Below are 57,671 nucleotides of genomic sequence, written 5' to 3' on the forward strand. Positions count from 1 at the left end.
TTTGAAACGTAGTGAAGTAAGCAAATCGAATCGTATAGATTCACATGAGCAATTGCTGAGTTACAGCCGTCGTTTGCTTGAGAACGCTCAGAAGGGCCAGTTTTGGAGCGGGACAGATGCTGATGCACAAGGCAATGATGAAATTTTGGGAAATATTCAAAAAGCAGTACAACTGATGCAATCACAGCATGAGGTTGCGCAAATGCGTCTTACCATGTTGAATCAGGCACTCCAAGCGGCGATATGGGAGTCGAAGATCGTTGCAGGTAATCCGCTGGATCACAATAACATCGTTTCATTCTCGGAAGAGTTCCGGAAGATGCTGGGCTATAGTAATTCGAAGGACTTCCCCAATGAATTCGCCAGTTGGGCTAAATCTGTGCATCCAGAGGACAGACCACAGCTTGTGGAGGATATTACGAGACATGTGAATGATCCGAATGACCAAGCGGGATATAATGTTACAAGCCGTATGGTTTTGAAAAACGGAGATGTTCGTTGGTTCAGATGTCTTGGACGACTTCTGAGAGATGCTACAGGTGCTCCGGTTAAGTTAATTGGAGTCATGTTCGACGTTCATGAGGAGAAGATCAAGTCAGATGAACTCGAGGCGCTTGTTACCCGTTATGATCTCGTCAACCGTGCACTTGTAGAAGCGCCGTGGGATATGACGGTCGTTGCCGGGGATGTAGTCAATCCAAACAATGAATTCTGGTGGTCGCCACAGTTCCGCAGAGAACTCGGTTTCAAGAATGAAGAAGATTTTCCGAATGTGTTCAGCAGCTGGAGCTCTCGTCTTCATCCCGAAGATCATGACCGTACGATCAATGCATTTGCTGAACATATGAATGATTACAGCGGCAGAACGCCGTACGATCTTGACTACCGTTTGCAACGGAAAGACGGGGAGTATCGCTGGTATCATGCGGGTGGTGAAACCATTCGTGACGAGAATGGCGTACCGCTTCGTGTTGCCGGGACAATTCGGGATGTGACTCACCAGAAGAACAAAGAAGTCATTGTCGAAGCGATGAATTTGAAAACTAAACAGTTGTCCGAGTCGATCGAAGAGATGGTGCGTGGCATTAACTCCATTACGGATCAGGCACAGGAGCTGGTTAATGCTCAGGAATTATCCGCTGATGCGGCAATACAAGTTCGGGATAGTGTGGACGATACGAAAAGCATTACAGCGTTTATTCGAGAGATTGCCAGTCAGACGAATCTGCTCGGTTTGAATGCAGCCATCGAAGCCGCACGTGCAGGCGAACTCGGTTTGGGCTTCGGCGTTGTAGCTGGGGAAGTGCGGAAGTTGGCTGATCACAGTTCGGAGGCAACGGTCAACATTGAAGATAGCATGCAGAAAATGAAAACGTTAATTGATCATATTTTGCAGCATATCGGCAACATGTCCACATTGACTCAGAATCAGGCAGCCCTGACGCAGCAGGTCAATGCCTCAATGGATGAGATCAACAACATGTCACAGGATCTGGTTAACTATTCGCGCAACTTGTAGTTTCTGTGTAAAAAAATAGATCGATTTTTTCTCGTTCAGCTTTTAATTTAGTAAGTAAAAGAGGAAAACCAAAAAATCCACCGGATTTCACATCCCGGTGGATTTTTGATTTCATACTTTTTCGCTATGCCGCGATTCGTAATTATACTTGCAGTACTTTAATCAGGTTGGTGTTACCGGATTGGCCGATTGGCACACCAGCTGACAATACGATAATGTCACCTTTTTCAATGTAACCTGTTTTGATCGCATTGCGTGTTGCAGATTCGAACATTTCATCCGTTGTTGTCACTTTATCACCCATTACCGGAATAACGCCGGAGAGCAGGCAGATTTTGGACAGCACTTCCTCATGTTGAGTGACTGCGATGATCGGTGCTTTTGGACGATATTTGGAGATCATGCGAGCTGTGAAACCACTCTCTGTCGAAGTAATAATCGCTTTAGCATTCAGAACGAGGGAAGAACTCACTGCTCCCTGACTGATAACTTCGGTAATGTCAGCCACTTGCTGCGCAGATTTTTGGTTGAATTGTTCTTTGTAATCGATCATTGTTTCTGCGCGACGTGCAACAGCAGCCATCGTACGAACAGATTGGATCGGATATTTACCAGCAGCGGATTCGCCAGACAACATTACAACGTCTGCGCCTTGCAGTACCGCATTTGCCACGTCACTTACCTCAGAACGTGTCGGACGAGGATTTACTTGCATGGATTCCAACATGTGTGTAGCGACGATAACCGGTTTGCCGGCTTTGTTACATTTGTCGATCATTTCTTTTTGCATCATCGGTACATCTTCAATCGGAACTTCAACCCCGAGGTCACCACGAGCTACCATAATGCCGTCGGATGCTTCGATGATATCATCCAGGTTGGTCATGCCTTCTTGGTTCTCGATTTTGGAGATGATCTGTACATGGTCTTGACCGCGTTCTTTGAGAATGCTACGGATTTCACGAATGTCATCGCCTTTACGAACAAAGGATGCTGCGATAATCTCGATGTTGTTCTCGATCCCGAATCCGATGTGCATTACGTCACGCTCGGTTACGCCTGGCAAAGTCGTTTTGATTCCCGGCAGGTTCACACCTTTACGTGGTTTCAGGATACCGCCGCTGATGATTTTGCAGTGAATCTCTGAACCTTCAACAGACAATACAGTCAGATCAACCAAGCCGTCGTCAATCAGAATGCGATCTCCTGGTTTCACAACCAGATTCAATTCAGGATAGTTTACAGAGATACGCTCTACATCGCCAAGAATATCCTCAGTAGTCAGCGTAAGTTCTTTACCTGCCTGCAAGTGAACCGAAGCCTCTTTTAATTTACCGATCCGTACTTCCGGTCCTTTGATATCCATCATAATGGGGATATATTTGTTCAGTTCAGCAGCAGCTGTACGGATATTGTTAATCCGTCCCACGTGATCTTCCAGCTCTCCATGAGCCATATTTAGACGGGCAACTGTCATACCTTCCTGAATCATTACTTTCAACGTTTCGATTGAGTCACAAGCAGGTCCCATAGTACAGATAATTTTGGTTTTCAACATGCTAATATCCTCCTCATATTTAGTGCTTATGTGTACATTGTAGCGTTTTCTGTCGAATCACGATATGAACTATAGTACAATGATTAGAGTATAGTCCGATAATGAGGTGTTATATGGTTACTCCACTTGAAGTACATCATGTGAATGGCGTAGGGTGGTACGAAGAAGCCGTGCAACCACAAGGGATTTGGCGTCTTAGCTTGGTTACATATGGAAAATGTGTATATTGGGTGAACGGAGATAAACAGATCATGGAAAAGGGTGAACTGTTACTTATTCCCGGTGGGACACCCTATTATGGAAAGAGTATTCCTACGGTTACGCACACCCAGTTTGTTATTTTGTTGAGGCAAAATGAGACTGCAGAACTGCCTGCACTCGAACAGTGTGAACCTTTGAGGCATAAACCAGGCTGTTACGAATTGATTCATCAGCGAATGAAGGGCATTCAGCAACAATGGGAAGAGCGTCCTTCTTATTATGTCATGATGAGCCAGGCCTTATTGATGGAAGTCCTAATTTATATTAACCGGGAACTCGATCGCGGTATCATTCCGCCAGAGAGGCATCGGTACGTGGAACGGATGAAACGGTATATTGAGCAGCATTATCGGGAGAAGGTAACGAAGGAAGAGCTTGGTGACGAGATCGGAAAGTCTCCCAATTATGCGGCCTCCCTGTTCAAAACTGTAACGAATCAGACGATTAGCGAGTACGTTCATGACCAACGGATGAAAAGGGCTCTGTACCTGCTCACCGAGTCGCAGCTCTCTATTCAGGAAATTGCCGAATTTCTCGGCTACCGGGATCTGTCTTATTTTTACCGCATATTCAAACGACTTATGGGCAGCCCACCATCCGATCTCTTGCATGAGCGTCCCCCAATTGTCTAACGAATGGTAGCCCGTACTGGTCTAGTGGAATTTATAATCAATAACTTTAGTCTGAAGAATGCAATAAAAAAAGAGGGCACCTGAGCCCTCTTTATCATTATTGTTGTTATTGTTGAAATGTACCATGTCGCAACCTGTTTATCTATAATGTTTGTCCTGGAACTACGTTATGCATTTCGGCTTGGCTGCGTGGATCTGATTGGTTGCTTGCTGTTTTTTGCGGTCTGTCCCAGACGTTTGGCAAACACATGAACTGTCCAATAAGCGGCTTCAGCAAAAGCAATGCCACCAACGACGTCCAGCATGGAATGCTGTTTGACGAAGACAGTTGAAGCAATGATGAGCCATAGCCAGACGGAGCCGAAGATTCGCACGGCAGGTTTAACGTTCAGATGTCGGTTGAGAATGATGAACAACATGTAGCTTGTTAAACAATGGACGCTTGGAAAACAGTTCACAGGCGCATCATTAGAATAGATGAATTGCACAAGTACACTGCTTAGATCTGTTCCAGTCACTTCCGGACGTGGTACATACGAGGGGAATACCACAAAACAAACATTCGCTGCCATCACCCCGACGTTATAAATGAGCAGTGTCCGCCAGAATAACGACTTATTCGTTAAACCAAGATAGAGAAAGCTTAGATATAGAATAGGCATCCAGCTGACATATGGAATAATAAATTCTTTGATAAAAGGAATTTGTGTATCAATCCAGGCATAATTGTAAAATACATCACTTCCCGCTTGACTACCTAGGAACATATAAATGGAGCCTTGAAGTGGTATACATAGAATGGCCAGCAGATGTCCCCATCGTTGAAAAAATGCTTTCATAAAATCCTCCCTGATTCGATATTCATTATCAATTTCATCGTTATCTAAGTTTCATAGTCATTTGACGCTAAATAGATGAAGCGCCCCTGCAGTTTCAATCTTAAGTCTTACTATAATGGACAGGCAGAGGGATAAGCCATACCTGATTTTAGGGTAAAATACAATTAGATGTATCTCTTTTTTGTTACTTTTTATTTTTTTATCCATATCGGGACAAGGATAGGAATGACTATATTATGACTAAAGATTTCGGCACCTTCCTTACGAAGCATTCAAGCTGTTCATGCAAGGTATTATATTACGCTCTCTCTGGAATGGGTACACTTGCTCTGAAAAGGATTGTAGAACGTTTAATTTTCCTTCGTTCTAACTCTGTCCTTTCCTATTTTTCGTATTTTCTACAATCGTGGTATACTTTAGACGGTAGAAAGTCAGGCAAGAAAAGATTGACCACGTTGTAATTGAAGAACGGCAGGTGAAAGAATGGAAAAGACGGCGCAGGACGTAGCTGAATGGATGGTTTCTGAGATTAAGTTTACAGGCACGCTTCGTCAGGAAGTAGCAATAGAATATGTAAGAACTCATTACGGAGAGCATTTTGTTTTTGTTAATGAGAACGGTAATGCTTCCTTGTCCAAAGAGGTGAAAAAAGCATTTCGCAAGCTTCATGGCGGGCGGGTTGCTTGGGATCGCGATGCTTTTATGTGGGCATGGACTTAGTTGTGTAGTTAAGTCGGGTGCCGACATATTGTTGCATTGACTCTGAGTAAGATGGGCAGTAGTGGCCTGAGTATGATGGATATGCAAGACAGAACATTTTCACAAATCATGTATAAGTTGGGTGGGAACTGCATATCCTTTCATAAGACCGCAGAAAGACGATCTTTCACAGGGGACAACACAGACTGATCATGGCATGAAGATAATAAACAGGTATTTCCAAAGCTGTTTGAAAAGAAAATACAATGATTTGCTTTTTGAATCAATTAGAGGTATACTAAGAATCAAGTTGTACAGAGCAGAGTGGAAAACCTAATTCACATATTGTAAAGGGCGATCACTTATATTTTATGACTGGTACCTTTTTCAATGTGTGAATTTTTATTTGCTTGCTGCAAAGAACAAAGGAACATGTTAATCTTTATTTGGAGGTGTAATTCACATGCAAAACGGAACAGTAAAATGGTTCAACGCTGATAAAGGCTTCGGTTTCATCGAAGTTGAAGGCGGAGAAGATGTATTCGTACACTTCAGCGCTATTACAGGCGAAGGCTTCAAAACGCTGGACGAAGGTCAACGCGTGCAATTTAAAATTGTACAAGGAAACCGTGGTCCTCAAGCAGAAGAAGTTGTAAAACTGTAATTAAAGCATAGCTGCCTTTAACATGTTATAATGATAAAGGCAGCTTCTTTTTTTTGATTTATAGATGAAGTTGGCCCAACCGTTGTCGAGGCAGAAGTTCGGCGGATGTTACACTTCCGCTAAGCAGTGGCTTTTGTGAAATAACGTCAGTAAGATGTGTTTCCATAACAAAGGGGGTAGAAGTCATGTATAATCGCAAAAAACCGTTGGAAGAAATTCCACAAGCAGATGCGGCAATCTGGGAATGTACGAGTGATACGTGCAAAGGATGGATGCGGGACAATTTTGCGTTTGATACCGTACCTACTTGTCCAATATGTGCTTCTGAGATGGTGAGCACGACTAGGATGCTGCCATTGCTTGAGAATTCGAATAGTAACCTGAAAACGATGTCTAAAGGAAATCGGATTTAATATAGCTTACCCGCCTCTCGCGAGGTGTTTTTTTTTAGATAAAGTGAACGTCCGTGACTGAGGTAGGGAATTAAATAAGAACATCCTGGCATTCGTTTAAGGCGAATGCCTTTTTTGTTGCAGAAAAAAAGCCTCTTCATGTTCCGTAATTGGACAAGAAGAGGTTTTGTTGATTGCTAATATACATACAATAGCTGATTGTTTTGAGATTTAGATAAATAAGAATGGAAGAAGGAACAACGTAGCAATCAGGGCAACGTCATAGCCAGCTCCGTATCCGTAACCGCCATAACCACCGTATCCACCGCCATATGGGTAGCCACCATAAGCTGAAGATTTAGCTTTTCTGGCTGATGATAATTTCTTTTTACTTACTCTGCGCAGTTGTTGCTTGGATTGGACGGAAGACAGGCGCGGACCTTGAAAACATTCATTCAAGTAGACCTTCCCGTCCCGACAGCCTCCAAGTGTACCATACATATGCGTGCCGTCTCTCATGACAAGACAGACAGGGCGCCCCACATGCGGTGACACCGTTTCTTCACATACCGGATGAATTCTGTGCATGCATATCCCCCTCATAGTTGCGGTTTGCCGCCTGAAATCAACGGTTTGTATATCATAGTAGGAATCGAGTGGATTGGTATGGACGAGTACCCGGTTTTCTCCATAGTCAGGAGCCGTTTTTCGGTTTGTTCCATAGACTGGAGGGAGGGAAGGAGGGGGAGTCATGGATTATCATGATTTGCTTGCTCGTTTAGGAGAAGGAAGTGCTCATCCTGGTGGATTTTCGGCCACACTGCAACTGCTTGATTCATTATCGCTTCCTGCTGGGGTTCATGTTCTGGAGATTGGGTGTGGTACGGGAAGAACAGCATGTTATCTGGCCCGTCAGGGGTACAACGTAACTGCAGTTGATCTGCACCGTCACATGCTGGATAAAGCGGTAAGGCGTGCGCGTAAAGAGCGGGTTGATGTGCGTTTTATTCAAGCTGACGCTACAGCATTACCCTTACCAGATCATCACGTGGACGTGGTGTTTATCGAATCGGTCACGATTTTCACCTCATGGCGCAGAGCACTGGCTGAGTACCGAAGAGTGCTAAAACCTGGAGGACTACTTGTCGATCGGGAAATGGTTTTATCGGGAAGGAAAACAGAGCTGATGAGTCGCAGACTGAAGCGATTTTATGGGATACGTACACTGGCAACGGTGTCAGCTTGGAAGAAACGACTGAGGGGATGCGGATTCTCCAAAGTTGAAGTGAAGGAGCAATCGCGTACAATGGGCAAGTGGGGAGTCGATCACGACCCTTTACGAGAGATGGATATGAACTGGATTGAGGATAAAAATATACAGCGAATGAGTCGTACCAATGACCGGTTGCTTCTGAGATACGGAAAAAGGCTGGGATATGCCGTATTTGCGGCTAGAGTTCCTACAGAAGCTGGGACGAATTAAAAAAAGAGGCAACTCACCTTCGTTATGATGTGAGTTGCCTCTCACGTTTATAAGTAGTAGGTTACAGCATGTCGTTATCAATAATACGCCAGTGATGTTTGAGCAGTGCTTCCAGCTGTGGTTTGTCCTTCGCACGAAACGCACTTAAAATCTGTCTGTGCTCCTCATTGACTTCATGTAGCACCTCGGATAGTTTTGGCTTGTTATCACTGACATAGGATTGACGGATAAAGCTATTCTTAAGTGTGTTCAACATTTCGATGACGGTGGCGTTGCCGCAGCGCTGGATGTATAGGTTGTGAAACAGATACTGATCTTTGCTGTAGGCAGCCAGATCGAGTTGATTGATGTCTTCATCCATACGGGCGATCAGGGCTTTCATTTCTATAAGTTCTGACGCTTTGAGGTGATCCACTGCCAGCGTGGCGGCTAATGCCTCCAGTGCACCGATGGCCTGCGAGAATTCGAGCTTTTTGCTTGTGTCAAAAGGAGCAACAATAAATCCCCTGCGTGGGATATATTGCAATAGATTGTCAGAGGTCAACTGAAATAAAGCTTCCCGGGTAGGGGTACGACTGATATCCAGCCTTTTGCAAATTTCGGCTTCGTTAATCTTCTGGTTGGGAAGTAGCGTCCCGTCCTGAATCTTCTGAGCGATGTAATCGTAGACGTGATCTTTCAAGGAACGGTATTTAGGAACCTCCATACAAATTCTCCCTTCTATATGTATAGTGACGATCGATGGTTAATGAAGCCATACAGGGCGCGCTGTTCCGGGTGTTTCAAGTTTTTATCATCTTACCATCGAGGGGGGAGTTGGGCAAGCAAAGTTCACATGTGGGGAGATACATAAGTGGCAATGTTCAGTGAACATTTTTTGGAATTATAGTATGGAAATGATCGAAAAAGCGTTGTCATCCTCGTATGGGTTTGCTACTATTGAAGATATAAACAAGCGCATATCATACTATGTATATTGTATACAAATTTAAAATGGGTTCACACGGATTCTTCACCCGAGGTATAGAGGTTCATCTTTAAGAAAGATAAAGCTATTTTGATATGTTGGAGTGCTGGTATACAAACAGGGCGGATGCGGAAAAAGAGGAAACAAGTCGTAAACGCAGATCAACTCGCATACACTGTTACTGTATTTTGTATACAATATTATGCGGAAGGTTGTGAAGGAATGCCAGATACCGAGATGTTCATTCAATGGTCGGAAACGTATGCTGCACCTAATTATCATCCACTTCCCATCGTCATTGAACAGGCAGAAGGGGTGTGGGTAGAGGACCCTGAAGGCCGCCGATATATGGATATGTTAAGTGCGTATTCAGCACTGAATCATGGACATAGACACCCTGTCATCATTCAAGCGTTGAAAGATCAGGCAGACAAGGTCACATTGACATCACGGGCATTTCACAGCCATGCTGCAGCGATATTTTATCAAAAACTGTCCACGTTTACGGGTAAAGCCAAAATATTAGCTATGAATACAGGAGCAGAGGCGGTTGAAACAGCGATAAAGGCTGTACGCAGATGGGCATATCGTTGTAAGGGGGTACCTGAAAATCGTGCTGAAATTATTGTATGTTCTGGCAATTTTCATGGAAGAACCCTGACGGTTACTTCTTTTTCTTCATCTGCTGAATATAAAAAGGATTTTGGACCGTTCACACCTGGATTTCGAATTATCCCTTACGGTGATCTGGAGGCGTTGAGACAAGCGATCACACCGAATACGGCGGGTTTCCTTGTTGAGCCCATTCAGGGCGAAGCGGGAATTATTATTCCTCCAGTTGGATACTTGTCCGAGGCGTTTGAGATATGCAGACAGCAGCGAGTCTTGACCATGGCGGATGAGATCCAGACCGGATTTGGAAGAACGGGGCGTCGATTCGCCTCTGATTGGGAGGGTGCCGAACCAGATATATGGATTATGGGCAAAGCGCTTGGAGGTGGTGTGATGCCGATTTCGGCAATCGCTGCCGGAGCAGATATCCTGGATCTGTTTGAGCCGGGATCGCATGGTTCTACGTTTGGGGGTAATCCACTTGCCTGTACGGTGGCAGTTGCCGCATTGGATGTTTTGGAAGATGAGCAGCTTGCGGAGCGGTCAGAGCGGCTGGGGAATTATTTTATGGAACAACTTCAAGGTATTCAGAGCTCTGCCATTCGGGAAATTCGGGGCAAAGGTCTATTCATTGGGGTTGAGCTCGATGGTCCTGCACGACCTTATTGCGAACGTCTGATGTCGGCGGGGTTACTTTGTAAAGAAACGCATGAAACAACCATTCGTTTTGCTCCCCCACTAACTATCAACGAATCTGAGATTGATTGGGCTATAGAGATCATTAAAGAAGTGCTTAGTGATGCTTCATCGTAAAGGTAAGGCGGCATCAGTGGACTATAATTCGACAACGATGAAAAGGAGCGATACTTTATGAAGAATGAGGATGTTTTGGCTTCGCGGGAGCGGGGGATAGCAAATGTATCTGGTCAGGCCACTCGCCATGTAAATACTCATCAACAAGAAGTGGCTCTGATTAAAGTTCCTTTTGGATTAGCTGGTGCTAGAAATGGGGCCGAGTTAGGCCCTGATGAACTGATCACCGCCGGGTTGAAGCGTGAAATTGCGAGTTTGGGGTTTCTCTTGAATAGAGAGGTGCGTGTGGATTGCCCTACACAATCAGCAACTTCACTTGGGCGCAAGACGGTAAAGTATCTGAATGAGGTTCAGCAGGTCAGTGAGTATGTGTGTCAAGAAGTAGCATCTGCTCTTGAAGAGGAAGCCTTTCCAGTTGTGCTTGGGGGAGACCATAGTGTAGCCATCGGTACTTTGGCCGGGTTAACTGCTCATTACAGCAATTTAGGTGTGATCTGGTTCGATGCTCATGCAGACTTGAATACCGAAGAACATAGTTTGACTGGGAATATGCATGGAATGAGCGTGGCTGCGTTTCTGGGGCATTCGGCTTTTAATTTGTCACAGATCAGAGGTGCTGGTTCCTTTGTGAATCCGTCCAATCTGGTGTATATCGGACTTCGTGATCTGGATGAGTACGAGAAGGAGCAGATCAGAGCACTGGGCATTCGAGCTTTTACGATGCATGATATTGATCGATTGGGGATGCAACAGGTCATTGATCAGGCGATGATGATTGCGGGAGATGGGACGGACGGTATTCATGTTAGCTTTGACATGGACTGCCTTGATCCGCGTGAAGCGCCAGGGGTGGGGACACCTGTACCGGGTGGGTTGAGTTATCGAGAAGCGCATTTTGCAATGGAGTGTTTAGCTACGAGCAACCAGGTTGTATCTATGGAATTGGTCGAAGTGAACCCGCTACTTGATCAGAACCGGCATACGGCACGGCTTGGTGTTGGATTAATTGCATCTTTGTTAGGGAAATCTATTCTATAGAAGGAAGCGGAAAGTGCTCAGAGGGAACAGGTATGATCTATAAGGTATGTTGCAGGGGAGTTGTGTTATTGGTCGGTTGAAATATTTTGCTGATCATATACGCGGCTTCCCTGTATTTATTACGTTAATAAATGTTGTGGTACAGCTGTGATCGTTCGTCTGATGTCATATTACAGTTTCTATCCGGTTTCGGTTTGTGATTTGTGAAATGAGCGCGACGTCGCGAGTGTATTACACAGCTTCATAAGTTGGATATGGTTTCTTAAAGTTCATGTCTATAATGATATAAGTCCTAGTTTATATGAGGGAATCTGATGGAATTTTATATTTTTAAAATAAGTATTGCATTGTTATGTCATACATGGTATATTCTAATTCCGGCCAAGAAAACACAGCTTACATGGTGCGGCAAGCCATTGAAAACAAGCTTCGAAAGAAACTTAAAAAAAGAGCTTGCAAAGTTGGTTCGGACATGATATTATATAAGAGTTGCTGAAACGAACTGGTTTCGGTAGCGAGAACAAGTTTGATCTTTGAAAACTGAACAACGAGTGAGTAAACATTCTGCTTGCAGAATGACGTGAAGGTTTTTGGTACATGCCATCTGGCTGTATGAAAACTGGAACACAAATGAGATTTTTAATCTCGTCAGATTCAAAATGAGCTTATCGCTCTTTTCAATACCCCGATGAGTTTCACCGCGTTTAACGACGCTGACCAAATTCATCTTTATTGGAGAGTTTGATCCTGGCTCAGGACGAACGCTGGCGGCATGCCTAATACATGCAAGTCGAGCGGACTTGAAGAGAAGCTTGCTTCTCTGATGGTTAGCGGCGGACGGGTGAGTAACACGTAGGCAACCTGCCCTCAAGCTTGGGACAACTACCGGAAACGGTAGCTAATACCGAATACTTGTTTTCTTCGCCTGAAGAGAACTGGAAAGACGGAGCAATCTGTCACTTGGGGATGGGCCTGCGGCGCATTAGCTAGTTGGTGAGGTAACGGCTCACCAAGGCGACGATGCGTAGCCGACCTGAGAGGGTGATCGGCCACACTGGGACTGAGACACGGCCCAGACTCCTACGGGAGGCAGCAGTAGGGAATCTTCCGCAATGGGCGAAAGCCTGACGGAGCAATGCCGCGTGAGTGATGAAGGTTTTCGGATCGTAAAGCTCTGTTGCCAGGGAAGAACGCTTGGGAGAGTAACTGCTCTCAAGGTGACGGTACCTGAGAAGAAAGCCCCGGCTAACTACGTGCCAGCAGCCGCGGTAATACGTAGGGGGCAAGCGTTGTCCGGAATTATTGGGCGTAAAGCGCGCGCAGGCGGTCATGTAAGTCTGGTGTTTAATCCCGGGGCTCAACCCCGGATCGCACTGGAAACTGTGTGACTTGAGTGCAGAAGAGGAGAGTGGAATTCCACGTGTAGCGGTGAAATGCGTAGAGATGTGGAGGAACACCAGTGGCGAAGGCGACTCTCTGGGCTGTAACTGACGCTGAGGCGCGAAAGCGTGGGGAGCAAACAGGATTAGATACCCTGGTAGTCCACGCCGTAAACGATGAGTGCTAGGTGTTAGGGGTTTCGATACCCTTGGTGCCGAAGTTAACACATTAAGCACTCCGCCTGGGGAGTACGGTCGCAAGACTGAAACTCAAAGGAATTGACGGGGACCCGCACAAGCAGTGGAGTATGTGGTTTAATTCGAAGCAACGCGAAGAACCTTACCAGGTCTTGACATCCAACTAACGAGGCAGAGATGCGTTAGGTGCCCTTCGGGGAAAGTTGAGACAGGTGGTGCATGGTTGTCGTCAGCTCGTGTCGTGAGATGTTGGGTTAAGTCCCGCAACGAGCGCAACCCTTATATTTAGTTGCCAGCATTTCGGATGGGCACTCTAGATAGACTGCCGGTGACAAACCGGAGGAAGGTGGGGATGACGTCAAATCATCATGCCCCTTATGACCTGGGCTACACACGTACTACAATGGCCGGTACAACGGGCTGCGAAATCGCGAGATGGAGCCAATCCCAACAAAGCCGGTCTCAGTTCGGATTGCAGGCTGCAACTCGCCTGCATGAAGTCGGAATTGCTAGTAATCGCGGATCAGCATGCCGCGGTGAATACGTTCCCGGGTCTTGTACACACCGCCCGTCACACCACGAGAGTTTATAACACCCGAAGTCGGTGGGGTAACCGCAAGGGGCCAGCCGCCGAAGGTGGGATAGATGATTGGGGTGAAGTCGTAACAAGGTAGCCGTATCGGAAGGTGCGGCTGGATCACCTCCTTTCTATGGAGAATCGTTTCCCGCGTGGAAACATTCAAATATGCAGCTCAGCTGCAAACCACTCACTCGTTGCTCAGTTTTGAGAGCTCAAACTCTCAAAACTTCTCGTTGATTCGACCGACACATCCGTGAACGGCCCGAACCAAACGATTTGTTCTTTGAAAACTAGATATCGAAACGAAACAAACGCGAATTAGAACATTCCTTTTTAGCTGAACTTGTGTATAACAAGTTTCAATAAAAACGGTAGATAATGCAATTGCGATGGTATCGGGTGGGAGCGACTTTTGGCTTTGGACGTAGTCCAAAACAAGGGAAGCGAGCAGACGAAACCGGAGCATATGGTTAAGCTACTAAGAGCACACGGAGGATGCCTAGGCGCTAGGAGCCGATGAAGGACGTGGCGAACAACGAAACTGCCTCGGGGAGCTGTAAGCAAGCTTTGATCCGGGGATGTCCGAATGGGGAAACCCAGCTGGGGTAATATCCAGTTACTCATAACTGAATACATAGGTTATGTAGAGGCATACCAGGGGAACTGAAACATCTAAGTACCCTGAGGAAGAGAAAACAATAGTGATTCCGTCAGTAGCGGCGAGCGAACGCGGAGAAGCCCAAACCAAGGAGCTTGCTCTTTGGGGTTGTGGGACGTCTCACATGGAGTTACAAAGGAACCGGTTAAGCGAAGAGGTCTGGAAAGGCCCGCCAAAGAAGGTAAAAGCCCTGTAATTGAAAGTCTGTTCCCTCCGAGACGGATCCCGAGTAGTGCGGGGCACGTGAAACCCCGTATGAATCCGGCAGGACCATCTGCCAAGGCTAAATACTTCCTAGCGACCGATAGTGAAGCAGTACCGTGAGGGAAAGGTGAAAAGCACCCCGGAAGGGGAGTGAAATAGAACCTGAAACCGTGTGCTTACAAAAAGTCAGAGCCCGTTTTAGGGGTGATGGCGTGCCTTTTGTAGAATGAACCGGCGAGTTACGTTCCCGTGCAAGGTTAAGGTGAAGAGCCGGAGCCGCAGCGAAAGCGAGTCTGAATAGGGCGAATGAGTACGTGGACGTAGACCCGAAACCGGGTGATCTACCCCTGTCCAGGGTGAAGGTGCGGTAACACGCACTGGAGGCCCGAACCCACGCATGTTGAAAAATGCGGGGATGAGGTGGGGGTAGCGGAGAAATTCCAATCGAACTCGGAGATAGCTGGTTCTCCCCGAAATAGCTTTAGGGCTAGCCTCGGAAAACAGAGTCGTGGAGGTAGAGCACTGATTGGGTGCGGGGCCCGCAAGGGTTACCAAGCTCAGTCAAACTCCGAATGCCATAGACTTACTTCCGGGAGTCAGACAGTGAGTGCTAAGATCCATTGTCAAAAGGGAAACAGCCCAGACCATCAGCTAAGGTCCCCAAGTGTGTGTTAAGTGGGAAAGGATGTGGAGTTGCACAGACAACCAGGATGTTGGCTTAGAAGCAGCCACCATTGAAAGAGTGCGTAATAGCTCACTGGTCGAGTGACTCTGCGCCGAAAATGTAACGGGGCTAAACACACCACCGAAGCTATGGCTTGATGCTTGCATCAGGGGTAGGGGAGCGTTGTATAAGGGTTGAAGGTGTACCGTAAGGAGCGCTGGACATTATACAAGTGAGAATGCCGGTATGAGTAACGAAAAGATCAGTGAGAATCTGATCCGCCGAAAGCCTAAGGGTTCCTGAGGAAGGCTCGTCCGCTCAGGGTAAGTCGGGACCTAAGGCGAGGCCGAAAGGCGTAGTCGAAGGACAACAGGTCGAAATTCCTGTACCACCGTAAATCGTTACGAGCGATGGGGGGACGCAGTAGGGTAGTGACGCAGGCTGATGGATGCCTGTCCAAGCAGTAAGGCTGGTTAGTAGGCAAATCCGCTAACCGTAAGGCTGAGCTGTGATGGGGAGTGAAAATTACAGTAGCGAAGGTCATGATCTCACACTGCCAAGAAAAGCCTCTAGCCAGATGAAGGTGCCCGTACCGCAAACCGACACAGGTAGGCGAGAAGAGAATTCTAAGGCGCGCGGAAGAACTCTCGTTAAGGAACTCGGCAAAATGACCCCGTAACTTCGGGAGAAGGGGTGCCCCGGTAGTGTGAATAGCACGAGGGGGCCGCAGTGAAAAGGCCCAAGCGACTGTTTAGCAAAAACACAGGTCTGTGCGAAGCCGTAAGGCGAAGTATACGGGCTGACGCCTGCCCGGTGCTGGAAGGTTAAGGGGAGTGGTTAGGGAGTAATCCCGAAGCTGTGAACCGAAGCCCCAGTAAACGGCGGCCGTAACTATAACGGTCCTAAGGTAGCGAAATTCCTTGTCAGGTAAATTCTGACCCGCACGAATGGCGTAACGACTTGGGCGCTGTCTCAACGAGAGATCCGGTGAAATTTTAATACCTGTGAAGATGCAGGTTACCCGCGACAAGACGGAAAGACCCCATGGAGCTTTACTGCAGCTTGATATTGAATTTGGGTACGATCTGTACAGGATAGGTGGGAGCCTTTGAAGCGTGAGCGCCAGCTTGCGTGGAGGCACCGTTGGGATACCACCCTGATCGTATCTAGGTTCTAACCTGGTACCGTAAACCGGTGCGGGGACAGTGTCAGGTGGGCAGTTTGACTGGGGCGGTCGCCTCCTAAAGAGTAACGGAGGCGCCCAAAGGTTCCCTCAGAATGGTTGGAAATCATTCGAAGAGTGCAAAGGCATAAGGGAGCTTGACTGCGAGACCTACAAGTCGAGCAGGGACGAAAGTCGGGCTTAGTGATCCGGTGGTACCGCATGGAAGGGCCATCGCTCAACGGATAAAAGCTACCCTGGGGATAACAGGCTTATCTCCCCCAAGAGTCCACATCGACGGGGAGGTTTGGCACCTCGATGTCGGCTCATCGCATCCTGGGGCTGAAGTAGGTCCCAAGGGTTGGGCTGTTCGCCCATTAAAGCGGTACGCGAGCTGGGTTCAGAACGTCGTGAGACAGTTCGGTCCCTATCTGTCGTGGGCGTAGGAAATTTGAGAGGAGCTGTCCTTAGTACGAGAGGACCGGGATGGACGTACCGCTGGTGTACCAGTTGTTCCGCCAGGAGCACCGCTGGGTAGCTATGTACGGACGGGATAAGCGCTGAAAGCATCTAAGCGTGAAGCCCCCCTCAAGATGAGATTTCCCAGTATGTAAGACCCCTTGAAGACGACGAGGTAGATAGGCTGGGGGTGGAAGTGCAGTAATGCATGGAGCTGACCAGTACTAATCGGTCGAGGGCTTATCCAATAGCAAGTTTTAAATCGCGTAGGTTTCGTTTCGAATCTAGTTTTCAGAGAACAACACTCTGAATGAAGTGAAAATCGGTACATCACGGAATGTGTGTATGATTTTCAGTTCTGATTGATATGGAAGAAGCTATGCTTCGACCAATCGCGTTTGGTGGCGATGGCGGAGGGGTTCCACACGTACCCATCCCGAACACGACCGTTAAGCCCTCTAGCGCCGATGGTACTTGGACCGCAGGGTCCTGGGAGAGTAGGACGCCGCCAAGCGATTCCCTTTGGGGTATTTTTTTTGCCCCCTCGTTAGGGATATGGGATGTATATGTGGGCCTTTAGCTCAGTTGGTTAGAGCGCACCTCTGATAAGGGTGAGGCCGGTGGTTCGAGTCCACCAAGGCCCATAGTAACTGCATAAGAAATACATGAATGGGGCCATAGCTCAGCTGGGAGAGCGCCTGCCTTGCAAGCAGGAGGTCAGCGGTTCGATCCCGCTTGGCTCCACCATTCCCTGATAGCTCAGTTGGTAGAGCACTCGACTGTTAATCGAGTTGTCACAGGTTCGAGTCCTGTTCGGGGAGCCATGGAGAGGTGTCCGAGCTGGCCGAAGGAGCACGATTGGAAATCGTGTAGGCGTCACAAGCGTCTCGAGGGTTCGAATCCCTCTCTCTCCGCCATAATTCTTTTTTAGTGAGGCCCGTTGGTCAAGGGGTTAAGACACCTCCCTTTCACGGAGGTAACAGGGGTTCGAATCCCCTACGGGTCATATTTTCGGAGGCTTAGCTCAGCTGGGAGAGCATCTGCCTTACAAGCAGAGGGTCGGGGGTTCGATCCCCTCAGCCTCCACCATATATTTTTTTAAATGACGCGGGGTGGAGCAGCCCGGTAGCTCGTCGGGCTCATAACCCGAAGGCCGCAGGTTCAAATCCTGCCCCCGCAATTGTAGCTTTCCTAACCGAAAGTGATCTGGAACCGTGGTGTAGTTGGCCTAACATGCCTGCCTGTCACGCAGGAGATCGCGGGTTCGAATCCCGTCGGTTCCGCCATTTTAATACTTTACACCGCGCCGGTGTAGCTCAACTGGTAGAGCAACTGACTTGTAATCAGTAGGTTGGGGGTTCAAGTCCTCTCGCCGGCACCATTTTAGTATTTTGCAATTAGAGGTTTATAAGTTGTATAATATAAGCTCTGATGGTAATACTAAAAACTCATGCTTTAAGGTTTGATTTTATGGCGATCGTGGCGAAGTGGTTAACGCACCGGTTTGTGGATCCGGCACTCGGGGGTTCAATTCCCCTCGATCGCCCCATAGTTTTCTTTATTGGGGATTAGCCAAGCGGTAAGGCAACGGACTTTGACTCCGTCATGCATAGGTTCAAATCCTATATCCCCAGCCATTTACTATGAGTCATTAGCTCAGTTGGTAGAGCACCTGACTTTTAATCAGGGTGTCGAAGGTTCGAATCCTTCATGACTCACTTTCATATTATGCGGTCGTGGCGGAATTGGCAGACGCGCACGGTTCAGGTCCGTGTGGGCTAACCCCCCGTGGAGGTTCGAGTCCTCTCGACCGCACCATATATTTTGCGGAAGTGGCTCAGCGGTAGAGCATCGCCTTGCCAAGGCGAGGGTCGCGGGTTCGATTCCCGTCTTCCGCTCCAATATTTGCGCCCTTAGCTCAGCTGGATAGAGCGTTTGACTACGAATCAAAAGGCCGGGAGTTCGAATCTCTCAGGGCGCGCCATTATTTCCTTTATATCGGGATGTAGCTCAGCTTGGTAGAGCACCTGGTTTGGGACCAGGGGGTCGCATGTTCAAATCGTGTCATCCCGATTTTTCGTTTATGCGGGTGTAGTTCAATGGTAGAACTTTAGCCTTCCAAGCTAATAGCGTGGGTTCGATTCCCATCACCCGCTTACGATTCAAAGAGTTCTTGCATAATGCAAGAACTCTTTTTTTATTTTTAGTGTGTATAAGTTGGCTTATACGGATCAAGTGAACCGTATGTTGGGGTTTTGTGGTAATCTATTCTTAATCAAAAGTAGAAAAGTTACAGGAGGTTGTTAAATGGGCCCTATTATATTCCTTGTCTTTGTGATGATCGCCATAATTATTTATGGAATTACCCAAACGAGAAAATCGAACAGATTAAAGAAAAAATATGGTGCAGCATTACATTCAGTCGGAATTCATTATTCAGGTCTACCTCAGGTGCCGGAGGGTAAGAAAGTGGATGTACTACTAGGTAACGGAAACTTATACATACAAGCAGATCAACAAATATTCGAGCTTTCACTAAGTAAAGTGAGTGGCGTACATCACCCTAACCAACGAGAAGTAATGAAATTCCAAAGTTTTCTGATTATTGGTTATCATATGAACGGCAGACATCGAAAAATAAAATTAGCTTTTTTTAAGTCTTCAGTAGCTAAAACTTTTTTATGGGAGATCGAGAGACAGTTGTTCACTAATAACTCAAGTAATGGGGTAATTCGATTGTAATTCGTGATCGCTTAGTTTTAGTGGTGTAGAATATACATAGTTAATATATGTCCCCCGGAAAAAGAACATTTGTCTTGTGAAAGCTAATGTTTAAATTATCGGATAAATATGATGAAAATCAAAAGCTCCTCCTGCTTCTATCTAAAGAAGCAGGAGGAGCTTTTGTTTCTACTGCATATCGCTTTACATTAATACCGTTCCAGGATGGTCTGTGTTTTCAGACCATCGGCAGGGATCAACCAGTTTTTGTTTTGAAGCAATTGTAGTAATTGGTTACGTAGACCAGATACGGTTGCTGCGTCATCTGTTTTGAATGAAACCTCGACGATATTTTCAATATCCGTACCTGCTGCGTTGCGGATCGGCCATACTTCCAGGGTAAGCTCCTGACCGTTCCATGTACCTTCATACCGTTGGAAGGTGATTGGGCCATAGGCACGGGCCTGTGTAAGTTGTTGTTTGCCCCAGTTGGAGGCAGACCAGTTTTTTAATTTACCGGGAAGCTTGTCCAGTAGCAGGTTCAAGGCATCCTTTTCAGAAGGCAACTGTGTGCCAGTTGTTTTGGTGTCTACTTTTTTCGTGTTGGAGAAGCTAAGTGTTTGTTTACCATATCCCCAGTCAATTTCAGCCTCGTAGTTATCATCTGATGAATCGAAGCCTTCCTGATTTGCAAGTGTCAGTGCTGCATTGATATCCCCGTTAATGACAGGATAACGCTTCTTGTAGGTTAACTCGAAGTTGTTTTTATCATCCTTTTTGCGAAAACGGACATTCCAACCTTGGGCATCCAATCCGAGAGCATTGGTGTCAAAGTACTCCACATTGATATTTCGTGGTGTAGCGTTCAGCCCTAGGGTCTGGATGACCTCACTGCGCGGTGTTCCATTGGCGTTTAACACAAGCTCCGGCTTGGCGAGGAACTTCACTTCATAAGCGGGAACGGCGTTGGCAGCGGCTGAAGCCTGCGGCGTGTCCAGAAATGTTAGTCCACTTCCCAGGGTGACGATGCTGAGCATCAACGAGGCGGTTACTTTTTTCCACTTTTTCAAAACCAATCACTCTCCTAATCTGGATTAACGTACAGACCCCACTTTACCGTGCAAGTTTCTGAATACGATTAACGGGAAGCGCACATTACGTTAACCTTGCATAGATTTCATGAATGACCCGCGATAGTTTATATAGGTTCAACCGATAGGCTGATGGAGTAAAGGCTGTGTGTTCATAACTTCGTTTAGAACTTCGATGAACCGATTGACCTGAACAGAAGGGTGGCGATCTTTGTTATGAACGGTATAAATATGGCGTGGTGCCTGCTCCCCCGGAATGGGAAGCACCTGAATAAGACCCTGCTGTTCCTCCCACTGCACGGCCATCCGCGACATGAAGGAGATGTGACCGCCAAGTAACACAAGCTGTTTGATCGCTTCCAGGGAATCCATCTCCACGGTGCTCCGTAGCCGGATATCATGCTGTACAAGCCAGTGGTTGGTCAGCCTTCGCGTACTGGACTCATCACCGTGTAGAGCAAAAGGCACTTGGGCAATATCTTCAGGTAGCAAGGATTCTTTCTGGACCAGCACATGATGGGGAGAGCAGATGAGCACAAGATCGTCCTCACACAGCGTTTCGGCGTGTAAAACCGGGCCAACAAATGGCTCGGATGAGATAATGCCGAGATCAAGCTGATGCCGGATGACCATCTCGCGGATAACCGGGGCTGGTTTGACAGACAACAACATCCGAATGCCAGGGAACTCTTGAGAAAACGTATGAAGCATAGCCGGTAGCAGATAGGTAGCTGGAACATAACTTGCTCCAATATGGAGCGTACCCCGGTACAGGCTGTCGTATTCCTTGACGACGCGGCGGGCCTCCTGGGTTAGGGCATTGATTTTGACACTATAGTGAAGCAATGCTTGTCCAGCTTCGGTCAGAAATGTTTTTCCACTGCGAGATTCGAATAAACGAACCCCCATCTCTTCCTCCAGTGACTTCATATGAAACGTAACCGTTGGTTGCTTGATGCCCAGAATCTCGGCCACACTTGTCATATGATGATATTTGTCGATCAGTTCAACAATTTGTAATTTGATCAGGTTCATGTTTCTCCCACACTCCTCTGTTCTACAACTTCGCGGTATGTATAATAATCCGATTCCTCCATGGAAAGCACATAGAAAGATCATACCGTGTCTATCTATAGATTTAATCTATGAACATCAACAGAATTCATCTAAAAAGTTAATTCTCATTTTACAAACATAACAAACAACTCTCGAAAGCGAGCGTTAGACTGAAAACAGTACAAGAGCAGTTTAAAGGGGATAAGCTCAAGCAGAGCAATATAAACGAGATAAGCTAAGCCAGAGCAACAGCAACAGAAGAAATTGAAATAACGGAGAAACACGATAACAGAGTAAAACAAGAGAGTAGTCCAAGGGATATGAAATAAAAGTTTAGTAAAGAGGACAGGCAGGGGTGCTTATGAAACTGGAGTTAACAGGAATTCAAAAATCATTTCATCAAACGCCTGCACTATTGCCCACGGATCTGACGCTTGAACACGGAAAATTCACCACTTTGCTTGGCCCTTCGGGTTGCGGCAAAACGACGTTGCTCCGCATGATTGCCGGGCTGGAACAGCCGGATGCGGGGGAGATTCGTGCAGATGGGGAGTACTTCTACTCTACAGCAAAGCGGATTGATACACCGACACACAAGCGCAATCTGGGCATGGTGTTTCAGGATTTTGCATTATGGCCGCATATGACGGTATATGAAAATGTAGCTTTTGGCTTGAAAGCAGGCAAACAGAAGGCTGATCTGCGGCAAAAGGTGAATGAAGCACTTGGCATGGTTCGACTGCAAGGCATGGAAGATCGGTATCCTCATCAGCTGTCGGGTGGACAGCAGCAGCGGGTTGCTTTTGCCAGGGCGGTAGCGGTGAAGCCGGGTGTTATCTTGTTTGATGAGCCGCTGAGTGCACTGGATGCTGTGCTGCGAGAAGAGATGCGGATTGAAATGATGTCACTGGTACGCGATATGGGGCTCACTGCCCTGTATGTGACACATGATCAGATTGAGGCCATGTCGATGTCAGATGAGATCGTGGTGATGCAGAAGGGGCGGATTTTGCAAAAAGGTACCCCGGAAACGATCTACTCTGCGCCAAGTGACGCTTATGTCGCATCGTTTATCGGAAAGTCCAATTGGCTTACGCCAAACGAATCCATGGTTCGGCCGGAACATGTCACCTGGAACAAAACAAGCCACGATGATCTGGGCTACCCCGGAATTATTCTCAGCGTCAGCTATGTGGGAGAACGCTACGAGGTACGTGTGCAGATGGAAGGACTGGGCGTGTGGACAGCATATGCGAATCATAGATTAAGCGTTGGAGAGAAAGTTCAGCTCTATGTATCGCCAGAACGAATCTGCCGAATGCATGATGCGCAGAGCCAGGAGGGCAGTCCAAAGCCGGATATGAAACAGGATATGAATCAGAATGCTAGTGCTAAACAGCGAGAAGTGATCGCCGTAGCTCGGTAGATAGTGACTTACAGTGAACTACAGCGAGAAGCTTTCTCAAAACGCGAAGCATAATGCAATAAAGACAATAACAGAAAAAAATAAAGAAGATATGATCGAAGAAATGGAAGCAAACACTTGCAGTTATACTCTAATTCGAAACCAAGGGAGCTGGAATGGACATGTTCAATATGAAATCAAGTAAAAAGAGTGCAACACTTTTATTAACAGCAGTGATGAGTCTGAGTCTATTCGGATGTAGCACGGGGAATACAACGACTGGAAACACAGCACAGCCCGCAGGGGAAGGAAATGCAGCAGCGGCAGCGGAAGCGCCGAACAAAGCAGCAGGCGGCAAACTGGTATTGTACAGTGCAGGGCCGCAGAAGCTGGCAGACAATATCGTGAATGGATTTACAGCGAAGACAGGCATTGAGGTCGAGATGTTCCAGGGAACGACGGGTAAGATTTTGGCTCGTATGGAGGCGGAAAAAGCCAATCCGGCAGCAGATGTCGTTATTCTGGCTTCACTGCCTTCGGCACAAGCTCTGAAAGCGGATGGACTCACATTGCCATATCCGGAAGCCGCGAATGCGGACAAGCTGAATAAGGAATGGTCGGATGCAGACGGAAACTATTTTAGCAGTAGTGCATCTGCACTGGGCATCGTGTATAACAGCAAACTGGTGACAACGCCGCCTACAAGCTGGGCTGAACTCGCAACATCCGCATGGAAAGATAAAGTGAATATTCCTGATCCGACACTTTCTGGCTCCGCACTTGATTTCATTACAGGTTACCTGAGTGCTAACGGTGAAAAAGGATGGGATCTGCTGAACGCCTACAAAGCGAACGGTGTAGCGATGGCAGGAGCGAATCAGGAAGCCCTTGACCCGGTGATTACGGGTGCGAAAAGCATTGTGGCAGCAGGTGTAGACTATATGGCTTATTCCGCCAAAGCCAAAGGGGAACCGCTGGATATCGTATACCCTGAAGAGGGTACAGTGATCAGCCCAAGACCGGCGGCCATTCTGAAATCCAGCCCTAATGTAGAGAATGCCAAAGCATTTATCGACTATCTGTTGTCGGATGAAGCACAGAAGCTGGTTACAGATGCATACCTGATTCCAGGACGTGAAGATATCGAAGCAACCAACCGTGCCAATGTGAAGGATATTCCGCAACTGAAAGTGGATTGGAACTGGATGAGCGAGCATGGTGATGAAACCGCAGCACGTTTCTCCGAAACCTTTAAATAAGTGAACGCAAATACAGAAACGGTGGACAACAGGTGATGCTGCTGTCTTGATGTGGAAAGTCATGTGAGGTGAGCGTAGTGAAACCTGTTGTAACAGATAACAACCGTATTTTTCGGAGAGTGGGCGTGGTGTTGGCCCTCTTTCTGCTGACAATTAGCATTGGTGTGCCGCTGTTACTCATCTTCTGGCAAAGTGTGTACCCGAACGGGCAATGGGATTGGATGGCGCCTCTGCGTACGATTACGGGGCATCATCTATCCGGTGTGTTGCTGAATTCCGTGTGGCTGGGCATCTGCGTGGTGGCGATGACAACGCTATTGGCGTTACCGCTCGCTTGGATGATGTCCAAAACCCGGATGGGAGAGCATCGCTGGGTGGATGTCATCCTGATGATTCCGTTCATGACCCCGCCGTATATCGGCTCCATGGGATGGATTCTATTTATGCAAAAAGGGGGATACCTCCAGCAATGGATACCCTCCTCTGCGAACTGGACGGAGCTGTTCTTCAGCTTCTGGGGCATGGTGATGATCATGAGTCTGCACTTGTTCCCCTTCCTCTACTTGCTGCTACGGGATGCGTTAATCCGCATCGGCGGTAATTTGGAAGAAGCGGGAGCCGTGCACGGTGGGCGTGCCGGATACCGATTCAGACGGATTATTTTACCCTTATTGTTGTCATCTTACGGGATGGGAATTATGCTTGTTTTTGTCAAAACGATTGCGGAGTTTGGTACACCCGCGACCTTCGGGCGCAAAATCGGCTACTATGTGATGACTTCAGAGATTCACAAATACATCTCCAGCTGGCCGATCGACTTCGGTAAGGCGACTTCACTGGCATCGGTGTTGCTGTCCGTCTGTCTGGTTATGTGGTACATGCAGTCAGCAATCAGCCGGAAGTTCACATATCGGTTGGTAGGCGGTAAAGGACAACGCTCGAAGCGCTATTCTTTGCGGGGGTGGGCAGGATGGTTATGTGGTGCATATCTTGCCATCTTGCTCATTCTATCCATCGGCATCCCGTATTTCTCGATCATAGCGGCATCTACGATGAAGCTACGGGGAGTAGGACTTGCGCTGGACAATCTGACATTGGAGCACTACCGGGAATTGTTATCCTGGGGTTCAGTAAGCATGAAGGCGATCGGAAACAGTCTCGGATTATCTCTGGCAGCTTCTACGGTGGCAGTAATCATTGGTACGGGGTTTGCGCTGGCCATTGGCAAGTCATCTTCGTTCATGCAGCGGGTCATCGACTTGTTCAGTCTGCTACCAAACACGGTGCCGGGTATTGTTATGGTAGTTGGTCTGATTCTGTTCTGGAACTCGCCTTGGCTGCCCGTTACGCTGTATAACACGTATGGGATGGTGGTGCTTACGTATGTTGTGCTGTTCCTGCCATATACCGTGCAATATGTAAAATCAAGCTTTACCCAGATCGATGGCACGTTGTTTCAGGCGGGTCAGGTGTTTGGCGGTAAGCCGCTGTACATTCTGCGGCGCATCCTTGTTCCGCTGATCCTGCCCGGTATGCTGGCGGGCTGGATGATGACCTTTACGATTGCGACCCGAGAATTGGTCGGCTCGCTTCTGATTCTTCCGCCGTCGATGCAGACGTCGGCGACGTATATTTTTGCCCAGTTTGAACAGGGTCAGGTGTCACTTGGTATGGCGATGGCTGTGGTAACCGTCGGCATGACCGTACTGATGCTGCTTGGGATTGAAATGCTGAATTCAAAGAGAAAGTGGAATGCTTCATGATCAAACTGAATGTATGGGGCGGTGCGGGCGAGCACGGACGTTCTGCCTATCTGCTTAGCGGGAGCCGTTACCGGCTGTTGCTTGACTGTGGTGTGAAAAAAGAAGGCAACGGCGAATATCCGCTCATCGAACCGGAGGTTGTGCCACAACTGGATGCAGTGCTGTTATCCCATGCCCATGAGGATCACTCCGTTGCCATCCCGCTACTTTACAAGCTGGGGTATACGGGTGAAGTGTGGACAACACGCGAGACGAAAGAGCAGCTAACAACTTACTTTCGATCATGGCGTAACAATATGGAACGTGCAGGTCAATCTTTGCCCTATGATGAAGTAGATGAAAAACGGATTCGCTATCGATTTTTAGAGGATGAGGCTGAGCGTGAGTACTGGTTTGAATTGTTACCTGGTGTATCGGTCATGTGGGGACGTACTGGACATTTGGCCGGATCAGTCTGGTTTGGGCTGGAAATGGAAGATAAGCGAATACTGTACTCTGGTGATTACACGTTGGAATCTATTCTATTACAGGCAGATGATGTGGCTGACGGATTCAGGCAGGCTGATCTGAAGAGGCAGAGACTGAAAGAAGTCATGCCCGTTGCTTCTGTGGCAGGTGGAGCTCAACATTTGTCTTTGTCCAGCAACGCATCCGTTACGAGTAGCAGGCAAGCCGTGGAGTATGCTCCTTTGGAAGTACAAATGGAACCTGTCATCAGACCGGATTTGGCTATTATCGATGCAGCCTACGGAACAGATCATGATGCTCAGGCAGACAAGTTACAGCAGCTGGAAAGTGCCATCCAGAATGCTCTTCATCAAGGGGGTAAGGTGCTCTTGCCCATGCCTGCGGTTGGCCGAGGACAGGAACTGATTCTGTGGGCACAACATCGTTTTGCAGATGTACCTTTGATTGTGGAGCAGAGGCTTGTAGATGGCATGAAGCAGTTGCATCGTGCATCTTTTTGGCTTAGAGAGCTGGAAGGTGAAGTCACCGAAAGTGCGCCTGCTCATCGGATTGCAACATTTCTGAGCGGAGAGGGCTGGGAAAGCGTGAGTACACCCGAAGAGCGGACAACGTTGCTTGAAAAATATGAGGCTTCGCTCTGGTTCATTCCGGATGGCATGATGCAGTCTTCACTCGCACGCTGGTATTACGGGATGTGGGCACCTGAAGTGCAAAATCTGATTTTGCTTACGGGACATACTTCTGCCGGTACATTCGCACATCAATTGCTCGAAAGTCCTGAGCAATACGGCACATGCAGGGTGGAAAAGGTCCGATATAAGGTTCATCAAGGATGGCATGATGTGGAGCGGATGTTGAACCGGGTCAATGCCCGGCACAACGTGCTGGTTCATACCGACCTTGCAGAGACAGAGCGGCTGAGACAAGGATTGCTCGCTGGACAATTTCGATCTGGTACGGATATTGATCTGTTATCTCCTGGGGATGAGTTAATTTTTTGAAGAATAGCTTAACGATCATCTCAGTTTTGATTTCGAAAGGATACGGACAAAGAATAGCTTTAACAGCCAGAAAGGCACCTCGTGTGCCTTTTTTGTCGTATGGCTAAACTATTATTTTTTTCAATTTCTAAGGAAGCGTCTGTCCTAAGGGGGATGGCCTGCTCTTACTATTGAACCTGAATATTACCTGATCGAGTTATCACGTGTATTTGATGTGTTCCCTGACCTGTAACCCCTTGTGATATATGTTTATTTTCGTTCATCTGCCGCCATTCAAGAGCAAAAGAACGCCTTCCGCTACGGGATTCGAGTGTCCAACTTACATCAGGTACAGGCTCCGCGATTCTTAGCGATATCTTACCACTGGTGGAGGCAAGGCGAATATCTGAAACAATACGGTCTGCGGTCAGTTCAATGGAGCCGCTAGTTCCATCCACTACCAGACTATTCTGAGGCCGAATGATGTTTACGCTTCCGGACGAACTGTTGATCTGCAGACTCCCCTTATAATGTAGAGGGATTTTGACGACCATGACGGGTTTATTGGCCAAGTTAAAGATGCGAAACAGATGATTGTTGGCTGCGATTCGAATGTGTTGCTGGCTTCGTTCTATTGTGAAAGCAGGTTTACGATCAGGAGCAGTACTGGACACTTCCAACGAATCAAGGTCGGATATGGTTTCTATGGTTACGGGAGTACTGCCATTATCAATAGAAATGACTTTAGCTGTACCAAGCGGCATGGTCTGATTGTCTGTAAAAGGGGCATGAGGCGGATTGCAGGATACCAGAATGAGAAGCATACAAAGCCATACAGGCCAAACTTTTTTCATTAAATCACCTCGTAATAAGAAATGGATTAGGAACAGGGTGTGTTCATCCATCGTACGAGATGACGTTACGTAAGGATCAAGTTTTTTGCATAATGATTAGGAGTTGAAGCTGACGTTACGTCATTTTATATAATAGTCACAAATCAAAAAGGTCTTGTTTTGCAAATAGAAGGAGGTGCGAACATGAAAACTGGGGATGTCCTCATATACAGTTGTGTTATCATCGGGGCAGGCATCGGACTAACCATGGATTATTTATTTCCAGGTGTATTAATCGGGTTAGGTGCTGGTTATCTTCTGAAATATGTGTGGTCTGGAGAACGGAAAAACAAAGATACCTGAGCGAATTGTACAGGATGCCTGAGAGGTGAATGAAGGTTGTATATTCATATTAATGAACTTGCACGTAAGACGGATATTACTGTAAGAACACTGCGGTATTATGATTCAATCGGTCTTTTAAAGCCATCCTCTAAGACTGATGGTGGTCACCGTTTGTATGTAGAGAACGATCTAAAGAAGCTTCAGCAGATTCAGTTTCTCAAAGATTTGGGTTATGCGCTCAAAGATATCCAGGAGATGTTATCGGATGCGTCTTGGAATTGGGAGCATTCTTTGCGTAATCAGCTGAATTACATTGTAGAAGAGCAACAACGGCTGAAATCGATGGAGGTATCGATCAGGGAGATGTTGCACAGCTTAGTGCTGGAGCAGGGAGATCAGCATGAAGCGATCGAAAAGCTGATTCAACTCTCCAAACCCAAAGTAGCCAAGCGACCTTCTTTAAGAGAGGAATTATTTAGTCATGATGAAATGATGATGTGGCGGAAGTTACCACGGATGCGAGCAAACGACCCCCATTCGCTGGAGTGGATTGCACTGCTTGGGCAGCTTAAGAGTCATATGCATGAACCGCCTAAACATGAGAAAGTACAGAACATTATCAGGCGAATGATGGAGAAGCAACGAGAGGACTTCGCAGGGCAGGATGATTTTTTAAACAAACTATGGGAGGCGAGGAAATCGGCTGAAGTTTCCGAAGAGCTTGGCTTTTACCCCTTGGAGCCTGAACTTTTAGATTATATGGAGGCGGCCTATGACATTTTTATAACCAACGAAGGTGGAACAGCTGAATGAATGCTGAAATGTTGCTCTATGTTGGAGGTCTCGCATTTCTGGATATGTTAAGCCCAACACTTCTGGGGGTAACCGTCTATTTGATGGCGTTGGGGCAAAGACAATTCGGTTTGCGATTGGCTGTGTATTTGCTGACCGTTACGGTACTATACTTTCTCCTTGGCTGTATACTCATGCTGGCGATGGAGTTTGTACAAGATTATTTGAGTTCCTTTTTCCATAACAAGATTGCAAGTTGGTCGATATTTATCATTGGTGCGTTGTTGTTTGTGGTAAGCTTCTGGATTAAACCCAGTTCTCGAAAAAATAATCGAATCCATTCTTTACGCTCTACTGGTACTGTGGGAGTAGTCTTAATGGGGTCTACAACGTTTTTGCTGGAAGCAGGCACAGCTTTACCATATTTCGGTGCAGTAGGTCTCATGACGAGTAAGGGGCTCTCATGGTTGGAGTGGTTGCCGATACTAATCAGTTACAATATTTTGATGATTATGCCGTCTGTGCTGATCTATCTGCTGTACACTTGGATCGGGTCATTCATTCAATACCACTTGGAGAAGTTGCATCGTAAGCTGGTTGAACATTCAGACTCTATGCTCTCGTGGGTTATGTGCATAGCTGGACTTATTCTTATTTTCAACGTACTCGATTATTTGTAGCGTTTCGTCTATGTAGTAGAAAGAGCAGATATAAGAGATATGGAGTGCGAGATAAAAGAAGTATATGAAAGTGTAATTAAATTTCACGCTATAATTGACTTGTGAAATTTTGTATCATATACTGATTGAAATATGGACAGGACGGGGCAGGTGGAGCATCCGGTCTAGGGAGGTTGGCATACGTATGGACACACGAGGAGATATCAGCAGTTACCCGATGTGGGCAAAGTACCGTTCTAAACGGGAGCACCTGGTGATTGGATTGATGTCTGGAACGTCGCTGGATGGAACGGATGCGGCACTGGTACATATTCAAACCGATGAGAGCGGAGCAATGCAACGGCTTGATCTTATTGATTTTGTCTGTACACCATATACGAATGAGCTCAGAGAGAAGTTGATTCGCTTATGTTCTCCCGAAACAGCGCGTGTTGATGAGCTGACAACAGCCCATTTCGGCGTATCCGAATGGTACGCACAGAGTGTACAGGAGCTACTGAAATCAGCTGGAGTCTCAAGCGGACAAGTCGATGTAATCAGCATGCATGGGCAGACAATCTGGCATGCACCTGTTCCTTCTGCGTTTCCAAGCCCGTTGGGTACCGGCAGTTTGAAGGTAAGTTCTACATTGCAAATCGGCGAATGTGCCGTAGTGCGAGAGCGCACCGGGCTGCCCGTTATTGGTAATCTGCGTGCACGTGATATGGCCGCAGGCGGGGAAGGTGCTCCGCTCACTCCCTATGCGGATGCATTAATGTTCCGTAGTGCTACGGAAGGACGTCTGGTGCAGAACATTGGCGGAATCGGCAATGTGACTGTGCTTCCGGCAGGATCATCCGAGACGGAGGTTTCGGCTTTCGACACAGGTCCAGGGAATATGGTGATAGATGCACTGGTTCGTCATGCTACCGAAGGGAAACAGCATTACGATCCGAACGGGAGTATAGCAGCGAAGGGAAACGTGCACTCCGAGCTGGCGGCCTACTGCTTGAACGATGAGTACTTCCGTCGTCAACCGCCCAAGAGCACCGGACGTGAAGTGTATGGTGCAGATTATGCCAAGCGACTTATGGAAGTTGCGGCATTGCATGATCTGTCGCTGGAAGATCTGTTAGCCTCCGCAACTTGGCTTACAGCAGAAACAATTGTACGGGCCGTTGAGGATTTTGTGTTACCCAAGACGTCAATCTCGGCAATGCTTACCTGCGGCGGGGGTACATCCAATGACACATTAATGAAGATGATTCGGTTAAGACTTCCCGAATCCATACGTCTGGAGCGTACAGCAGATTACGGTGTTCCGGATGATGCCAGGGAAGCGATGGGGTTTGCGCTGCTTGGACATGAGGCTTTGATGGGCAGAACCAATACACTTCCTCATGTAACAGGTGCGGCACATGCCGTTATTTCGGGACATCTGACTCTGTAGTGGCCATTGAATTGCCAAGGTAAGCTGTGTCTCCCGTTAGACGTGGCCATAAATATAAGATAAAATGCTTGTACAGATAACAGTACGGAGAGGAGGAGCGGATGGAAGGTATGAAAGGTGGACTTGTACGTTTACGCGCATTACTGGATGATCTGACTCCGTCGGAACGAAAGATCGGAGCTTACATTCTGGAACACCCCCAAGAGACGGTGCAGTCGTCCGTTGCGCAACTGTCTGAACGAAGCGGAGGCAGTCCGGCCGCCATTATCAGGTTGTGCAAATCTCTTGGTGTAACCGGCTTTCAGGAGCTGAAGCTCAAGATAGCGGGAGATTTACAGACCAATGAGCAATTTCAATATACAGAGATTCGTCCTAAAGACTCCATCGAGAGTATTATTCAACATGTGTCTACAAACAATATTCAATCGATCAAGGACACGGTTCATATTTTGGAACCAAGGCTTGTAGATCAGGCGGTTAACATGCTGAATGAAGCCAATCGCATTTTTTTCTACGGCGTGGGGGCGTCTAATTTGATCGCACTGGATGCACATTACAAGTTCATGCGGATTAACCGTACCAGCTTTTCGTTCGCCGATCCACATATGCAGATTTCGTCTGCAACGACGTTGCGCGAGGACGATGTTGTGGTCTGTATCTCTTATTCAGGCGAGACCTCCAATGTAATTTCCTGCTTGAAGCATGCCCGTGAAGGCGGTGCGGGAACGATCAGCATTACCAAGTGGGGCAGCAACACGCTGAGCAGTCTTGCGGATGTGCCTCTCATGATTACGTCGATGGAGAGCGATATTCGCAGTGGAGCTACCTCTTCACGCATTGCACAGCTTAACGTTATTGATATTCTATATTTGGCTATTGCCAGCCGGGATTATAATCAGTCGGTGCAGTATCTGGAGAAGAGCAGACAAGCGATTCAGGAGCATAAATGAGCAACAAAACTGTGGTGTGTCTAGAAAATAAAAACGTGGAGAATCCCGTACAGTCATATGTACCAGGGATTTTTTTGATGAGAAAATTCAATTGTACGCTAAAAAAATAGAAAAAGAGAAGCCAGCCGGGCAGGTAAGGCTTCTCTCATGTAAAGCACCATCTCTCAGCGCCAGACAAGCTCGTCTATAAGAACCAAATGACTTGCTGCCTGTGCTTCTTCATCACAACTTCTTTATTACAAACAAGATTGCCGCACAAATTCCAACGATCCTTAAACAAGAGGTGATAGATGATGTTACAGCAGCTAGCTAGTGTGCCGTCCCGATCAGCCTGATCCGGTAATCGCATGACGTACAAAACCATCCGCATTCTCCAGCCGACGCCCGGCTTCGTCTGCATCGACATCCGCCATCAGCATCACAATAGCTGTTTTGACATGTCCATTCGCTGCGGTAAAGGCTTGTTCAATTTCGGTTTCCTGCGCTCCAGTCGCAAGCTGTATCATGCGTTTTGCCCGGTGTACAAGCTTTTCGTTGGACGGATTCAGATCCACCATGAAATTTCGATATACCTTACCTAAACGGATCATCGCTGTTGTCGTCAGCATGTTCAGAATCATTTTCTGGGCGGTGCCGGCTTTCATGCGAGTCGACCCCATCACAACCTCTGGTCCCATAACCGCTTCAATACTCACATCCGAGATTGCTCTCATAGGTGTACCTGCATTATTGCTCAACCCGATGACTACAGCACCGAGCTGTCTGGCATAATTCATAGCTCCAAGCACATAAGGGGTGCGTCCACTCGCTGCAATGCCAACGACCACATCGCTGGCATGTAGTCCGTGCTGCTTCAAATCCGTTGCCCCGGCTTCCTCGCTATCTTCTGCGCCTTCTACCGGATCCTTAACTGCCCGAAACCCGCCTGCAATAATGCCCTGCACCATAGAAGGGGGAGTACCGTACGTAGGGGGGCATTCCGATGCATCTAGAATACCTAGCCTACCGCTTGTGCCTGCACCTACATAAAACAGTCTTCCTCCCGATTGAAAGCTGGCTACAATGCGGTCTGCGGCTTGAGCAATGACTGGAATTAGTGGCTGAATAAGCTCAGCTATGCGGCGATCTTCCCGATTGATGAGTTCCATAATTTCCGCTGAAGGCAGTTGATCCATATCGTCTGTCTGTGGGTTAGGCTGTTCCGTTACCAATGAGTTAAGGGTATGATTCATCCGTAAGCCCTCCTTTTTTTGTTTAGCATGATTTATCCAAGTGGCATTGTAGTCTTGCTAACTGTGCCGCACCCACGGCTGGGGCAGGAGCATTTTCGGAGCAGACAACCTGCTGTTGATCGTGTACGCCGGTAAGATGGTGAAGGAATGTATTTCGAAACAGGGAAGAGTAGCGAAATATGGAACCGGAAAGTGCCATAGGAGCCGTGGCAAAAGAAACATGTTGGCGTATGAGCGCTTTAGCGGTATCGGCCAGCTGCTGAGCCTCATCCATGAGAAGTAAACGTGCTACCTCATCCCCTCCAGCAGCGGCTTCTATTGTCAGGCGAGCTATGGAAGCCATACTTGATTTGTTCCAGTCCGCTTGGTATACCACGTATTTTAATTCCGGTGGATGCTTGACTTGCAACTCCTGCAATACGAGTGATGCCAAAATGGTTGTAGGCAAAACGCCATCATGGCTCTTCATCACGCTTTGCAGTGCACGCTGTCCAATTCGATAACCGCTCCCCTCATCTCCGAGTAAATGTCCCCACCCGCCTGCCCGGTTCACTTCACCTTCCGGTGTGATTCCATAGATGATCGAGCCGGTTCCTGAAATTGCAAGCAAACCGTGCGGTTGCCCAAGCGAGGCCATTAGTGCGATTTCTCCCTCCGTGGCAACATGGATCGTACAGTTCGCATGAATGGCATCAGCCGTGTTTTTCTTGCTTTTCATATAGTCATCAACGTGAGCTGTGATCCATTGTCGCTCCTGATCCTTAGCTATACCTGACATACCGAGACATATACTCTCACAACTAGACAAAAAATCTACATCGGATGAAAATAGAACATCTAAGAGATGAAATAACTCCTTTATAGCTTCGTGAGGCGGTACACTATGTGGATTCGTTGCACCGCCACGAGCTGTTGCCAGAATGTCCCCAGATTCAGAAATGATTGCTGCATCAGTTTTGGTACCGCCTCCATCAATTCCTACGTATACTCGCAAGCGTGCTCACCTCGTTAGGGCATATTTTCTTTTTTTCATAGTATAGAGGCTTAAAACGAAAAAGTAAAATTAAATTTTATAAATAAATTTATTGTTGAATTTTTATTTTACACCTCATATAATGAATTCAATCCACAATTTTGGAAGAAATCGATACGATTGATGTTACATTAATTAACGTTAAAGTTTCATTAGTAAAACTAGACCTTGCCGAACAGGTCGATCTCCAAGGAGGTGTAGATTTCGGCTCTGTGCCAGGCTGTGAACAGAGGGTTACGAAAGGGAAAGGTAACAGAAGGGCACCAGCAATAGACATTCATAATGGGCGTAGGACAAGAGAAGACGACATGCAAAAGGAGATGAAGGGTATGAAAAGGAAGGGTCTTGTTTTGGCAATGGTGTTATTGATGGTCTGGATCACAGCCTGTGGCAACAGTGGTGGAGCAGATTCGAATGATCCGGGTGCGAATGATACGGTGACGGTATGGACATACCCGGTTCATGGCACATACGAGGATGAATTGAAGGACTTAATTGCTGATTTTAATAAGGAACACCCGAATATTACGGTGAAAACGGAAATGCTCTCCTGGGCTGAGGGGCCCAAGAAATTTGATGTCGCTTTAAACGCGGGAAATCCGCCTGATCTGTACTTCCATAGTGTGGACGGTACGTATGTGAATACCGGACTGGCACTGGAACTAGACAGTTATCTGACCCCTGAGATCAAAAATGACTATCTGCCGGGCACTTTAGAACTGGGGCAGATTCAAGGGAAACAATACGGTCTGCCTCTTTATCAGTTCCAGTGGGCCTGGGGCGGTAACAAACGTATTCTCGATGAAGCGGGCATTGATTGGAAGAGCATCCAGAAGAATGGCTGGACCTGGTCAGAGTTTAACGAAGCCGCGGCCAAGTTGACGAAAACGTTGGATAACGGAAGTAAACAATATGCCTTGGTGACAGATGGTACTTCGCTTGATTTTATCGAAATGCTGTCCCGTAACAACGGCATGATTGATGTGCTGGATGAAACCGGAAAGTTCCAGTGGAATGATGGACGGATTCTGGACACGCTCTCTTTTATCAAAAATTTGATGGATCAGGGTTATATGCCGAAGGAAACGGCAGCACTTGCTCCGGCGAAGCGGACGGACATGTTCTATGCCGGTGAAACGGCAATCATCTCGAAGGCAATTCCTTATTATGATGTCATGATTCAGAACCGCAACAAAGATATTGACGATGGCAAGGTGCAGGGGGAAAAGATTGATTTTGTATTGCTGCCCGTACCGCACAATGACAATCAGCCTGCAGCCACGACTATGGGCGGCGAGGGTTATGTGGCCTTCAAACAGAAGAAAGACAAGGGCGAGCAGCATGCCAAAAATACTTTTCTTGTAATGGAGGCGCTTAGCGGTGCCAAAGCGGGGAACTCGGCTAATGAGCTGGCTCTTCCTTTTGTCAGACAATCGCAAGCGGACTTATTCAAAGGCAAGGAGCTGGGACAGCAGGTGAATCTGGATGCAGCGAAAGAAATGGCCAAACACATCGCGATGCCGGTCGTGCTCAAGCTGGACATTGACAAAGCATCACAGCAAAAGCAGTTCAAGGAACAGGTTGTGAAACCAAACATTCAGGCGCTGTTCTCGGGTGAGAAAACTCCCGAGCAGATCGCGGAAGACTTCAAAGGCAAAGGTCAGCAGATGTTCGGGCAATAAATAACTTCGCAGTGATACTTTGATTCGGAGAGGAGGATTCGCCATGCAGACCGCCCTTGCGCCGGAGCCTGCACCCCGGCATTCCCGGGTTGTCCGGTTCTGGCGAGATTACGGGTGGGCGTATTTGTTTATTTTGGCGCCTGTCCTGCTGTTTCTCGTTTTTACAATGTACCCCGTATTAACAGCTCTTGTTATGAGCTTTCAGAAATACAACATCATGAACTCCACGTGGGTGGGATTGGACAATTACGAACGTCTGGTGAAGGACGAAACCTTCTGGAAATCGATTAAAAATACCGTCATTTTTACACTTGGAACAGTACCCGTCAACATCCTGATTACGTTTGTGCTCTCGTATTTTATCTTCCAGATGAAAAGCAAATGGCAGACGTTCTTCAAGGCCACACTTTATCTGCCTGCGGTAGCATCGGGAGTGACGATCTCGATCGTGTGGCTAGCCATTTTTGACCCGACGGATTCGGGACTACTCAATCGCTTCCTGGGCTTTTTCGGCCTTGACCCGGTCATCTGGCTTGGCCAGTCAGGGACAGCCCTCTTTTCTCTAATCTTGATGAATTGGCTTGGTTCCCACGGTGCAGGCATCATTCTGTATCTTGCAGCTATGGGAGGTATCCCGAAATCGCTGTACGAGGCTGCCGATATCGATCATGCGAGCGGATGGACACAATTCAGCAAGATCACATGGCCCCTTTTGAAACCAACGACGCTCTACTTGCTTGTGACTGGCGTCATTACGTCCTTTCAAGTGTTTATTTCCGTATACCTGATGACCCAAGGCGGGCCTAACTTTGCGACCACTACGATTGCTTATTTAATCTATGAGACGGCCTTTAAGTTTTACGAGTTTGGATTAGCCTCGGCACAATCCTTTGTACTGGCAGTCATCATTATTGTCATCTCCGTGATTCAATTCAAATATTTCTCCAGTGATATCGAGTATTAATTAGGGCTTTCATTAGGCATCCGGGGGTGAATACACGTATGAATTCAACACGAAAAAAGATGTTGCTTGTTATAGCGTCTGTTTTGCTCGCTGGCTGGGCACTGATTACGATTATTCCGATGTACTGGATGCTCGTCGGATCGGTGCAGGACACAACGATGTCAGCTTCGTTTAAGCCACAGATGATACCCGAGCAGTTGTCCATGTCGCCGTATGAACGTTTTTTTGCCAAAACGGATGCATGGCGCTGGCTCTATAACTCGCTGCTGATCTCCATTATATTGACAGTCACTAATGTGTTCTTTGCTTCGCTGGCAGGATATGCATTTGCTAAATTAAAATTTCCGGGCAGTCAGGCCGTATTCTGGGTGTTGCTTGGAACGATGATGATTCCTGCACAGGTGACGCTGATTCCACTCTACATTTTGATGGTCAACGTATTTGATCTGGGGGACACGTACACAGCGATTATCCTTCCCGCAGCAGTCAGTGTAGGCAATATCTTTCTGATGAAACAATTTATGTCCACCTTGCCGACGTCACTCATTCACGCGGCTCGAATCGATGCGTGCAGTGAGTTCGGCATCTTCTGGAAAGTGATTCTGCCTATGGCAAAGCCAGGCATCGCGGTGCTGGCGATTTTCACTTTTGTCGCCTCATGGAATGAATTTTTCTGGCCTTTCCTGATCACCAATTCGAATGAAATGCGGACGGTACAGGTTGGACTCGCATCCTTTGTTTTTGCTGAATCCACCGACTTCGGTGCCATGATGGCTGGAGCTACAATTGGTGCATTGCCGATGATCATTCTGTTCTTCTCATTGCAACGTTATTTCTTGCAAGGCATCACGATTGGAGCCGTGAAGGGATAACCACTGCAACCTATGCAGTTACAACAGGTGACAATGTAAAAGGGGGATTAACCTATGGCACGCGTGGAGTTTCGCCAAGTGCGCAAAGAGTTCAAAGACGACCATAAAGGAACGTTCACGGCGGTCGCCGGTTCGGACTTTGTAATAGAAGATAAGGAATTTGTCGTGTTTGTTGGGCCTTCGGGCTGCGGTAAAACCACTTCACTGCGAATGATCGCAGGGCTTGAAAAACAGACCAGCGGGGACATCGTGATCGGGGATCGCATTGTGAATGATCTGCATCCCAAGGATCGGGATATCGCGATGGTCTTTCAGGATTATGCCTTGTATCCTCATATGACCATTCGGGAGAATCTGTCCTTCGGTCTGAAAAATCTGAAGAAACCCAAAGCCTATATTGATGAGCAAGTACAGAATGCTGCTTCAATCCTTGGCCTGGAAGCTATGCTGGAACGTAAGCCTCGCGAATTGTCCGGAGGACAGCGCCAGCGTGTCGCTGTGGGACGAGCGATTGTGCGTGATCCACAGGTTTTTCTGTTCGATGAGCCGCTCTCAAACCTCGATGCCAAGCTGCGTGTGCAGATGCGTGTAGAGCTTGGCGAGCTGCATAAAAGGCTGGGCGCTACAATCGTTTATGTTACACATGATCAGGTCGAGGCTATGACGCTTGGCGAGCGCATTGTAGTGATGAATCATGGGGATATTCAACAGGTCGCATCACCGAAAGAGCTCTATGCCAGTCCGCGCAATATGTTTGTCGCCGGTTTTATCGGCTCGCCTGCAATGAACTTCATTGATGCTCACATCGAAGGTACGCAAGTGAAGGTGGAGGGTACATCGTTCACGTTACCAGCGGATGTGCTAGAGCGCTTAAACAGCTATCGGGGCAAACGAGTCATCCTTGGACTGCGTCCAGAGCATATTTTTGGTGATGATGTGGCACCCAATGTTCCGCAAGATCACATGCTTCAAGCACGTGTTCAGGTGGTGGAGCATCTGGGTTCGGAAAATTTGCTCTACTTCCGTCTGGGGAGCCGGACGGTGACAGCCAAGGTTCATCCTGAGACCCATGCATATGTGGGTATGGATAAGACCTTTGTGCTAGATATGCGAAAAGCGCATTTTTTTGACCCGGAGACGGAGATGGCGATCGGACGGGAATAGAAGATCCGTCATGATGGAGAGCGTAATCAAACTCTTAACGAATAACGGCTTTCACAAATTACAGGGAGGAGAGCTTTTATGCGTAAACTGAGCGAAGTGGTGGTCAAGTCAGGGGTAGAGATCTACCGGGATATTATTCCGGTGGCGCTGTTCAGTGTGGGCAGCTCCGTGCTGCTCATTCCGATTCTCATGTTTGCGCCGATACCGGTGGCCGTGCTGCTACTTGCCATCATCTATATGCCGCTCTTGTTCGGTGTCTGTTACGCAGTGCATCATCGGCTGGAGCGGAAAGAGCGCCGAAACGCGCTGCGTGATATATGGGAAGGTACGTTGAAGGGGCTGCTTCCGGGCGGTGTAACGGGGCTGTTGTTTGCACTGCTCGGTTTCATCCTCTGGTCAACCTGGTGGTATTACGGAGGGAAAGGCAACATGACGGGCATGGCAGTAGGCATGTTTCAGACGTTTTTTGTCATCTTGGCGTTCATCTCACAGTTCTACACTTGGCAGCTTATGTTGCAAAAAGGAATGGGCTTCCTGCAGGCGATGGGAGAGAGTGTGAAGTTGTTCTTCCGTTATCCGGGGTATACGATTGCGGCCTGTTTCCAAGTGGTGTGCCTTAGCGCACTGCTTATGCTGACAGTTGTGGGATTCGGGGCGTTATTTGCAGGCATGTTTGCCGTCTATCAGCATAAGGCCACATATAATCTGATTGAACCTGAAGAGGAGCCTGCCTTGTCCCGTGGTAATGATCATCAGCAAGCCGGTTGGGCCAGTGAGGGGCATGTGTCATGAGAGTGAAAACAGGAGTGGATGTGCTGGCCGATGGAGCTGCACATCCCTGGTTAACCGATGGTGCACGAATCGGTTTGGTAACCAATCCGACGGGCATCACCGCAGACTTTGTCTCCACGGTGGATGTATGTGCAGGCTTAGTGGATGCCAAGTTGACGGCCTTGTTTGCATGTGAGCATGGGCTATCTGGTGAGCTGCAGGCGGGTATTCCTTTTTCAGACTCGGAACACCCCCGTTATGACATTCCGGTATACAGCTTGTACGGCGTACATAAAAAGCCGCAGCCTTACATGCTGGCTGATGTGGATACGGTTCTTTTTGATATCCAGGATGTAGGTGTGAGGTATTATACGTATGCTTCGACGTTAATTGAGATGATGGAGGCGTGTGGCGAAGCGGGTAAACGTCTACTGGTGCTGGACCGCCCCAATCCGCTTGGCGGTGTGGAGGTGGAAGGCGGTTTACTCAAGCACGGGTTTGAATCCTTCGTGGGAGCCTGGGCTACATCGATTCGTACCGGTATGACGATTGGGGAACTGGCTTTGCTTGTCAACGCCGAGCATCATGTGCCCTGTGAGTTAGAGGTCATAGCGATGGAGGGCTGGCGGCGAAGCATGACTTTTACGGAGACGGGGCTCCCCTGGATGATGCCTTCGCCCAATATGCCAACGGTAGATACCGTGCGTGCTTATGCGGGAACGTGTCTATTGGAAGGTACGAATGTATCGGAAGGTCGAGGCACGACGAGGCCATTTGAATGGCTGGGTGCCCCGTGGATTAATGGGCAACAGCTGGCAGATGCGATGCAGTCTCATGGATTGGGCGGGGTACATTTTCACCCGGTGTATATGACACCAGCCTTTTCCAAACACGCTGGAGAACGATGTGAGGGTGTGAGGCTTTTTGTCACAGAAGAAAAGCAACTCCGTTCCGTTGAAACAGGTTTGTTGCTTTTGCATGAGATCGCCGTTCGATACCCCGAACAGTTTAAGTGGCTTGAACCTCCACGTAAGGGCTCCCGATATTTTATTGATTTACTTACTGGAGGGGAAAAGGTTCGCGAGACCATTGGAAACGGTCGTGGCTTATTTCGTTTAATGGCTAATTGGCGTGAGCAGGAGAAGATGTGGCAGGAACGCCGCAGACCCTATTTACTATACGATGAATGACGGACTTAATAGGCAGGTAGAGGTGAATGAAGAGTAGCATGGTTAGACAGGGATGCTGCTCTTAGGCGCGAGGGTTTGAGGTTCATGGGAGGAGGATACGTAATGCGTAGCTTGAAGGACAGGGTGAAGCAAAGAATCGGGCAGATGAGCTTAAGGGATAAGATCGGGCAGATGCTGTTATGCGGATTTCATGGAACAGAGCCGGAAGGCGGGATAGAGAAGCTGCTTGGAGATTACCCGATTGGCGGTATCGTTTATTTTGCAAGGAATGTGGTTTCGCCTGAGCAGGTAGAGCGGCTATCCGGCGGTTTGCAGAACATTGCGCAAGCAAGTGGCAATGTACCTCTCTGGATTGCTATTGACCAGGAAGGCGGCATGGTGGCTCGAATTACAGAGGGGATTGCACTTATGCCTGGACAGATGGCCATTGCTGCGGCCGGATCGGTGCAAGATGCTCATGCAGCGGCACGGATCAGTGGAGCGGAGCTACAATCGATGGGCATCAACATGAATTTTGCACCCGTACTCGACGTGAACAACAATGCGAGCAACCCGGTCATTGGCGTGCGTTCCTTCGGGGAATCCGCGGAAAAGGTAGCTGACTTCGGTGCGGCATCCATTGCTGGATTTCAGCAAGCCGGTATAGCTGCAACCGCCAAACATTTTCCCGGTCATGGAGATACGGATACGGATTCCCATCTGGATCTTCCTGTGATTACACATGACAGAACAAGGGTGGATCAGGTAGAGCTTGTGCCATTTCGTGCAGCTATTACAGAGGGTGTAGACGCAATGATGTCTGCTCACATCTATTTTCCGGCACTGGAGCCAGAACGTCTGCCGGTGACATTATCCCATTCTGTTTTGACCGGACTGCTGCGTAAGGAGCTTGGATATGAGGGTATGATCTTGACCGACTGTATGGAGATGAAGGCGATCGCTACTCACTACGGCACGGTCGATGCGGCAGTGATGGCGGTTGAAGCTGGAGCAGATATGGTACTGATCAGTCATACGGCACAGTTACAGGTGGAAGCTTTTGAAGCATTGATGAATGCGGTGAAGAGTGGACGTATCAGTGAGCGGCGGATTGATGAATCTGTTAAACGTCTGCTGACATATAAAATGAAGCGTGGGCTGATGAATGTGGAGATGGGGCTGGAGAGCGACACGGCAGTGGAGATGTCTGTCAGTATGAGCGGGATATCTGGTGTGGATGATATCCATGCGACCCCGGCGGTTGTTCACAATTCCATAAATTCCATGAATGTAAATCAGCCAGTTGCAGTTCCGTTTCAACGTAATAGTCCACTGCATCAGGAGGTAGCTCAGCGAATCAGTGAGAAGAGCATTACATTAATTCGGGATGCACAGCATATGTTGCCGCTAAAACAAGAGCGAACACTTGTCATTACGGTTGCCGCAGAAGTGACAAGTATTGCGGATGAACAGTTGGATGGAGGGGCAACGCTCGGAGCGGCTTTGTCAGCTCAAGGTCTGGAAGTGGTGGATATGAGGGTAGCGGCGGATGAAATTGCGCTATCCTCGGCTCGTTTGCTTCAAGCCGCAGAAGCGGTGGATGTTGGGCAGATTGTGATCGGCACTTATAATGCAGGCAGCCCTTCCGGTGACCCGCAATGCCGGTTGATCGGCTGGCTTCAGCAACTTGGCAAACCGCTGGTTGTAACCGCACTTCGCAGTCCGTACGACCTACAGAAGTTGCCGGATGTGCAGACTTATATCGCGGCATATGAGAGTCGGCCTCTCGCGATGAGTAGTGCAGCGAAAGCGATGATGGGACAGATCCCGTTCAAGGGACAACTTCCTGTCACGATTGATTAAATAGATGCAATTCTATATATGACGCAATCTGACGGGACTTGACGTAGCTGAAACTGAACTTTTAAGGATATGAGGGATGAGCTGGTGTCTCGTCACATAGCCGGAATAACAAACGATGTATGAGAATAACAAAAGGGACGAGGCTGTTCATGCTTCGTCCCTTTGCGTGTTGCATACTCTTATTATTGTACATGCAGAAAGCATTATTAATGGGATAACCCAAACCGTAACCGGTTCTAGTGACCACGCCTGATGATATTTGGTTCATTTTCGTGGGTTCTAAAATCTAACGATCTCCAGAAACGTTATTTGGGTGATATTAGCCGGTTTTGTATTCTAACGATCACAGGAAAGCTTATTTAGAGAAATAGATACGAAATTGGGCGTTGAGCATGTGTTTTTAGAGAAATAAGGTTACTGGTTACTGGTGATCGTTACAATTTCTGAAGGGTGATTATCGCTCAAATAAGCTCATCTGAGATCGTTAGAATAAACAGGGGGTGGGTGAAGAGTGTGTAGCCAACCCAGACCTCACCCCAAACCGTAATCTTCAATTTTACCTAACTCTAACCCCGAACCGCCAACACCAATCAGAGAACAACCACTAACCAAAATGCAACACACTAACCATCAACTTTCAACCCCGCTGAATTGGTGGCTTCGGGCGGCTACGTTATGATGCTTCAAGCAACCATCACAATTGCAAAGCTTTGGCCGTTCGTGTCTCTATATCACTTAGCAGTGTGGTCATATCCATGCCTGCATGATTACCGAGCAGGATAATGGTAATATCATCGGATAGATTGCGTGAAAATGCTGTGGAAAACCCACCGCCGCTTCCATTGTGGAAGACGGTGCGTTTTGTTCCGTTTTCCTTGAGAATCCAGGCATATCCGTAATTTTTATTGGAATAGGGCTCATACATCGTTTCAATCGTTTCCTGATTTAAAATCTGGTCAGTGTATAGTGCCCGATCCCATTTCAGCAGATCATCCACGGTAGAGTAGATCGTACCTGACCCGGATTGTGAAACATAGTAAGGTGCAGATGCCCATCCTTTTCCTTGCTGGACAAATCCACTGTTCGTATGCACTTTGCGCGATGCTTCTCCCGAATCTTGCATGCCGAGCGGCCCCAGAATGGTTTGTTGCACATAGTCTGCATAGCTCATGCCAGATACCTGCTCCACAACGTACGCAAGCAATACATAGCCGCTATTGCTGTACAGGTAGGCACTGCCGGGTTCGAACTTCAACGTTTTGTGGCGAATCTCTTCTACCGTTTTTTCAAGTGTATCCCCTTCCCCGCGACCGAAGGCCGACGGCAGACCCGACGTTTGGGACAGTAACATATGCAGGGTAATCTGTTCTCCCTTCGGGATGCCAGAAATATAGGTGGAGATTGGATCTTGAACATCCAACTTGCCTGCTTCTGCGAGACTCAAAATGGAAGCCGCAGTGAATGACTTGCTCAAGGAGGCGATACGGGTCTTTTGGTCCGGACGATTCATGGTCTGTTCGTCAGCAAGACCATAACCCTGTTTGAGCAAGACTTCGCCGTCTCGTGCAATCAGAGCCATCCCCGGATAGTTGATCTCGCGCAGATATGTGTCTACGCTAGCCACTTCAGGATTTAACACGCTGACCTGGTCAGTCGTTATACCAACATTCATCTGGCCTGAGAGCGTTCGCTGGACTTGAATATCAGCCTTCAAAGCATTCGCCAGGGTCCGGACAGGAATCATTAATGTGCCGTTAATGGTGCGTGAATTCACTGGAGAAGCCAGAGATACCTGGTTTACTTTAATGGATCTACTTCCGGCTTGATGCACCAGTGTGTCCCTTCCAACGGTGATTGTAGCTGTGTTGGTACGAGCATCCCACTTCAGATCCCCTTTAACAGATTGGATTACATCTCGTAAGGGAACGAACGTTGTACCTTTTAGAATAAGCGGAGCGTTGTTCCAGAATTGCGGCTCTCCGTTGACTTCAATATGGACGGCTTGTGTAGTCTGCGCTGCAGAAACCGTAGGGTTGTTAAACAGCCCGAATACCGGGCCTGCGCATAGAATGATTGCGAATAGAATACGAAGCATGGATGAATAACCACTGCTAGATACAGGTTGTTGCGTGTGAAACTTGCGTAAGATTTGAACCCTCTCCTTCCAAGTGTTTCTTAATAATCCATTATATAAATATTGTAAACGATCCCAACAAGGGGGTCAAAAAGAGAGTATATCTAAGTAATAGGATCAGATCATTAAAATTGCGATTATTTAGTATGGATACATAATGTTTCGCGGCGAACTTTCCGATAAAAAGAGTTGAACTTAATGATGGGAGATAGATAGATAATGAGAAAAGGGCTTCAAAAAAGACTTCAAAAAAGACTTCAAAAAAAGCCTCAAACAGGGCATAAAGTGAAGGGGAGGTTTCAATTATGGTTTACGTTGACGGTAAAAAAACGGCTGATTGCCGCATTCCTTTTGTTCCTGATTGTACCCAGCCTTAGTGTAGGGTGGCTTGCTTATCTTAAGGCAGCAGATCAGGTTAAAATGGAGATTACTCGTTCTGCACAGGCCAAAACGGAAATGCTTAGTCTGCAGATTGATCAGATGCTCAATATGGAGAAGGATAACGCTGCACAGATGGCATCGGGTATTACATCCGAAGACATTATTAACAAGTCACCTGCGCTTCAAGCTCAGATGGATCGGATGTCCAAAAACCATAAAGAACTCGGGGTGCTTACGGCTGGAGCGGAGGATGGAAGTTGGATGAAATCCCCTGATCCCGGCAACCAGATTTATGATCCTCGTGAACGCACATGGTATAAGATGGCTCTATCACAATCTGAGCCAGTCATCTCGGATACTTTCCAGTCCGCAACGACTGGGGAATGGGTGGTGACAGCAGCGGCCAAGCTAGCAGACGGACAAGGTGTTTTTGGAGCCAATGTAAGCTTGAATCATTTGAAGGAGACAGTGGATCAGATCCATATCGGTAAAGCAGGGAAACTGTATATGCTGGATAATGGCGGGAAATTTTTATTCCATTACAAGATTGAATCCGGTACTCAGTCTGATCAAAGTTACATCAACGAGATGTATACGAAAGATCAGGGAACCGTGAAGTATACATATGATGGTCAACCGATGGAGGCTGTATTTTACACAAATACGGCAACGGGCTGGAAAATTGTCGGCGAGATGATTCCCTCCGAAGCGGCAGAGTCCGTGCAACCTATTATGATCCGAGCAATCACTCTTGTCGGCGTAGCGGTTATGGTGGGGATTGTGCTGCTGATCTTTATTATCCGTAGCATTCACCGTCCATTGCAACAGTTAACCCAAGCGGCTTCTCAAGTAAGTGCAGGGGACCTGACGGTTCGTGTAGGCCTGCGGCGCAAGGATGAGTTCGGTCAGCTTGGAGAAAGCTTTGATACCATGACGAATTCACTGCGTCATGTCCTGGGCGAAGTACATGATACATCGAGTCAGCTGGCGGCATCATCGGAAGAGTTGATGGCAAGCTCTGAGCAGACCTCGAAAGCAACGGAGCAAGTAGCGGAGTTAATGCAAGATGCAGCTGCAGGAACAACGATGCAGAATGAAAGTCTTGCAGCGACAGAGCAACTTATCGGTGAGATGTCACTTGGCGTGAAAGAGATTTCTGCAAGAGCCGGAGATGCAGAACGTATTGCCATTGAAGCATCCTCCAAATCGGAAGCGGGTATGGTCACGATGCAGGAGGCCGTATCCCATATTCAGCAGGTGAATGATGAGAGTAAGGATATGGAGGCTGTCATCGAAGATCTGCGAGCGAAAAACGAAGAAATTCTGGATATTGTAGCGGAGATTACAGCCATCGCCAAGCAGACGAACATTCTGGCACTGAATGCTTCGATTGAAGCTTCGAGAGCAGGCGAGCATGGCCGGGGATTTGCTGTGGTTGCGAACGAAGTGAAAATGCTTGCGAACAGCTCAGGCGCTTCGGCAGAGCGGATTAATGAGCTTATGCGCGAGATGAACGAGAAGACTCATGCTGTTCAGTCTACCTTTGCACGTACGGGTGAAGGTATGGTGAAAAGCTCGCAGATGATCGCTGAGGCCGGAGAAGCCTTCCAGACGATTCGTGATGCGGTTCGAACCGTTGCGTCCCAGGCCGAAGAGGCAGCTACAGCTTCCCGTCAGATCGATCAAGGAATGGGACATGTGAACAAAGCTGTAAACGAAACGATGGTTCTCTCCAACCGGATTGCTGCGGGCACCGAGGATGGCTCGGCGGCTGCTCAGGAGCAGCTTGCTACAATGGAGGAGGTTGCGGCATCTTCAGCGGCCTTGTCTCGCATGGCAGAGGATCTGCAGAGCATGATCGAACGATTCAAATTATAACGGAGTGAGTATGAACGCGGGTATGAAGGCTGTCGGGGTAATGAACCGGCAGTCTTTTTTCTTTTTTTGCAGGAGATTGGATTATGATTGAGGTATCTAATCTACCTCGTTAGTTTGACAATAAACAAACATAATTATATTATGTCTATAAATAAACAAACAAAAAAACAAATAAACGGAATGGAATTGATATAAATTAATTCCCCGTATGAATCAATACAGAATTAACTTGGAACTCCAAATAACTCACAAATCAAAATACATTAGATGAATGATAGAAAGGACGACGAAGGATGAAAGCCTCGGATTCAAGATTGCAGACAGCCTCTCTCGAAGAGATCAAACGCGGATATGTGGAGGAAGGAATGGCCTATTCCTGTATTTGTTGCGGTTTTACAACAGAACCGGGAATTGTTTACCCTGACGAAGGTGTGCTCTATGATGCGGTTCGTTACATGGGTGTTCATATTGAGAAGGTCCATGGTTCTGTATTTGAATATTTGCTGGAGCTGGATAAAAGTGTGACCGGATTGTCGGATGTACAGCGAGGTCTGCTGGCCCAGTTCTATGAAGGGAAAAAGGATGCAGAAGTGCAACAGGCTCTGGGCATCGGCAGTGCGTCTACCATTCGAAACCATCGATTCGTTTTGAAGGAAAAGGAGAGGCAGGCCAAAATATTTCTGGCGTTAATGGAACTGTTGAAAAATAAAGACCTGCATGCTCCGGCAACATGGGTGTCGCCGATTATGAAACAAGGTCATACGATTCATCAGCATTCCTTTGAAATATCGGAAGAGGAACGGGAACGTGTGCTGCGCAACTATTTTCCCGAAGGTATAAGCGGCCCAATGACTACGTTCCATATGCAGCAAAAACATAAGTATATCGTGCTCACGGAGATTGCCAAACGTTTTGAACCCCGGCGTCAGTACACCGAAAAACAAGTGAACACACTCTTGGAGAAGGTACATGCTGACTATGTTGAGATTCGGAGATATCTGGTGGATTACGGTCTGTTAGAGCGAAAGGAGGATGGAAGCCAGTACTGGCTGGGTAGTGCAGCAGAGGAACAAGGTAACGGTAGAGGCGACGGGAAACAGCCGAAAGGATCATCAGCCAAATTATCAGATAATTCATCTGCATCCCCAGCCATGGAACAGCAAGTTCCAGAAGAAAGAGCAGGTAAAGGAGAGAAGAGCATGAATCGACGCAAAGAGTTACAAGAGCAAGCCAAAGAAGTCAAAACAGAAGCAGGCGTTTATCAAATTCGGAATGAGCGAAACGGCAAAGTGTACATCGACAGCACGCCTAATCTGAAGACCATTAACGGACAGCAATTTATGCTGCAGATGGGGAGCCATCTGAATCGACGTTTGCAGGCAGAGTGGAATGAATACGGTGAGAGTGCATTTACGATTGAGGTATTAGAAGTCATGAAAAAGGATGACAATCCCTACGCCGATCCGAAGGATGCGCTGGCCAAATGTTTAGAAAGCTGGTTTGAGAAGCTGGAGCCTTACGGGGATCGTGGATACCACGGGGAGACAAAACCATCGAATTAGTAGGTAAATAGAGTTCAATTTCAGCATTGAACACTACGAATTTAACATTTTAATATTGGAAAATAGCTAGATTCTCCTGCTTCATGAACAGGCGATTAGCACCTAACGGGCAGATTAGCGTAACAGATGCAATTCAACAGGCTAAGGCTGGGGAATATAGGGTGCAAAATATATTCAACCGGTTTAGCTAAGAAAGCCTATTTTCTCATTGTTGTTATACAAGAGAAAATAGGCCTTCGTTAGTTCAATTTTCTAACACATCTTATTTTTGAATGGATAACGCCATTTCTTTTAACTTTTCATTCTCTACCACTTCTTTAGTTGTTCCGGTTTTGGCTAAATGTACAATAACCTGACCCAATTGTTCAGATGTTATAGCCCACTTCATTCGTTTTAGCAACGGATGCAAAGGTTTTAATACATTGGATAGGATACGATAAAGTGCTGTTTTTGAACGAACACCGTGCATGGGTAAAATAACTAATGGACGTAACATATATGCTCCTTTGAAAGGAAGGCGAAGTAACGCATTTTCCGTTTTTCCTTCCACACGAGCCCATAGTTCTGGTCCTTGCTCCGTACTATCTACTCCCATTCCCGTAATATAAATCATTTTCATATCGGGATTAAGTTTGACTAATTGAGAGGCTACTTTTATTGTCAATTCATAGGTGATATGAATATAGTCAGCCTCTGACATACCAGCTGATCTAACACCAATTAAATAAAAACATGCATCATATCCCGTTACTTTATCCTGAATTTGAGAAAGATCTGAAATATCTGGTAAAACTATTTCTTGATATTTCTCATGTTGGTTGGTTGTTGGTTTACGTACAATTGCTAATACATGTTCAACTTCTGGATCACGTAAACTTTCTCTTAATGCTAACTGACCGATCATACCTGTTACACCATATAAAATCACCTTCATTGCTGCCATCCTTTCTTTGAAAAAGCTGACTCTCGTTAGAAGAAATCGCATATATACTTAGATTAACTGTTCCCATTTGATATTATGAGGAAATCATTTTGGATATTAAGAACTTCACCGGTCTTTATATCTTCACTTCTAGACTAGAAATTAAATGAATGATCGTTTAATTAATAAAGAAATAAATGCCATTATTGACTAATGGCATCCCAGCTCATTAAAAATATGAGCTCAAATTCCTTTTCAATTGTAGTGTGCTTTCCTTCATAATATTCCTTTGCAAGCTGAACAATAGGGAAATAACAATATGAGATAATTAACTCCGCTTTCGCATTTTTTAAAGAGCCATTGCTAATCCCTCTTTTAAAATAACGGTACAAGTTTTCAAACATGGGAGTAGCATCAGCCATACATAACTTGTTCATAAATGGTGATGCTGTAAATTGTTCCAAGAAAAGAAACCACTCTTTGTTTTCAATCATGAATTCTAACGAATTTTTCATGAAGATATAGCAGATTTCTTTAGTATCCAATTCTTCATGAATATTATGCAACATACTTCTGCTCAACTTTTCCTTTACATCCAGATAAAGCTTGACTAATAAATCTTCCTTATTTTCGTAGTAAGTATAAATAGTGGCTGGAGAAAGATTAGCTCGCTTAGCTATTTTTGACATGGAGAGATCTGCGAACCCAACGTCATTAATCAACTGGATTGTAGAATCGAAAATCGCTTGGTTCTTTTTTTCATCTTTATGTCTCATGAGTCTATATTAAATGAACGTTCGGTTATTGTCAAAGACGGCACTAAATTTTTAGCTTGAAAAGTAGTTGAATGTCAAAAAGGACGGATTTTTAAGAATTATTAATTAGACAGTTATGTTTATAAAAAAGAAACTTACTACAACTAAAAAGAGGTGCTGAAGGACTACGATTACAAAAGACCGTCCCGATTCCGATTCATGTAACCGATAGATGGATTAGGACCGTCTTTACGTGGGATCTCGAGTTTCATTAAGTACCATAATACATGAAAAGGAGCACGTAAACGGGAATCAATCGGTATAATTTCTTGTTGTATTGCTTTAATCCATATGTAAGTATTTACAAAAAATTAATTTCACACTACATATATTTCTTTAATCCATAAATGTAGTTAATTTTCACCAATTTAGAGCCATCGACTCTAAATGTGTTACATGCATAATGTCGAACTTTATTCTCAGCTTGAAGCATAGTATAACCAGCAGAGATTCTAACGATCTCAGATGAGCTTAATTTGGCGATACCGGGTTTTCTGGAAATGTAACGATCACCAGGAACCTTATTTCAATAAAACACACGATATACGTCCATTTTCACTTTATTTTTACTAAATAAGCTTCCCTGAGATCGTTAGAAAATAAAACGGTGTGATATTACCCAAATAGCGTTCCTGGGGATCGTTAGAAAAATATCCAGCTAGATGAGGGATATGTAGGGCAGTCACTTCTGGGCTGAATATTGTGATTTAGCCCAGAATAATAAGCAAGTAAGCAAGTAGTGAGTATGTATGACAATCCCAAATGAAAAAACTCCCTTTGCTGTTGAGTCAGCAAAGGGAGTTTTTCGTGGTGATGTGCTCTAAAATGCTCGCCAAATGGCGAAAGATTTGCGTTGGTTGCCCATTACAGCTTGAATTGCTCTACCAGCTTCTGCAGCTTATTAGCCAGATGCGCAAGGGAATCGGCAGAGGATGAGATTTCCTGCATGGACGCCACTTGCTCTTCCGTTGCAGCGGAGATATTCTCTGTGCCATCGGCATTGGTTTCCGAGATGGTATGAATGTGGTCGATAGATTGCACCACTTCTGCTGTGCTGGCAGACATCTCTTCTGATGCCGCTGCGATATTTTCAAGCTGCTGATTGACCACCCCAACGGCCTCGCTAATCTGCACAAATGCATCATCGGCAAATTGTACAGCTCGGATGCCGCTGTCTACATCTTTTTGTCCCAGACGAACATTCTCATTAGCCCTGGATATTTCTTGCTGAATGGATGCGACCATCTCCACGATCTTCTGACCGGATTCGCTGGACTGCTCCGCCAGTTTGCGGACTTCACTTGCTACAACGGAGAATCCGCGTCCATGCTCACCTGCACGGGCTGCTTCAATGGAAGCATTCAGCGCAAGCAGGTTGGTTTGGGCTGCGATATCCGTAATGACAGATACCATCTCACCGATGGAGCTGGAATGCTGATCCAGCCGTGTCGCAGTTTCTGCGATACCTTGCACAAAATGCTGGATGGAACCCATCTCCGATACAGCCGTTTTGATCGTCGAGTTCCCTTGTTGCGCGAGTTCGCTTGCTTGCATTGCAGCTTCGGATACTTGCTGTGTACTGTTGGTTACTTGTCCAACCCCTCCGGCAAGTTCATTCATCTGTTGTGCGGTATGTTTCAGGCTGTTTGCCTGCTTTTCAATGCCAGCTGCGGACTGTTCTGTAATGAGGGCCACTTGCTCTGTAGCTTTGGTTGTCTCCGATGAATTGATCGCAAGCTGTGCAGAAGATGTTGTAAGCTCGTCAGCTGTATTACGCACATCCTGAATGACGGTTCGTAAAGATTGACTCATTTTGTTAAAGCTGTTGCTGAGTTTGCCAAATTCATCCTGACCGTGCACAGCAACCTCAATGGTCAGATTTCCATCGCTGATTTCGTTGGAAGCTTTGACAAGTCGATTGAGCGGTCTCGTAATGGCTTGTACAATCCAAAAAATAATGATGGAGCTGATAACTACAGCAATCGCAATAACAATCAGGGTAGTGTACAGGATTGGACGGACGGTTTCCGTAACTTCGTCGTTATCGATAACACCGACAACTGTCCAGCCTGTCGTTTCATTGGTTACGAAGAAGGCATGCTCGCTTTTTCCGTTCAACGTATACTGCAGATCACCATTCTTTTGATCAAAAATTTGTTTATAGGGTTCCATCGTACCTTCAGTACCTGGTTTTTCGGTTGGATGCACGATGATTTTATTTGCATTATCAATAATATAGATATATCCTCTTTGCCCGATTTTCGTGGAATTTACCGTCTGGGAAAGAGCTTCAAGGGAAAGGCTGACCGAAACAACACCATGACCGTCACCGGTCGTCTGAGCGACCGAAGCAACTACGTTACCTGTATTGCTTGAGATGTAAGGTGTGATTACAGTAGGCACGTCTTTGTTCTCCGAAGCAGCCTTAAACCAAGGACGTTCACGGGGATCATATCCCGGCTTGTTTACAGCGGTGACTGGGGAGTTGATATAGACACCTTTATCCGTTCCGACGGAAGCAAGTTCCACGTCATCGTGGGTATCTTTGTAAGCATCAAGTAAGGTACGAATCGTTTTCGTTTCGTCCCCTTGAACCGGACCCACATTACCAGCATCCAGCTGACTTGCCAGGAAGTCTACATTTTTACGTGTAGCACCAATAATCTGGTCAATGGTCTGATTCAGTACACTCACGCTACTGTTGGCATTCTCAAACATTTTTTCTTCGACCTTGGTAGCCGCTGTCTGGAATGAAATGATGCCTAAACTGATCGTCGGGATCAGCAGCACGATAGCAAATGAAAGTATCAGTTTCTCTCTCATCTGTAACGTTCGTTTCCCCTTTGGCTGCTTCACTTTCTTCATAGTACATTCTCCCCCTGTCAACTCTCCCGAACTGACATAAAATATGGTATATTTCTAAGTTAATGCAAACCAATTCTGCATTCATTATTCCAAATCTCTGATTCAGAATGGTATGTATCGATATATATCGGCTGACAGTGATTAAAATTAGAGAGGAGTTGTGCGAGAGTTGAATGAAAGTGCACCAAGATTATCTGCACATGAAAAAAGTGTGGAAATCCAGGATAAAGCAACATTTATGCAGGGGGTTCGAGATTGTGTGCCTACCCTTCTTGGATACTTAAGTATTGGCTTTGCAGCGGGGGTCATCGAGATGACTGCAGGTCTCAGTTTTGCCGAAACGGCATTGTTGAGCCTGATTTTGTATGCAGGTTCTGCCCAGTTCATCGCAGCAGGGATGCTGGCTTCCAACGGATCGGCGTTAGCGATCATCTTCACTATATTTTTTGTGAATCTGCGTCATCTGCTGCTTAGCGCAGCCGTATCTCCGTATTTCAGACATCTGACACCGCTTAAAAATATGTGGATTGGCTCACTGCTTACGGATGAGTCATTCGGTGTGGCGATGACACGTGCAATCGGCAGAAAAACGCTCAGTGAGCGCTGGATGCACGGTCTGAATATTACGGCGTACTTGAACTGGTTTGTCGCGAACATGGCGGGAGCGTACTTTGGACGCTGGATTACAAACCCTGATCGCTTCGGACTGGATTATGCGTTGCCAGCGATGTTTATCGGTCTAATCGTGCTTCAGTTGGTACATCGCAAAAGCAAAAAAATACATATCAATGTAGCAATCATAGCGGTCGTGTGTGTTATCTTAGCAAGCATGGCTTCACTAGGTAGTCTGAGCATTATCATAGCGGCAGTGGTTGCAGCAACGATGGGAGTGTTTATGGAACGATGGAAGTAAGATGGGATGTATTCTGGATTATTATGGGCTCGGCACTACTCACGTTTATCCCCCGGGTATTGCCGCTTATGCTCTTCAGTAAAATACAGATTCCGGTGTGGCTGATGCGCTGGCTCGAATATGTGCCTGTTGCTGTCATGGCCTCACTCATTGGTCAGGAATTGTTTATGTCAGGCAATCGTCTTGTCCCCATTACAGAAAATGCCGCCTTGTGGGCAGCATTGCCCACAGTGGCTGTAGCCATCTGGACACGCAGTCTGCTCGGTACGGTGCTGGTTGGTATTGTATCCATGATGATATTACGTTACCTCATGGGATAGGAAGGTAGGATCGTGATGAAAACGCTATTTTCTAATGAACCTAAAAGGGATAAGATGGAGAAAGCAGCATGAAATAGTCTGTTGTGCCATGGATATAGTATAAGGATTTCATCAACTATTTTGAGCGAAAGGAACGATGTCTAAGATGAAACCAAGTCCATCGACGATTTTGTTTCAAGGGGATTCCATTACCGACGGAGGAAGATCACGGAATGAGGATCTGAATCATGTTCTTGGTCACGGGTATGCGTATCTGATCTCAAGCAGACTGGGCATGGAACTGGCGAGCAAGCAAAAAACGTTCTATAACCGAGGCATTAGCGGAAATCGGGCATCCGATCTGTACGCACGCTGGAATGAAGACACATATAGTCTGAAACCCGATCTGATCAGTATCCTGATTGGGGTTAACGATGCTTGGCGTTTTATGAATGATGAACCAAGAGGATATACAGATCGTTTTGCCCGGGCGTATCGTCACTTGCTAGAGGAAACACGGGAAGTTATACCGAATACCGGACTTGTACTGATGGAGCCTTTCATTCTGAAGACAGGGGCGACACTGGAGAAATGGGATGGCTGGGAAACGCTTATGGCTGAATACCAGCAACAGGTTCGAGAAATGGCCGAGCACTTCGGGGCGGTGTGGGTCCCGCTACAGCAAACGTTCGATGCGGCATTGGAGCAAGCCGATGCTTCATACTGGTTATGGGATGGCGTTCATCCTACTGCGGCAGGTCATGAGCTAATTGCTCGTCAGTGGTTGTCTGTGGTGCAGCAATCTCCACTTGCTATTGTGTAGCTTATCTTAAATTCCATTAGTGAAGCGTGGTGAATCCTTTGCAAGGCTCTAATCACGAAATCGGAAACGAACATCATGAAATGCGTGTAAGACACGCTGTAGATGAATCTGAGGTACTCGACTGGCCAGACGAAGAGCAGATCCAGCAAGTGTTTCTTAACATTAACAATCGGAATCATGTTCAAGAGGGTGCAGGATTCAAGGCTGATGAACTTCGGGAAAAATTGTTCCGGCCCGAGTTGGCTGAGATGCTCACCGATTTACGAAGGTATGGAGAGCAAGCATTAAGAGAACCGCTACCTCTTCTGACATTCCAACTGTTTCGACAGTTTGGCAGGGAGGGAGACCGCAAAGCATACGAGCAGGTTTACTTCGAAAGGCGCGGTAGATTAGCAGCCGTTGCCATGCTTGCTCTCGATGCTGGCACCCCTCATATGGTTCATACTCTCGAAGAGATGTTGTGGGCGGTATGTGATGAATATACGTGGTGCCTTCCGGCACATCTGGGAACGGGAGAGGCGGAGCAGGTAGCAGGCAATATCGACCTCTTCGCGGCAGAGACGGTACATATGCTTGCGGAGATTGTGATACTTCATCGTCATCATCTCGATGCTCTGGTTGTTGAACGGATACGTAAAGAGGCGGAGCGACGTATCTTTACGCCGTTATACAGGGAAAAGAGGGCATATCACTGGCAGATAGCCGATCACAACTGGTCTGCTGTCTGTGGGGGATGTTGCGGCATGGCTGCTCTGTTATTGCTGGAGGATCAGGCGATGCTGCTGGAGGCCAACAGACAGACAATCAATTGTATGAAGGCGTTCTTGAGCGGGTATGGCGAGGACGGCGGCTGTGCTGAAGGGATTGGGTACTGGGTGTATGGCTTCGGTTATTTCGTCTATTATGCCGAGATGTTACTGGACTACACAGAGGGAGCGTTGGACTTGTTACAAGGTTCCAAAATAGCGGCGATAGCGGCATTTCCGCTACGAATCCATCTGTCGGGCGGTACATTTATCAATTATTCGGATAGCTCGGAGAATGAAGAGATACCTTCGGGGCTCCTGTCTCTGTTAGCTGTACGTTTCGGAATGGAAGTGGATTTGCCCTTGCGTATTCCCCGGCTGACAGAAGATCCTTGTCGTCGTTGGGCCCATCTGCTACGGAACGTGATGTGGAGCGATCCGGTGGTATATAAACGTATACATCGAGAAGCGGCTGAGCTGGCGAATGGAGGGTTTATTTTTCAACAGCTGGAATGGATGGTTGCTAAACATGCCCTTCATATGCCGCCGAATGTGCAGGGAGAGACGAGCAAACCTTGTTCAGACCGGGAGTGGGTTCAGGTGGCGTGTTCGTTTAAAGGCGGTCATAATGATGAACCCCACAATCATAATGATCTGGGACAAGTGATTATCCATTGCGGTGGCGAAAATATACTGTGTGACCCTGGAGCAGGGTTGTACACTCAGGCGTATTTTGCTCCAGGGCGCGAGCAGTTATTTCATATCTCATCTGCCGGGCATAACGTGCCCCTGATCGGAGGTTGCGAGCAACGTTCGGGTAGAAAGGCTGAAGCCGAGTTGCTGGAATTCAGGCTTGAGCCGGATGGAAGTGAAATGCAGGCCTTGTTCGACCTGACGCGTGCATATTCCGAAGCAACAACACTACACCGATATACACGTCATCTGAGCTGGAAGGCCGGACAAGATTGTGTTGGAATGAATAGGACTATGGAAGTTAAGGAAAGAGGCGGCAGTTGTTGTAGTACGGGGA

At 47.1% G+C, this 57,671-nt stretch carries 44 protein-coding genes, 17 tRNA genes and 3 rRNA genes (2 of these 64 running past the window's edge); 51 read left to right on the forward strand and 13 right to left on the reverse strand.

Annotated features, from left to right (window positions below):
* Nucleotides 1–1,519, forward strand: partial view of a methyl-accepting chemotaxis protein gene (locus tag ACT89M_RS01595; RefSeq protein WP_154892213.1) — the 3' portion only. It extends 5 nt beyond the left edge of the window; only the last 1,519 of its 1,524 coding nucleotides appear in the window; its start codon lies off the left edge, out of view; it ends in the stop codon at nucleotides 1,517–1,519.
* 142 nt (nucleotides 1,520–1,661) lie between these two features.
* On the opposite strand, the gene pyk is transcribed toward ACT89M_RS01595, so the two are convergent.
* The gene (pyk, locus tag ACT89M_RS01600; RefSeq protein WP_090924974.1) at nucleotides 1,662–3,077 is read right to left on the reverse strand and encodes a pyruvate kinase; all 1,416 of its coding nucleotides are present in this window, start codon (nucleotides 3,075–3,077) and stop codon (nucleotides 1,662–1,664) included.
* 113 nt (nucleotides 3,078–3,190) lie between these two features.
* Here pyk and ACT89M_RS01605 point away from each other — a divergent pair, with 113 nt between their 5' ends.
* Nucleotides 3,191–3,970, forward strand: coding sequence for a helix-turn-helix transcriptional regulator (locus ACT89M_RS01605; RefSeq protein ID WP_154892212.1), 780 nt, complete (start codon nucleotides 3,191–3,193; stop codon nucleotides 3,968–3,970).
* Nucleotides 3,971–4,137: 167 nt separating this feature from the next.
* Here the strand turns inward: ACT89M_RS01605 and ACT89M_RS01610 are convergent, their stop codons facing one another.
* Entirely contained in the window at nucleotides 4,138–4,809 is a 672-nt protein-coding gene (locus tag ACT89M_RS01610) for a phosphatase PAP2 family protein (RefSeq protein ID WP_154892211.1), read from the reverse strand.
* Between the two features lie 483 nt (nucleotides 4,810–5,292).
* On the opposite strand from ACT89M_RS01610, the gene ACT89M_RS01615 reads away from it, so the two are divergent.
* The 3 genes from ACT89M_RS01615 (at nucleotide 5,293) to ACT89M_RS01625 (ending at nucleotide 6,585) form a co-directional block, all read left to right on the forward strand.
* Complete coding sequence (locus tag ACT89M_RS01615; RefSeq protein ID WP_090924971.1) at nucleotides 5,293–5,529, forward strand: DUF6953 family protein; 237 nt, start codon at nucleotides 5,293–5,295, stop codon at nucleotides 5,527–5,529.
* Between the two features lie 442 nt (nucleotides 5,530–5,971).
* Entirely contained in the window at nucleotides 5,972–6,172 is a 201-nt protein-coding gene (locus tag ACT89M_RS01620; RefSeq protein ID WP_024633772.1) for a cold-shock protein, read from the forward strand.
* Nucleotides 6,173–6,357: 185 nt separating this feature from the next.
* Nucleotides 6,358–6,585 carry a cold-shock protein gene (locus ACT89M_RS01625; RefSeq protein WP_090924970.1) on the forward strand — a complete coding sequence of 76 codons (228 nt, stop codon included), beginning with the start codon at nucleotides 6,358–6,360 and terminating at the stop codon, nucleotides 6,583–6,585.
* A 210-nt stretch (nucleotides 6,586–6,795) separates the two neighbouring features.
* Here ACT89M_RS01625 and ACT89M_RS01630 read toward each other — a convergent pair whose 3' ends face one another.
* Nucleotides 6,796–7,152: a hypothetical protein gene (locus ACT89M_RS01630; protein WP_090924969.1), complete on the reverse strand. Its 357-nt coding sequence runs from the start codon at nucleotides 7,150–7,152 to the stop codon at nucleotides 6,796–6,798.
* 163 nt (nucleotides 7,153–7,315) lie between these two features.
* Here ACT89M_RS01630 and ACT89M_RS01635 point away from each other — a divergent pair, with 163 nt between their 5' ends.
* Entirely contained in the window at nucleotides 7,316–8,047 is a 732-nt protein-coding gene (locus tag ACT89M_RS01635; protein ID WP_154892210.1) for a methyltransferase domain-containing protein, read from the forward strand.
* A gap of 61 nt (nucleotides 8,048–8,108) precedes the next feature.
* Here ACT89M_RS01635 and ACT89M_RS01640 read toward each other — a convergent pair whose 3' ends face one another.
* Nucleotides 8,109–8,753: an FCD domain-containing protein gene (locus tag ACT89M_RS01640; RefSeq protein ID WP_154892209.1), complete on the reverse strand. Its 645-nt coding sequence runs from the start codon at nucleotides 8,751–8,753 to the stop codon at nucleotides 8,109–8,111.
* A gap of 483 nt (nucleotides 8,754–9,236) precedes the next feature.
* Between ACT89M_RS01640 and ACT89M_RS01645 the strand changes: the two genes are divergently transcribed.
* The 23 genes from ACT89M_RS01645 to ACT89M_RS01755 all read left to right on the forward strand — a co-directional run bounded on the left by ACT89M_RS01645 (nucleotide 9,237) and on the right by ACT89M_RS01755 (nucleotide 19,523).
* Nucleotides 9,237–10,439 carry an ornithine--oxo-acid transaminase gene (locus tag ACT89M_RS01645; RefSeq protein WP_154892226.1) on the forward strand — a complete coding sequence of 401 codons (1,203 nt, stop codon included), beginning with the start codon at nucleotides 9,237–9,239 and terminating at the stop codon, nucleotides 10,437–10,439.
* 57 nt (nucleotides 10,440–10,496) lie between these two features.
* Nucleotides 10,497–11,477, forward strand: a complete 981-nt coding sequence (gene rocF / locus ACT89M_RS01650; RefSeq protein WP_154892208.1) for an arginase — start codon at nucleotides 10,497–10,499, stop codon at nucleotides 11,475–11,477.
* Nucleotides 11,478–12,206: 729 nt separating this feature from the next.
* Nucleotides 12,207–13,762 (forward strand): 16S ribosomal RNA (locus ACT89M_RS01655).
* A 340-nt stretch (nucleotides 13,763–14,102) separates the two neighbouring features.
* Nucleotides 14,103–17,029: ribosomal RNA gene (locus tag ACT89M_RS01660) — 23S ribosomal RNA — on the forward strand.
* A 149-nt stretch (nucleotides 17,030–17,178) separates the two neighbouring features.
* A 5S ribosomal RNA gene (gene rrf, locus ACT89M_RS01665) occupies nucleotides 17,179–17,295 on the forward strand.
* Together the 16S, 23S and 5S rRNA genes with 17 tRNA genes alongside form the textbook arrangement of a ribosomal RNA operon.
* 56 nt (nucleotides 17,296–17,351) lie before the next feature.
* Nucleotides 17,352–17,425 (forward strand) — tRNA-Ile (locus tag ACT89M_RS01670).
* A 27-nt stretch (nucleotides 17,426–17,452) separates the two neighbouring features.
* Nucleotides 17,453–17,528: transfer RNA gene (locus ACT89M_RS01675), tRNA-Ala, on the forward strand.
* A 1-nt stretch (nucleotide 17,529) separates the two neighbouring features.
* A tRNA-Asn gene (locus ACT89M_RS01680) sits at nucleotides 17,530–17,605 on the forward strand.
* A gap of 1 nt (nucleotide 17,606) precedes the next feature.
* A tRNA-Ser gene (locus ACT89M_RS01685) sits at nucleotides 17,607–17,698 on the forward strand.
* 17 nt (nucleotides 17,699–17,715) lie between these two features.
* A tRNA-Glu gene (locus ACT89M_RS01690) sits at nucleotides 17,716–17,787 on the forward strand.
* A 7-nt stretch (nucleotides 17,788–17,794) separates the two neighbouring features.
* A tRNA-Val gene (locus ACT89M_RS01695) sits at nucleotides 17,795–17,870 on the forward strand.
* Nucleotides 17,871–17,887: 17 nt separating this feature from the next.
* Nucleotides 17,888–17,961, forward strand: a tRNA-Met gene (locus tag ACT89M_RS01700).
* Between the two features lie 28 nt (nucleotides 17,962–17,989).
* Nucleotides 17,990–18,067, forward strand: a tRNA-Asp gene (locus ACT89M_RS01705).
* 19 nt (nucleotides 18,068–18,086) lie between these two features.
* Nucleotides 18,087–18,162: transfer RNA gene (locus ACT89M_RS01710), tRNA-Thr, on the forward strand.
* A 92-nt stretch (nucleotides 18,163–18,254) separates the two neighbouring features.
* Nucleotides 18,255–18,330, forward strand: a tRNA-His gene (locus tag ACT89M_RS01715).
* Nucleotides 18,331–18,343: 13 nt separating this feature from the next.
* Nucleotides 18,344–18,418: transfer RNA gene (locus tag ACT89M_RS01720), tRNA-Gln, on the forward strand.
* Nucleotides 18,419–18,426: 8 nt separating this feature from the next.
* A tRNA-Lys gene (locus tag ACT89M_RS01725) sits at nucleotides 18,427–18,499 on the forward strand.
* A 12-nt stretch (nucleotides 18,500–18,511) separates the two neighbouring features.
* A tRNA-Leu gene (locus ACT89M_RS01730) sits at nucleotides 18,512–18,599 on the forward strand.
* 8 nt (nucleotides 18,600–18,607) lie between these two features.
* Nucleotides 18,608–18,682, forward strand: a tRNA-Gly gene (locus ACT89M_RS01735).
* Between the two features lie 6 nt (nucleotides 18,683–18,688).
* Nucleotides 18,689–18,765 (forward strand) — tRNA-Arg (locus tag ACT89M_RS01740).
* A gap of 15 nt (nucleotides 18,766–18,780) precedes the next feature.
* Nucleotides 18,781–18,854, forward strand: a tRNA-Pro gene (locus tag ACT89M_RS01745).
* Nucleotides 18,855–18,866: 12 nt separating this feature from the next.
* Nucleotides 18,867–18,937, forward strand: a tRNA-Gly gene (locus ACT89M_RS01750).
* A 151-nt stretch (nucleotides 18,938–19,088) separates the two neighbouring features.
* On the forward strand, nucleotides 19,089–19,523 hold the full coding sequence (locus ACT89M_RS01755; RefSeq protein ID WP_154892068.1) for a hypothetical protein: 435 nt from the start codon (nucleotides 19,089–19,091) through the stop codon (nucleotides 19,521–19,523).
* 188 nt (nucleotides 19,524–19,711) lie between these two features.
* On the opposite strand, the gene ACT89M_RS01760 is transcribed toward ACT89M_RS01755, so the two are convergent.
* Entirely contained in the window at nucleotides 19,712–20,572 is an 861-nt protein-coding gene (locus ACT89M_RS01760; protein ID WP_154892067.1) for a hypothetical protein, read from the reverse strand.
* Between the two features lie 138 nt (nucleotides 20,573–20,710).
* Nucleotides 20,711–21,628, reverse strand: coding sequence for a LysR substrate-binding domain-containing protein (locus ACT89M_RS01765; protein WP_336121325.1), 918 nt, complete (start codon nucleotides 21,626–21,628; stop codon nucleotides 20,711–20,713).
* Nucleotides 21,629–22,010: 382 nt separating this feature from the next.
* Between ACT89M_RS01765 and ACT89M_RS01770 the strand changes: the two genes are divergently transcribed.
* From ACT89M_RS01770 to ACT89M_RS01785, 4 genes are all read left to right on the forward strand, one after another.
* Entirely contained in the window at nucleotides 22,011–23,075 is a 1,065-nt protein-coding gene (locus tag ACT89M_RS01770; RefSeq protein WP_487344971.1) for an ABC transporter ATP-binding protein, read from the forward strand.
* Nucleotides 23,076–23,236: 161 nt separating this feature from the next.
* Nucleotides 23,237–24,313 (forward strand): ABC transporter substrate-binding protein, encoded by a 1,077-nt coding sequence (locus tag ACT89M_RS01775; RefSeq protein WP_487344972.1) that lies wholly within the window; start codon nucleotides 23,237–23,239, stop codon nucleotides 24,311–24,313.
* A 77-nt stretch (nucleotides 24,314–24,390) separates the two neighbouring features.
* Entirely contained in the window at nucleotides 24,391–26,076 is a 1,686-nt protein-coding gene (locus ACT89M_RS01780) for an ABC transporter permease (RefSeq protein WP_154959934.1), read from the forward strand.
* Nucleotides 26,073–27,545: an MBL fold metallo-hydrolase gene (locus tag ACT89M_RS01785; RefSeq protein WP_154959935.1), complete on the forward strand. Its 1,473-nt coding sequence runs from the start codon at nucleotides 26,073–26,075 to the stop codon at nucleotides 27,543–27,545. The genes ACT89M_RS01780 and ACT89M_RS01785 overlap by 4 nt, the downstream gene beginning before the upstream one ends.
* 167 nt (nucleotides 27,546–27,712) lie before the next feature.
* On the opposite strand, the gene ACT89M_RS01790 is transcribed toward ACT89M_RS01785, so the two are convergent.
* Nucleotides 27,713–28,378, reverse strand: a complete 666-nt coding sequence (locus tag ACT89M_RS01790; RefSeq protein WP_186812363.1) for a DUF4097 family beta strand repeat-containing protein — start codon at nucleotides 28,376–28,378, stop codon at nucleotides 27,713–27,715.
* A gap of 183 nt (nucleotides 28,379–28,561) precedes the next feature.
* Between ACT89M_RS01790 and ACT89M_RS01795 the strand changes: the two genes are divergently transcribed.
* The 5 genes from ACT89M_RS01795 (at nucleotide 28,562) to ACT89M_RS01815 (ending at nucleotide 32,553) form a co-directional block, all read left to right on the forward strand.
* A complete protein-coding gene (locus tag ACT89M_RS01795) occupies nucleotides 28,562–28,720 on the forward strand; it encodes a hypothetical protein (RefSeq protein WP_186811768.1) in 159 nt (52 codons plus the stop codon).
* Between the two features lie 36 nt (nucleotides 28,721–28,756).
* A complete protein-coding gene (locus tag ACT89M_RS01800) occupies nucleotides 28,757–29,515 on the forward strand; it encodes a MerR family transcriptional regulator (protein ID WP_260510726.1) in 759 nt (252 codons plus the stop codon).
* Nucleotides 29,512–30,174 (forward strand): GAP family protein, encoded by a 663-nt coding sequence (locus tag ACT89M_RS01805; protein WP_308723043.1) that lies wholly within the window; start codon nucleotides 29,512–29,514, stop codon nucleotides 30,172–30,174. The genes ACT89M_RS01800 and ACT89M_RS01805 overlap by 4 nt, the downstream gene beginning before the upstream one ends.
* A 184-nt stretch (nucleotides 30,175–30,358) precedes the next feature.
* Entirely contained in the window at nucleotides 30,359–31,603 is a 1,245-nt protein-coding gene (locus tag ACT89M_RS01810) for an anhydro-N-acetylmuramic acid kinase (protein WP_308723042.1), read from the forward strand.
* Between the two features lie 110 nt (nucleotides 31,604–31,713).
* Nucleotides 31,714–32,553: a MurR/RpiR family transcriptional regulator gene (locus ACT89M_RS01815; RefSeq protein WP_308723047.1), complete on the forward strand. Its 840-nt coding sequence runs from the start codon at nucleotides 31,714–31,716 to the stop codon at nucleotides 32,551–32,553.
* A gap of 326 nt (nucleotides 32,554–32,879) precedes the next feature.
* Here the strand turns inward: ACT89M_RS01815 and murQ are convergent, their stop codons facing one another.
* Together murQ and ACT89M_RS01825 are read right to left on the reverse strand one after the other, a co-directional pair.
* Nucleotides 32,880–33,785 carry an N-acetylmuramic acid 6-phosphate etherase gene (gene murQ / locus ACT89M_RS01820; RefSeq protein ID WP_308723041.1) on the reverse strand — a complete coding sequence of 302 codons (906 nt, stop codon included), beginning with the start codon at nucleotides 33,783–33,785 and terminating at the stop codon, nucleotides 32,880–32,882.
* A gap of 22 nt (nucleotides 33,786–33,807) precedes the next feature.
* Nucleotides 33,808–34,779 carry a BadF/BadG/BcrA/BcrD ATPase family protein gene (locus ACT89M_RS01825; RefSeq protein ID WP_308723040.1) on the reverse strand — a complete coding sequence of 324 codons (972 nt, stop codon included), beginning with the start codon at nucleotides 34,777–34,779 and terminating at the stop codon, nucleotides 33,808–33,810.
* 368 nt (nucleotides 34,780–35,147) lie between these two features.
* Between ACT89M_RS01825 and ACT89M_RS01830 the strand changes: the two genes are divergently transcribed.
* The 7 genes from ACT89M_RS01830 (at nucleotide 35,148) to nagZ (ending at nucleotide 43,303) form a co-directional block, all read left to right on the forward strand.
* Nucleotides 35,148–36,500: an ABC transporter substrate-binding protein gene (locus ACT89M_RS01830; RefSeq protein WP_308723039.1), complete on the forward strand. Its 1,353-nt coding sequence runs from the start codon at nucleotides 35,148–35,150 to the stop codon at nucleotides 36,498–36,500.
* 43 nt (nucleotides 36,501–36,543) lie between these two features.
* On the forward strand, nucleotides 36,544–37,464 hold the full coding sequence (locus ACT89M_RS01835) for a carbohydrate ABC transporter permease (protein WP_154959941.1): 921 nt from the start codon (nucleotides 36,544–36,546) through the stop codon (nucleotides 37,462–37,464).
* 38 nt (nucleotides 37,465–37,502) lie between these two features.
* A complete protein-coding gene (locus ACT89M_RS01840) occupies nucleotides 37,503–38,336 on the forward strand; it encodes a carbohydrate ABC transporter permease (RefSeq protein ID WP_154892058.1) in 834 nt (277 codons plus the stop codon).
* A gap of 54 nt (nucleotides 38,337–38,390) precedes the next feature.
* Nucleotides 38,391–39,500, forward strand: coding sequence for an ABC transporter ATP-binding protein (locus ACT89M_RS01845; protein WP_308723038.1), 1,110 nt, complete (start codon nucleotides 38,391–38,393; stop codon nucleotides 39,498–39,500).
* Nucleotides 39,501–39,578: 78 nt separating this feature from the next.
* Nucleotides 39,579–40,292 (forward strand): hypothetical protein, encoded by a 714-nt coding sequence (locus tag ACT89M_RS01850; RefSeq protein ID WP_308723037.1) that lies wholly within the window; start codon nucleotides 39,579–39,581, stop codon nucleotides 40,290–40,292.
* On the forward strand, nucleotides 40,289–41,461 hold the full coding sequence (locus ACT89M_RS01855) for an exo-beta-N-acetylmuramidase NamZ family protein (RefSeq protein WP_308723036.1): 1,173 nt from the start codon (nucleotides 40,289–40,291) through the stop codon (nucleotides 41,459–41,461). Before ACT89M_RS01850 ends, ACT89M_RS01855 begins: the two co-directional genes overlap by 4 nt.
* A gap of 102 nt (nucleotides 41,462–41,563) precedes the next feature.
* Nucleotides 41,564–43,303 (forward strand): beta-N-acetylhexosaminidase, encoded by a 1,740-nt coding sequence (gene nagZ / locus ACT89M_RS01860; protein WP_308723035.1) that lies wholly within the window; start codon nucleotides 41,564–41,566, stop codon nucleotides 43,301–43,303.
* Nucleotides 43,304–43,997: 694 nt separating this feature from the next.
* Here nagZ and ACT89M_RS01865 read toward each other — a convergent pair.
* On the reverse strand, nucleotides 43,998–45,398 hold the full coding sequence (locus ACT89M_RS01865) for a serine hydrolase domain-containing protein (RefSeq protein WP_308723034.1): 1,401 nt from the start codon (nucleotides 45,396–45,398) through the stop codon (nucleotides 43,998–44,000).
* Between the two features lie 354 nt (nucleotides 45,399–45,752).
* On the opposite strand from ACT89M_RS01865, the gene ACT89M_RS01870 reads away from it, so the two are divergent.
* Together ACT89M_RS01870 and ACT89M_RS01875 are read left to right on the forward strand one after the other, a co-directional pair.
* A complete protein-coding gene (locus tag ACT89M_RS01870; protein ID WP_308723033.1) occupies nucleotides 45,753–47,696 on the forward strand; it encodes a methyl-accepting chemotaxis protein in 1,944 nt (647 codons plus the stop codon).
* A gap of 293 nt (nucleotides 47,697–47,989) precedes the next feature.
* The gene (locus ACT89M_RS01875; RefSeq protein ID WP_308723032.1) at nucleotides 47,990–49,258 is read left to right on the forward strand and encodes a DUF2087 domain-containing protein; all 1,269 of its coding nucleotides are present in this window, start codon (nucleotides 47,990–47,992) and stop codon (nucleotides 49,256–49,258) included.
* Between the two features lie 262 nt (nucleotides 49,259–49,520).
* Here ACT89M_RS01875 and ACT89M_RS01880 read toward each other — a convergent pair whose 3' ends face one another.
* The 3 genes from ACT89M_RS01880 to ACT89M_RS01890 all read right to left on the reverse strand — a co-directional run bounded on the left by ACT89M_RS01880 (nucleotide 49,521) and on the right by ACT89M_RS01890 (nucleotide 53,860).
* On the reverse strand, nucleotides 49,521–50,192 hold the full coding sequence (locus ACT89M_RS01880) for an NAD-dependent epimerase/dehydratase family protein (protein WP_487344973.1): 672 nt from the start codon (nucleotides 50,190–50,192) through the stop codon (nucleotides 49,521–49,523).
* Between the two features lie 191 nt (nucleotides 50,193–50,383).
* Nucleotides 50,384–50,956, reverse strand: coding sequence for a TetR/AcrR family transcriptional regulator (locus ACT89M_RS01885; RefSeq protein WP_308723030.1), 573 nt, complete (start codon nucleotides 50,954–50,956; stop codon nucleotides 50,384–50,386).
* A 903-nt stretch (nucleotides 50,957–51,859) separates the two neighbouring features.
* Nucleotides 51,860–53,860: a methyl-accepting chemotaxis protein gene (locus ACT89M_RS01890; RefSeq protein ID WP_308723029.1), complete on the reverse strand. Its 2,001-nt coding sequence runs from the start codon at nucleotides 53,858–53,860 to the stop codon at nucleotides 51,860–51,862.
* A 238-nt stretch (nucleotides 53,861–54,098) separates the two neighbouring features.
* Between ACT89M_RS01890 and ACT89M_RS01895 the strand changes: the two genes are divergently transcribed.
* The 4 genes from ACT89M_RS01895 to ACT89M_RS01910 form a co-directional block, all read left to right on the forward strand.
* A complete protein-coding gene (locus ACT89M_RS01895; protein ID WP_145334290.1) occupies nucleotides 54,099–54,773 on the forward strand; it encodes an AzlC family ABC transporter permease in 675 nt (224 codons plus the stop codon).
* The gene (locus ACT89M_RS01900) at nucleotides 54,764–55,093 is read left to right on the forward strand and encodes an AzlD domain-containing protein (RefSeq protein ID WP_145334208.1); all 330 of its coding nucleotides are present in this window, start codon (nucleotides 54,764–54,766) and stop codon (nucleotides 55,091–55,093) included. Before ACT89M_RS01895 ends, ACT89M_RS01900 begins: the two co-directional genes overlap by 10 nt.
* A 145-nt stretch (nucleotides 55,094–55,238) precedes the next feature.
* Nucleotides 55,239–55,895 (forward strand): SGNH/GDSL hydrolase family protein, encoded by a 657-nt coding sequence (locus ACT89M_RS01905; protein ID WP_308723046.1) that lies wholly within the window; start codon nucleotides 55,239–55,241, stop codon nucleotides 55,893–55,895.
* Nucleotides 55,896–55,921: 26 nt separating this feature from the next.
* Nucleotides 55,922–57,671, forward strand: partial view of a heparinase II/III family protein gene (locus ACT89M_RS01910; protein WP_308723028.1) — the 5' portion only. Its footprint extends 437 nt past the window's final position; only the first 1,750 of its 2,187 coding nucleotides appear in the window; the start codon lies at nucleotides 55,922–55,924; the stop codon falls past the right edge of the window.

This window comes from Paenibacillus sp. NN59 (assembly GCF_057597225.1).

Coding starts and splice junctions, on each gene's coding strand:
- pyk (WP_090924974.1), bottom strand. CDS start 3,077: ATGTTGAAAACCAAAATTATCTGTACTATGGGACCTGCTTGTGACTCA.
- ACT89M_RS01605 (WP_154892212.1), top strand. CDS start 3,191: ATGGTTACTCCACTTGAAGTACATCATGTGAATGGCGTAGGGTGGTAC.
- ACT89M_RS01610 (WP_154892211.1), bottom strand. CDS start 4,809: ATGAAAGCATTTTTTCAACGATGGGGACATCTGCTGGCCATTCTATGT.
- ACT89M_RS01615 (WP_090924971.1), top strand. CDS start 5,293: ATGGAAAAGACGGCGCAGGACGTAGCTGAATGGATGGTTTCTGAGATT.
- ACT89M_RS01620 (WP_024633772.1), top strand. CDS start 5,972: ATGCAAAACGGAACAGTAAAATGGTTCAACGCTGATAAAGGCTTCGGT.
- ACT89M_RS01625 (WP_090924970.1), top strand. CDS start 6,358: ATGTATAATCGCAAAAAACCGTTGGAAGAAATTCCACAAGCAGATGCG.
- ACT89M_RS01630 (WP_090924969.1), bottom strand. CDS start 7,152: ATGCACAGAATTCATCCGGTATGTGAAGAAACGGTGTCACCGCATGTG.
- ACT89M_RS01635 (WP_154892210.1), top strand. CDS start 7,316: ATGGATTATCATGATTTGCTTGCTCGTTTAGGAGAAGGAAGTGCTCAT.
- ACT89M_RS01640 (WP_154892209.1), bottom strand. CDS start 8,753: ATGGAGGTTCCTAAATACCGTTCCTTGAAAGATCACGTCTACGATTAC.
- ACT89M_RS01645 (WP_154892226.1), top strand. CDS start 9,237: ATGCCAGATACCGAGATGTTCATTCAATGGTCGGAAACGTATGCTGCA.
- rocF (WP_154892208.1), top strand. CDS start 10,497: ATGAAGAATGAGGATGTTTTGGCTTCGCGGGAGCGGGGGATAGCAAAT.
- ACT89M_RS01755 (WP_154892068.1), top strand. CDS start 19,089: ATGGGCCCTATTATATTCCTTGTCTTTGTGATGATCGCCATAATTATT.
- ACT89M_RS01765 (WP_336121325.1), bottom strand. CDS start 21,628: ATGAACCTGATCAAATTACAAATTGTTGAACTGATCGACAAATATCAT.
- ACT89M_RS01770 (WP_487344971.1), top strand. CDS start 22,011: ATGAAACTGGAGTTAACAGGAATTCAAAAATCATTTCATCAAACGCCT.
- ACT89M_RS01775 (WP_487344972.1), top strand. CDS start 23,237: ATGTTCAATATGAAATCAAGTAAAAAGAGTGCAACACTTTTATTAACA.
- ACT89M_RS01785 (WP_154959935.1), top strand. CDS start 26,073: ATGATCAAACTGAATGTATGGGGCGGTGCGGGCGAGCACGGACGTTCT.
- ACT89M_RS01790 (WP_186812363.1), bottom strand. CDS start 28,378: ATGAAAAAAGTTTGGCCTGTATGGCTTTGTATGCTTCTCATTCTGGTA.
- ACT89M_RS01795 (WP_186811768.1), top strand. CDS start 28,562: ATGAAAACTGGGGATGTCCTCATATACAGTTGTGTTATCATCGGGGCA.
- ACT89M_RS01805 (WP_308723043.1), top strand. CDS start 29,512: ATGAATGCTGAAATGTTGCTCTATGTTGGAGGTCTCGCATTTCTGGAT.
- ACT89M_RS01810 (WP_308723042.1), top strand. CDS start 30,359: ATGGACACACGAGGAGATATCAGCAGTTACCCGATGTGGGCAAAGTAC.
- ACT89M_RS01815 (WP_308723047.1), top strand. CDS start 31,714: ATGAAAGGTGGACTTGTACGTTTACGCGCATTACTGGATGATCTGACT.
- murQ (WP_308723041.1), bottom strand. CDS start 33,785: ATGAATCATACCCTTAACTCATTGGTAACGGAACAGCCTAACCCACAG.
- ACT89M_RS01830 (WP_308723039.1), top strand. CDS start 35,148: ATGAAAAGGAAGGGTCTTGTTTTGGCAATGGTGTTATTGATGGTCTGG.
- ACT89M_RS01835 (WP_154959941.1), top strand. CDS start 36,544: ATGCAGACCGCCCTTGCGCCGGAGCCTGCACCCCGGCATTCCCGGGTT.
- ACT89M_RS01840 (WP_154892058.1), top strand. CDS start 37,503: ATGAATTCAACACGAAAAAAGATGTTGCTTGTTATAGCGTCTGTTTTG.
- ACT89M_RS01845 (WP_308723038.1), top strand. CDS start 38,391: ATGGCACGCGTGGAGTTTCGCCAAGTGCGCAAAGAGTTCAAAGACGAC.
- ACT89M_RS01850 (WP_308723037.1), top strand. CDS start 39,579: ATGCGTAAACTGAGCGAAGTGGTGGTCAAGTCAGGGGTAGAGATCTAC.
- ACT89M_RS01855 (WP_308723036.1), top strand. CDS start 40,289: ATGAGAGTGAAAACAGGAGTGGATGTGCTGGCCGATGGAGCTGCACAT.
- nagZ (WP_308723035.1), top strand. CDS start 41,564: ATGCGTAGCTTGAAGGACAGGGTGAAGCAAAGAATCGGGCAGATGAGC.
- ACT89M_RS01865 (WP_308723034.1), bottom strand. CDS start 45,398: ATGCTTCGTATTCTATTCGCAATCATTCTATGCGCAGGCCCGGTATTC.
- ACT89M_RS01875 (WP_308723032.1), top strand. CDS start 47,990: ATGAAAGCCTCGGATTCAAGATTGCAGACAGCCTCTCTCGAAGAGATC.
- ACT89M_RS01880 (WP_487344973.1), bottom strand. CDS start 50,192: ATGAAGGTGATTTTATATGGTGTAACAGGTATGATCGGTCAGTTAGCA.
- ACT89M_RS01885 (WP_308723030.1), bottom strand. CDS start 50,956: ATGAGACATAAAGATGAAAAAAAGAACCAAGCGATTTTCGATTCTACA.
- ACT89M_RS01890 (WP_308723029.1), bottom strand. CDS start 53,860: ATGAAGAAAGTGAAGCAGCCAAAGGGGAAACGAACGTTACAGATGAGA.
- ACT89M_RS01895 (WP_145334290.1), top strand. CDS start 54,099: ATGCAGGGGGTTCGAGATTGTGTGCCTACCCTTCTTGGATACTTAAGT.
- ACT89M_RS01900 (WP_145334208.1), top strand. CDS start 54,764: ATGGAAGTAAGATGGGATGTATTCTGGATTATTATGGGCTCGGCACTA.
- ACT89M_RS01905 (WP_308723046.1), top strand. CDS start 55,239: ATGAAACCAAGTCCATCGACGATTTTGTTTCAAGGGGATTCCATTACC.